This window comes from Lentimicrobium saccharophilum (genome assembly GCF_001192835.1).
GTDB classification, from domain to species: Bacteria; Bacteroidota; Bacteroidia; order Bacteroidales; family Lentimicrobiaceae; genus Lentimicrobium; species Lentimicrobium saccharophilum.
On sequence record NZ_DF968182.1, the window covers coordinates 1,349,653 to 1,407,323 of the forward strand.

The 57,671-nt window shown below is 46.4% G+C and carries 54 protein-coding genes (2 of these 54 only partly in view); 31 read left to right on the forward strand and 23 right to left on the reverse strand.

What is annotated here, in order from left to right:
* Window positions 1-1,244, forward strand: partial view of a hypothetical protein gene (locus TBC1_RS04955; RefSeq protein WP_062039339.1) — the end only. Its footprint begins 1,516 nt before the window's first position; 1,244 of the gene's 2,760 nt are visible here — the last part of the coding sequence; its start codon lies beyond the left edge, outside the window; it ends in the stop codon at window positions 1,242-1,244.
* 314 nt (window positions 1,245-1,558) lie between these two features.
* Here TBC1_RS04955 and TBC1_RS04960 read toward each other — a convergent pair whose 3' ends face one another.
* Window positions 1,559-2,545 (reverse strand): glycoside hydrolase family 73 protein, encoded by a 987-nt coding sequence (locus TBC1_RS04960; RefSeq protein WP_062039342.1) that lies wholly within the window; start codon window positions 2,543-2,545, stop codon window positions 1,559-1,561.
* A 242-nt stretch (window positions 2,546-2,787) separates the two neighbouring features.
* Here TBC1_RS04960 and TBC1_RS04970 point away from each other — a divergent pair, with 242 nt between their 5' ends.
* From TBC1_RS04970 to TBC1_RS05015, 10 genes are all read left to right on the forward strand, one after another.
* Complete coding sequence (locus TBC1_RS04970) at window positions 2,788-3,474, forward strand: response regulator transcription factor (RefSeq protein ID WP_062039347.1); 687 nt, start codon at window positions 2,788-2,790, stop codon at window positions 3,472-3,474.
* A 4-nt stretch (window positions 3,475-3,478) separates the two neighbouring features.
* Window positions 3,479-4,852, forward strand: a complete 1,374-nt coding sequence (locus TBC1_RS04975) for a sensor histidine kinase (protein ID WP_062039350.1) — start codon at window positions 3,479-3,481, stop codon at window positions 4,850-4,852.
* Window positions 4,853-4,855: 3 nt separating this feature from the next.
* On the forward strand, window positions 4,856-5,476 hold the full coding sequence (gene rsmG, locus TBC1_RS04980; protein WP_062039353.1) for a 16S rRNA (guanine(527)-N(7))-methyltransferase RsmG: 621 nt from the start codon (window positions 4,856-4,858) through the stop codon (window positions 5,474-5,476).
* A 124-nt stretch (window positions 5,477-5,600) separates the two neighbouring features.
* Entirely contained in the window at window positions 5,601-7,070 is a 1,470-nt protein-coding gene (locus TBC1_RS04985) for an aminoacyl-histidine dipeptidase (protein WP_062039356.1), read from the forward strand.
* A 136-nt stretch (window positions 7,071-7,206) separates the two neighbouring features.
* Window positions 7,207-7,365 carry a 50S ribosomal protein L34 gene (rpmH, locus tag TBC1_RS04990; RefSeq protein WP_062039359.1) on the forward strand — a complete coding sequence of 53 codons (159 nt, stop codon included), beginning with the start codon at window positions 7,207-7,209 and terminating at the stop codon, window positions 7,363-7,365.
* Window positions 7,366-7,554: 189 nt separating this feature from the next.
* On the forward strand, window positions 7,555-7,812 hold the full coding sequence (locus tag TBC1_RS04995; RefSeq protein WP_062039362.1) for a hypothetical protein: 258 nt from the start codon (window positions 7,555-7,557) through the stop codon (window positions 7,810-7,812).
* 24 nt (window positions 7,813-7,836) lie between these two features.
* Entirely contained in the window at window positions 7,837-10,284 is a 2,448-nt protein-coding gene (locus TBC1_RS05000; protein ID WP_062039365.1) for a YfhO family protein, read from the forward strand.
* An 11-nt stretch (window positions 10,285-10,295) separates the two neighbouring features.
* Window positions 10,296-11,597: a glycosyltransferase family 4 protein gene (locus TBC1_RS05005; RefSeq protein ID WP_062039367.1), complete on the forward strand. Its 1,302-nt coding sequence runs from the start codon at window positions 10,296-10,298 to the stop codon at window positions 11,595-11,597.
* Window positions 11,598-11,607: 10 nt separating this feature from the next.
* Window positions 11,608-12,708, forward strand: coding sequence for a non-hydrolyzing UDP-N-acetylglucosamine 2-epimerase (wecB, locus tag TBC1_RS05010; RefSeq protein WP_062039370.1), 1,101 nt, complete (start codon window positions 11,608-11,610; stop codon window positions 12,706-12,708).
* A gap of 75 nt (window positions 12,709-12,783) precedes the next feature.
* Window positions 12,784-13,428: a CatB-related O-acetyltransferase gene (locus tag TBC1_RS05015; protein ID WP_062039373.1), complete on the forward strand. Its 645-nt coding sequence runs from the start codon at window positions 12,784-12,786 to the stop codon at window positions 13,426-13,428.
* Here TBC1_RS05015 and TBC1_RS05020 read toward each other — a convergent pair.
* Window positions 13,397-14,386, reverse strand: coding sequence for an NAD(P)H-dependent glycerol-3-phosphate dehydrogenase (locus tag TBC1_RS05020; protein WP_172668831.1), 990 nt, complete (start codon window positions 14,384-14,386; stop codon window positions 13,397-13,399). The two genes, TBC1_RS05015 and TBC1_RS05020, sit on opposite strands and share 32 nt — an antisense overlap.
* 213 nt (window positions 14,387-14,599) lie before the next feature.
* Here TBC1_RS05020 and TBC1_RS05025 point away from each other — a divergent pair, with 213 nt between their 5' ends.
* From TBC1_RS05025 to TBC1_RS05050, 6 genes are all read left to right on the forward strand, one after another.
* The gene (locus TBC1_RS05025; RefSeq protein WP_062039379.1) at window positions 14,600-15,127 is read left to right on the forward strand and encodes a KdsC family phosphatase; all 528 of its coding nucleotides are present in this window, start codon (window positions 14,600-14,602) and stop codon (window positions 15,125-15,127) included.
* 109 nt (window positions 15,128-15,236) lie between these two features.
* Entirely contained in the window at window positions 15,237-15,887 is a 651-nt protein-coding gene (locus TBC1_RS05030) for an acetyltransferase (RefSeq protein WP_082189486.1), read from the forward strand.
* A complete protein-coding gene (gene neuB, locus TBC1_RS05035; RefSeq protein WP_062039382.1) occupies window positions 15,880-16,902 on the forward strand; it encodes an N-acetylneuraminate synthase in 1,023 nt (340 codons plus the stop codon). Before TBC1_RS05030 ends, neuB begins: the two co-directional genes overlap by 8 nt.
* On the forward strand, window positions 16,899-18,008 hold the full coding sequence (neuC, locus tag TBC1_RS05040; RefSeq protein WP_062039385.1) for a UDP-N-acetylglucosamine 2-epimerase: 1,110 nt from the start codon (window positions 16,899-16,901) through the stop codon (window positions 18,006-18,008). Before neuB ends, neuC begins: the two co-directional genes overlap by 4 nt.
* Window positions 17,989-19,044 carry a nucleotidyltransferase family protein gene (locus tag TBC1_RS05045; RefSeq protein ID WP_062039388.1) on the forward strand — a complete coding sequence of 352 codons (1,056 nt, stop codon included), beginning with the start codon at window positions 17,989-17,991 and terminating at the stop codon, window positions 19,042-19,044. The genes neuC and TBC1_RS05045 overlap by 20 nt, the downstream gene beginning before the upstream one ends.
* On the forward strand, window positions 19,041-19,736 hold the full coding sequence (locus TBC1_RS05050; protein WP_062039391.1) for an acylneuraminate cytidylyltransferase family protein: 696 nt from the start codon (window positions 19,041-19,043) through the stop codon (window positions 19,734-19,736). Before TBC1_RS05045 ends, TBC1_RS05050 begins: the two co-directional genes overlap by 4 nt.
* Here TBC1_RS05050 and TBC1_RS05055 read toward each other — a convergent pair.
* From TBC1_RS05055 to TBC1_RS05085, 7 genes are all read right to left on the reverse strand, one after another.
* Window positions 19,705-21,555 carry a capsular polysaccharide export protein, LipB/KpsS family gene (locus tag TBC1_RS05055; protein ID WP_062039393.1) on the reverse strand — a complete coding sequence of 617 codons (1,851 nt, stop codon included), beginning with the start codon at window positions 21,553-21,555 and terminating at the stop codon, window positions 19,705-19,707. The two genes, TBC1_RS05050 and TBC1_RS05055, sit on opposite strands and share 32 nt — an antisense overlap.
* Window positions 21,540-22,994 carry a lipopolysaccharide biosynthesis protein gene (locus TBC1_RS05060; RefSeq protein ID WP_062039396.1) on the reverse strand — a complete coding sequence of 485 codons (1,455 nt, stop codon included), beginning with the start codon at window positions 22,992-22,994 and terminating at the stop codon, window positions 21,540-21,542. The genes TBC1_RS05055 and TBC1_RS05060 overlap by 16 nt, the downstream gene beginning before the upstream one ends.
* Before the next feature lie 65 nt (window positions 22,995-23,059).
* Window positions 23,060-23,248 (reverse strand): T9SS type B sorting domain-containing protein, encoded by a 189-nt coding sequence (locus tag TBC1_RS18280; protein WP_137305645.1) that lies wholly within the window; start codon window positions 23,246-23,248, stop codon window positions 23,060-23,062.
* 292 nt (window positions 23,249-23,540) lie between these two features.
* Window positions 23,541-24,497 (reverse strand): T9SS type A sorting domain-containing protein, encoded by a 957-nt coding sequence (locus TBC1_RS05070; RefSeq protein WP_062039403.1) that lies wholly within the window; start codon window positions 24,495-24,497, stop codon window positions 23,541-23,543.
* Window positions 24,498-24,623: 126 nt separating this feature from the next.
* Window positions 24,624-25,586: a YihY/virulence factor BrkB family protein gene (locus tag TBC1_RS05075; protein WP_062039405.1), complete on the reverse strand. Its 963-nt coding sequence runs from the start codon at window positions 25,584-25,586 to the stop codon at window positions 24,624-24,626.
* A 9-nt stretch (window positions 25,587-25,595) separates the two neighbouring features.
* Window positions 25,596-26,432, reverse strand: coding sequence for a carboxylating nicotinate-nucleotide diphosphorylase (gene nadC, locus TBC1_RS05080; protein ID WP_062042792.1), 837 nt, complete (start codon window positions 26,430-26,432; stop codon window positions 25,596-25,598).
* A 25-nt stretch (window positions 26,433-26,457) separates the two neighbouring features.
* Entirely contained in the window at window positions 26,458-26,817 is a 360-nt protein-coding gene (locus tag TBC1_RS05085) for a DUF4783 domain-containing protein (RefSeq protein WP_172668833.1), read from the reverse strand.
* 249 nt (window positions 26,818-27,066) lie between these two features.
* Here TBC1_RS05085 and TBC1_RS17935 point away from each other — a divergent pair, with 249 nt between their 5' ends.
* From TBC1_RS17935 to TBC1_RS05100, 3 genes are all read left to right on the forward strand, one after another.
* Window positions 27,067-27,234 (forward strand): hypothetical protein, encoded by a 168-nt coding sequence (locus TBC1_RS17935; RefSeq protein WP_154669511.1) that lies wholly within the window; start codon window positions 27,067-27,069, stop codon window positions 27,232-27,234.
* 65 nt (window positions 27,235-27,299) lie between these two features.
* On the forward strand, window positions 27,300-27,773 hold the full coding sequence (gene rlmH / locus TBC1_RS05095) for a 23S rRNA (pseudouridine(1915)-N(3))-methyltransferase RlmH (RefSeq protein WP_062039415.1): 474 nt from the start codon (window positions 27,300-27,302) through the stop codon (window positions 27,771-27,773).
* Between the two features lie 21 nt (window positions 27,774-27,794).
* Entirely contained in the window at window positions 27,795-28,367 is a 573-nt protein-coding gene (locus TBC1_RS05100) for a non-canonical purine NTP diphosphatase (protein ID WP_062039419.1), read from the forward strand.
* A 19-nt stretch (window positions 28,368-28,386) separates the two neighbouring features.
* Here the strand turns inward: TBC1_RS05100 and rnk are convergent, their stop codons facing one another.
* The 4 genes from rnk to TBC1_RS18235 form a co-directional block, all read right to left on the reverse strand.
* The gene (rnk, locus tag TBC1_RS05105; RefSeq protein WP_062039422.1) at window positions 28,387-28,797 is read right to left on the reverse strand and encodes a nucleoside diphosphate kinase regulator; all 411 of its coding nucleotides are present in this window, start codon (window positions 28,795-28,797) and stop codon (window positions 28,387-28,389) included.
* A gap of 468 nt (window positions 28,798-29,265) precedes the next feature.
* Window positions 29,266-30,921 (reverse strand): outer membrane protein assembly factor BamB family protein, encoded by a 1,656-nt coding sequence (locus TBC1_RS05110; protein ID WP_062039425.1) that lies wholly within the window; start codon window positions 30,919-30,921, stop codon window positions 29,266-29,268.
* 23 nt (window positions 30,922-30,944) lie between these two features.
* A complete protein-coding gene (locus TBC1_RS05115) occupies window positions 30,945-31,307 on the reverse strand; it encodes a hypothetical protein (RefSeq protein ID WP_062039428.1) in 363 nt (120 codons plus the stop codon).
* A gap of 102 nt (window positions 31,308-31,409) precedes the next feature.
* The gene (locus tag TBC1_RS18235) at window positions 31,410-31,541 is read right to left on the reverse strand and encodes a hypothetical protein (protein ID WP_262490407.1); all 132 of its coding nucleotides are present in this window, start codon (window positions 31,539-31,541) and stop codon (window positions 31,410-31,412) included.
* Between the two features lie 123 nt (window positions 31,542-31,664).
* Here TBC1_RS18235 and TBC1_RS05120 point away from each other — a divergent pair, with 123 nt between their 5' ends.
* On the forward strand, window positions 31,665-33,110 hold the full coding sequence (locus TBC1_RS05120; RefSeq protein ID WP_062037166.1) for an IS1634 family transposase: 1,446 nt from the start codon (window positions 31,665-31,667) through the stop codon (window positions 33,108-33,110).
* Window positions 33,111-33,120: 10 nt separating this feature from the next.
* Here the strand turns inward: TBC1_RS05120 and TBC1_RS05125 are convergent, their stop codons facing one another.
* The 7 genes from TBC1_RS05125 to TBC1_RS05155 all read right to left on the reverse strand — a co-directional run bounded on the left by TBC1_RS05125 (window position 33,121) and on the right by TBC1_RS05155 (window position 42,239).
* Window positions 33,121-34,137, reverse strand: coding sequence for a WD40 repeat domain-containing protein (locus tag TBC1_RS05125; protein ID WP_062039431.1), 1,017 nt, complete (start codon window positions 34,135-34,137; stop codon window positions 33,121-33,123).
* Between the two features lie 341 nt (window positions 34,138-34,478).
* Complete coding sequence (locus TBC1_RS05130) at window positions 34,479-36,896, reverse strand: TonB-dependent receptor (RefSeq protein WP_062039433.1); 2,418 nt, start codon at window positions 36,894-36,896, stop codon at window positions 34,479-34,481.
* Window positions 36,897-36,986: 90 nt separating this feature from the next.
* Window positions 36,987-37,514, reverse strand: coding sequence for a hypothetical protein (locus tag TBC1_RS05135; protein WP_137305441.1), 528 nt, complete (start codon window positions 37,512-37,514; stop codon window positions 36,987-36,989).
* 139 nt (window positions 37,515-37,653) lie between these two features.
* Window positions 37,654-38,205, reverse strand: a complete 552-nt coding sequence (locus TBC1_RS05140; RefSeq protein ID WP_062039439.1) for a hypothetical protein — start codon at window positions 38,203-38,205, stop codon at window positions 37,654-37,656.
* A 59-nt stretch (window positions 38,206-38,264) separates the two neighbouring features.
* Entirely contained in the window at window positions 38,265-39,344 is a 1,080-nt protein-coding gene (locus TBC1_RS05145) for an RluA family pseudouridine synthase (RefSeq protein WP_062039442.1), read from the reverse strand.
* Window positions 39,345-39,356: 12 nt separating this feature from the next.
* Window positions 39,357-41,360, reverse strand: coding sequence for a T9SS type A sorting domain-containing protein (locus tag TBC1_RS05150; protein ID WP_062039445.1), 2,004 nt, complete (start codon window positions 41,358-41,360; stop codon window positions 39,357-39,359).
* 45 nt (window positions 41,361-41,405) lie between these two features.
* Window positions 41,406-42,239, reverse strand: coding sequence for a PASTA domain-containing protein (locus TBC1_RS05155; RefSeq protein WP_062039448.1), 834 nt, complete (start codon window positions 42,237-42,239; stop codon window positions 41,406-41,408).
* A 353-nt stretch (window positions 42,240-42,592) separates the two neighbouring features.
* Here TBC1_RS05155 and TBC1_RS05160 point away from each other — a divergent pair, with 353 nt between their 5' ends.
* The 7 genes from TBC1_RS05160 to TBC1_RS05190 all read left to right on the forward strand — a co-directional run bounded on the left by TBC1_RS05160 (window position 42,593) and on the right by TBC1_RS05190 (window position 50,417).
* Window positions 42,593-43,594 (forward strand): D-alanine--D-alanine ligase, encoded by a 1,002-nt coding sequence (locus TBC1_RS05160; RefSeq protein WP_062039451.1) that lies wholly within the window; start codon window positions 42,593-42,595, stop codon window positions 43,592-43,594.
* A 371-nt stretch (window positions 43,595-43,965) separates the two neighbouring features.
* Entirely contained in the window at window positions 43,966-44,298 is a 333-nt protein-coding gene (locus tag TBC1_RS05165) for a hypothetical protein (protein WP_137305443.1), read from the forward strand.
* A gap of 26 nt (window positions 44,299-44,324) precedes the next feature.
* Window positions 44,325-45,530, forward strand: a complete 1,206-nt coding sequence (locus TBC1_RS05170) for a sensor histidine kinase (protein ID WP_172668834.1) — start codon at window positions 44,325-44,327, stop codon at window positions 45,528-45,530.
* Window positions 45,531-45,535: 5 nt separating this feature from the next.
* A complete protein-coding gene (locus TBC1_RS05175) occupies window positions 45,536-46,306 on the forward strand; it encodes a LytR/AlgR family response regulator transcription factor (RefSeq protein WP_062039459.1) in 771 nt (256 codons plus the stop codon).
* A 12-nt stretch (window positions 46,307-46,318) separates the two neighbouring features.
* Window positions 46,319-47,338, forward strand: a complete 1,020-nt coding sequence (locus TBC1_RS05180) for a glycogen-binding domain-containing protein (protein ID WP_137305445.1) — start codon at window positions 46,319-46,321, stop codon at window positions 47,336-47,338.
* Between the two features lie 317 nt (window positions 47,339-47,655).
* Window positions 47,656-48,873 (forward strand): DUF116 domain-containing protein, encoded by a 1,218-nt coding sequence (locus tag TBC1_RS05185; protein ID WP_062039464.1) that lies wholly within the window; start codon window positions 47,656-47,658, stop codon window positions 48,871-48,873.
* Between the two features lie 23 nt (window positions 48,874-48,896).
* Window positions 48,897-50,417, forward strand: coding sequence for a phytoene desaturase family protein (locus TBC1_RS05190; RefSeq protein WP_172668835.1), 1,521 nt, complete (start codon window positions 48,897-48,899; stop codon window positions 50,415-50,417).
* On the opposite strand, the gene TBC1_RS05195 is transcribed toward TBC1_RS05190, so the two are convergent.
* The gene (locus TBC1_RS05195) at window positions 50,407-52,308 is read right to left on the reverse strand and encodes a T9SS type A sorting domain-containing protein (protein ID WP_062039470.1); all 1,902 of its coding nucleotides are present in this window, start codon (window positions 52,306-52,308) and stop codon (window positions 50,407-50,409) included. The genes TBC1_RS05190 and TBC1_RS05195 overlap by 11 nt on opposite strands.
* 261 nt (window positions 52,309-52,569) lie before the next feature.
* Between TBC1_RS05195 and TBC1_RS05200 the strand changes: the two genes are divergently transcribed.
* Complete coding sequence (locus TBC1_RS05200; RefSeq protein WP_062039473.1) at window positions 52,570-53,919, forward strand: PAS domain-containing protein; 1,350 nt, start codon at window positions 52,570-52,572, stop codon at window positions 53,917-53,919.
* Between the two features lie 232 nt (window positions 53,920-54,151).
* Window positions 54,152-54,802, forward strand: coding sequence for a peptide-methionine (S)-S-oxide reductase MsrA (gene msrA, locus TBC1_RS05205; RefSeq protein ID WP_062039476.1), 651 nt, complete (start codon window positions 54,152-54,154; stop codon window positions 54,800-54,802).
* A gap of 42 nt (window positions 54,803-54,844) precedes the next feature.
* On the opposite strand, the gene TBC1_RS05210 is transcribed toward msrA, so the two are convergent.
* A complete protein-coding gene (locus TBC1_RS05210; protein WP_062039479.1) occupies window positions 54,845-55,594 on the reverse strand; it encodes a hypothetical protein in 750 nt (249 codons plus the stop codon).
* Window positions 55,595-55,969: 375 nt separating this feature from the next.
* Here TBC1_RS05210 and TBC1_RS05215 point away from each other — a divergent pair, with 375 nt between their 5' ends.
* On the forward strand, window positions 55,970-56,377 hold the full coding sequence (locus TBC1_RS05215; protein WP_062039482.1) for a putative quinol monooxygenase: 408 nt from the start codon (window positions 55,970-55,972) through the stop codon (window positions 56,375-56,377).
* 57 nt (window positions 56,378-56,434) lie between these two features.
* Here the strand turns inward: TBC1_RS05215 and TBC1_RS05220 are convergent, their stop codons facing one another.
* On the reverse strand, window positions 56,435-57,671 hold the 3' portion of the coding sequence (locus tag TBC1_RS05220; protein ID WP_062039485.1) for an IMP dehydrogenase. Its footprint extends 266 nt past the window's final position; only the last 1,237 of its 1,503 coding nucleotides appear in the window; its start codon lies off the right edge, out of view — the gene reads right to left on this strand; the stop codon is at window positions 56,435-56,437.

Here is a 57,671-nt window from a genome sequence, read left to right on the forward strand (position 1 = left end):
TGAATTTCAACGCCGGGTCTCCCATACTTTATGCCCAGGGCAGCATTCATTTTAAAGAAAACATAACCCGTTCCAGCCACATTGCAGGAATTGCATCTGCCAAAAAAACTGAATCCGTTCCGGAGGAACCTGAGGAAATAAAATCCGGAAATCAGGAACAAGCGGAAATCCCTGCTGTAACTAAAAAGCCCGGCAAAGTAGCTGATTTCATTGCGGCACCGGTTATCATCGCCGGAGAAAAGCCGGGAGAGAAACTGATTGCCATGTTCACTGCAAAAAATACGCTTGAAGTATATGATGCTGAGGGCGATTACAAATGGTCATTCCAATGCAGGGGAAATGTCAGCGGGGATATTTATCAGGCGGATTACCGGAAAAACGGACAGACTCATTTTCTGGTTTTTACGGATAGCCACCTGCACATTTTAGACAGGAAAGGAAAAGAGGTCAAGGGATCTCCGGTAGCCTTGCCCGGCAAGGCATCAGGTGCCGTTGCCCTGTTCGATTATGACAGGAAGCGTGATTACAGGGTTCTTTACGGGGGTCATGACAACCTTATTCACAACATCACCCCGAAGGGAGAACCCTTGCCCGATTGGCAAAAACCACGGTTTGGCAACCTTGCAGGGATACCGGAATTTTTCAGGACCGGCGGCAGGGATTATCTGGTCTTTGGCAACGGAGAAGGGCGGCTGCTGATCACCGATCGCAGAGGAAAGAAAAGAATCAGCCTTCCGGAAAATTTCAGGAAATCGCACAGGGCAGAACTCTTTGAAAACAAAACCAACAGCAAAGGGCTCTTTCTCACATCATCCGAGGATGGCCGGCTTGCCTACATCACTGAAAAAGGGATTATCTCATACAGCAGTTTCGGTGATTTCGGAAAACATCCATGGTTTGAGTACACCGACTTCGATGGCGACGGTTCTCATGATTTCATATTTGCAGGCAACGGACGGATAAGCATTTTCTCCAGGATGAAAAATACCATTGCCATGAAAGAAGCCAGAGGCGGTCAGCTGGGAAAACCATTTGTATATGAATCTGTTGCACGTGAACGATGGCTTGCTGTTCGGGATGAAAAAACCGACCGGGTAATCGTGTTGCGTAGCCAGGGATCCGCAAAAGGATATGAAAAACTCAGCAGTGAAACTGATCCGGTTATTTTTAACCCGGGAGGCAGACGGAAGGAAGTACTTGTTACCACCAGAAAAGGAAAACTGATCCTGACCCCCATACAATAAAAAACGCCGCTTACGCGGCGCTTTTTAACCAATTTATTAACCAAATTTTTATTAACCACAACACCGCTGTTTCTCTGATCAGGGGTTTGTATTTGTCGGGACATGCCAGGATCCGGACAAAACCAATCTCAAAAAGCCAGTTGTTGATTATTTATCCTGAAAAGGCAAAAAAGTAATTCCCTTTTTTGAATTTTTTTCATTTTTTTTTCAACGCTGTCAGGGCCGGAATTAATATAGGAATACAACTACTTATATAACAGTGCTTTACATTCTCCATTCAAAGATAAACCAAAGGACCTGAAACGCTGATAACATCATTTGGAAAATTTCAGCACAGTCCCGGCTTCCGGTTCATGGCCAGCCTGCATTCCATTCAGCTTATAGAGCGACTGCAGTCTGATGCCATAGAACTGAGAAATATCGCGCATGTTTTCGCCTTCGGCCATAATATGTTTCTGGCCGGATACTTTGCGTTTTTTGGGAGTAATGTAAATAGCCTGCCCATCCTGAATGATTTCGTGTTTCCCAAGCTCGTTGTACCTGAGCAACTGAAAACTATGGATGCCGAAGTCCTTTGCAATGGTATGCACGTCATCGCCGGCACGGGCAAAGGTAAGTTTTACCCCGTTGTTGAGGTAAACAGCCCGGTTGCCTTCGGCAATTTCGTCAAATTTCACTTTTGAAGGATTAAGTTGAATGCCCGGAGAATGAGCGGGTAAAAAAGGCTGGTTTTCTTTTTTCTCCTTTTTATCTTTATCAGCCCTATAAGGACCTGCCGGGGAACTGTCGTACAAATAAAGTTCATTCTCTTCAATAATCCGGATAAGGATCTCGGCATAGCGCGGGTTGGTGGCATATCCGGCACTTTTGAGGCCATGCGCCCACCCTTTGTAATCCCTGATATCCAGACTGAACAGCCCGGCATAGCGGGGCCTTGAAGTCAGAAAAAGCGAATGGTCGTTAAATGATTCTTCAGCCGAAGCGTATTTGCGGAAACATTCATCTTTGGCATCATCATCCATGGTGTAGGTCATTCCGGTCCATTCCTTGTGGCATTTTATTCCGAAGTGGTTGTTTGCATTAACCGCCAGTTCTGAGTTGCCAATACCCGATTCCAGCAGGCCCTGGGCGAGTGTGATGCTGGCCGGGATCTTATATTCGTGCATCTTTTTAATAGCAATATCGCGGTATTTCTCAATATAACCCGTGTAAGCCTGATTCCGGGCAGCCGGTTGTGATATCAATGATAAAGGAAACTGCCATAAAAGAAAAATTATTACTGCAACAACGCTGATCCTCATGACCCGAAAATTTCAGGCAAATATAAGCAACCTGCAAAAGCGAAAGGCACAAAACGGGAAAAGTGCAGGAACAATAATCCGGCAGCCGGAATCCCATGATGTCCTTTACATATCAACATTCCGGTTAAAAGTATTTGATTTTTGGCAATGCGCCCGATTTGAAAGAATATCTTACCTCCCAATCGTCAAAATGTTTAATTTAGTGCAATGAAAATACACACTTCCCTACAAGTGAAATTGCGATGCAGGAACCTACCATACTGATCGTTGAAGATCATGTGAAAATGGCTGATTCGATCAGCAGCGGCCTTGAAGAAAACGGATTTAAAACCGAGGTAGCTTATGACGGCTTTATCGGCAAACGACTGACTGATGCAAAAGAATACGACCTTATCATTCTTGATGTGAATCTTCCCCAGATTAACGGTTACGAGCTTTGTGCAATGATCAGGGCTAAAAACCCGTCGGTCCCTGTGATCATGCTCACTGCGCTGGGCAGTACCGAAGATAAGCTGCTTGGATTTGACAAAGGGGCAGATGATTATATTGTTAAACCATTCGAATTCAGGGAATTGCTTGCAAGAATCAAGGCTCTTTTAAAGCGATCGCTTGCAGAGTCGAGAAGCGAACAGTTGCTCAGGGTTGCTGATCTGGTCATTGACCTGGACAGCAAATCTGTCCGCCGCGGCGACACACCAATCGACCTTACTGCCAAAGAATTTGCGCTGCTCGAATACCTTGTGCGCAACAAGGGCAGGGTTGTTTCGAAAGCCGATATCGCCGAGAAAATATGGAACATCAATTTTGATACAGGCACCAATGTTATTGAGGTCTATGTAAATTTCCTGCGAAAAAAAATAGACAAGAACTTTCCCGTAAAGCTGATCCATACCCATATTGGCATGGGCTACATTTTAAAGGAGATGTAAACATATGCAGATAAGGACCAGATTAAGTCTGCAGTTTGCCCTGCTTGTAGGCAGCATATTAATCGCATTTTCCGTATTGATCTACGCCCTGTCGGCCAATTACCGCAAGCAGGAATTCACCGAAAGGCTTCGCGAAAAAGCCATCAATACGGCAAAACTGCTGATTGATGTTGAAGAGATCAACAATGACCTGATGCGGATTATCGACAGTACCAATTACAGTACATTAGAGGATGTGGAGGTAATTGTATTTGATTACTTCAAACGGTCTAAGATCTACGTTTCAGGTAAAACAGAGGGGCTCGAGGTTACCGAGGAGCTGCTGGCAAAAGCCAGGACCAGCGAAGAGTTCCGGTTCAGCCAGGGTGAGCGCGAGGCCATCGGGCTGCTTTATACCAACGGATTAAGGCGATTTGTTGTATTTGCGTCCGCCACCGACCGTTATGGAATCACAAAACTGAACAACCTCCTGCTGGTGCTGCTGATAGGCCTGCTTGCTTCCATAGGTTTGACAATTATTACGGGACTTTTTTTCTCGCGGCAGGCGCTCAGACCGATCTCCGATGTAATCAGTCAGGTTTCCTCCATCACGGCTTCAAACCTGGAGCAAAGGGTTGATGAAGGCAACGGATCGGATGAAATCGCCCGGCTGGCCATTACCTTCAACGAAATGCTGGTCCGTATCGAAAAAGCTTTCCAGATACAGAAAAGTTTTGTTTCAAACGCATCGCATGAACTGAGAACGCCGCTTGCATCGATAACAAGTCAGATAGAAGTGGCCCTGATGAAATCCAGAAATCCGGATGAATACAGGGAAGTATTGCTTTCGCTGCTCGACGATGCCCGCAGCCTCAGCAGCCTGTCAAACAATCTGCTCGAAATTGCCCGCGCCGAGCAGGACATTCATGCCTTAAAGAGAATGCCTGTGAGGCTGGATGAACTTCTTCTGGAAACCCAGAGTGAAGTTGAACTGCTGCACCCCGAATACCACATTGAGATTCTTATCAATGACAATACAGATGAAGAAAAAGAACCGACCGTCAATGGAAACGAAAACCTGCTGAAACTGATTTTTACCAATCTGATTGACAATGCCTGCAAATTCTCATCCGGGAAACCGGTTAAGGCAATACTGGAATACAATCCTGATTGTGCGGTGATTACTGTTCAGGACCAGGGAATCGGCATCAGTTCCGATGAACAGCAAAGGATATTTGAACCGTTTTACAGGGCGAGGAACGCGATAAATCATCCCGGGCACGGAATCGGATTGTCACTGATACAAAAAATCGCCACACTGCACGGAGGTTCGATTACGATAGATTCCACAGAAAACAAGGGCACTACCGTAAAAGTCTTCCTTCCTTACACTCATTGAAAAATGGAACTCATCCTGAAATATTTCCCGGATCTGACCCCCTGGCAAACCAGTTGCTTCGAAGCCATGCAACCGCTTTATAAAGAGTGGAATTCAGCCATCAATGTGATTTCGCGCAAGGATATAGAGCATCTTTATGAACATCATATTCTGCATTCACTGGGGATTGCCCGCGTGATGCGTTTTGCGCCAGGCACCTCGGTGCTCGATGTAGGCACAGGAGGAGGGTTTCCGGGAATTCCGCTGGCGGTGATGTTCCCCGAAGTACATTTTCACCTGATTGATTCAATCGGTAAGAAAATTAAGGTTGTGGATGCCGTGGCCACAACGCTTGGCCTGCAAAATGTCACCAGCGAACAGTGCCGTGCAGAACAGATCACCGGAAAATATGACTTTGTCGTAAGCCGTGCCGTTACTTCACTTCCTGAATTTACGTCTTGGATAAGAAAAAACATTTACAAAAGAAACATCAATCCCCTGCACAATGGGATATTCTATCTTAAAGGCGGAAATCTCACAGAAGAGTTGAAGCAATCAGCCGCAAAATATCAGGTATATCACCTGAACCGTTATTTCACCGAAGAGTTTTTCGAAACCAAATCGGTAATTCACCTCTGGTTCTGAGCAACAAAGTCTGCAATAAATTCCGCATCCAGGCCGTTCTTCCTGCCTCTTATCAACTAAAAACACTATTTTAGCAGACCGCTTTCATTGAAATCAAATCAATAATCTTTTAATAAACACCATTATGAATAACCCGATTCAGCATCTTGAGCCTAAAGCTGTATGGAAAAATTTCTTCAGCCTCACCCAGATTCCGCGTCCTTCCAAGAAAGAAGAGCGCATCATCGAATTCATGAAAAATTTCGGACTGTCGGCCGGGTTGGAAACCTGGGTGGATGAAGTCGGAAATGTGATGATCCGCAAGCCGGCAACACCAGGAATGGAAAACCGGAAAGGCATAGTGCTGCAGGCCCACCTTGATATGGTTCCGCAGAAGAACAGCGACAAAACGCATGACTTTGAGAAAGACCCCATTGAACCACAGATTGACGGAGAATGGGTAAAAGCCAACGGCACCACGCTCGGAGCCGACAACGGGATGGGAGTAGCCGCCATTATGGCTGTACTCGAATCAAAAGATCTCGTTCACGGCCCCATTGAAGCCCTCTTTACTATTGACGAGGAAAGCGGCATGACCGGAGCCTTCAACCTTCAGCCCGATGTGCTTAAAGGCGAAATTCTGCTGAACCTCGATTCGGAAGACGAAGGCGAACTTTACATTGGCTGTGCCGGCGGGATCAACGGCAATTTTGAATTTCCATTCAAAAAGGTCTCCGCCGAACAAGGGACCATTGCGTACAAAATCAACGTAAGTGGTTTAAAAGGAGGACATTCGGGACTTGACATACCACTCGGCCGCGGTAATTCCTGTAAAATTATCACCCGCCTGCTGTGGCATGGGGTTCAAAAACACGGGTTAAGGCTCTCATCACTTGAAGCCGGCAACATGCGCAATGCCATCCCGCGCGAAGGGCACGCCACAGTTACCATTCCGGCAAACGAAAAAGAAAAGTTCGAAAAATGCATGCTCAGCTTTGCCGAAACCATCAAGGCAGAACTTTCGGTTACCGAACCCGGTCTTCAGATTACAGCCACATCAGCTGCCTTGCCTGATTACCTAATGGATGCTGATACGCAGAACCGCATGCTGCGGGCTGTTTACGGATGCCCCAACGGTGTGATCAGGATGAGCGATACGATGGAAGGACTGGTGGAAACTTCAACCAACCTGTCAATCGTAAAAACTGACGGAGAAACCGTAAAAGTGATCTGTCTGCTCCGCAGTTCTGTAAATTCAGCCAAGACAGACCTCACGCATATGATGGGCAGCATTTTTGAGCTGGCAGGTGCCAAGGTTGAGTTCGACGGCGAATATCCCGGATGGAAGCCAAATCCGGATTCTGCGATCCTGAAAGCCATGCAGGATGTTTACAACACCCGCTTCGGGAAAGTACCTGAAATCAAAGCCATACACGCAGGACTCGAGTGCGGGTTACTTGGTGCGGTTTATCCCGGCTGGGATATGATTTCATTCGGTCCTACCATCCGTTACCCGCATTCACCCGACGAAAAAGTAAACATCGCTTCAGTTGAAAAATTCTGGATTTACCTTACCGAAACCCTGAAAAACGCACCGGCAAAACCGGTAGCCTGAGCATATTAAGTCAGCGGATTTCATAATCCGCTGACTTTCTTTTTGTTATCAACAAGGACGATTCTATAAAAAAAAATCCGAAATATTTGTCTGCTTCAGAATAGTTACTATCTTTGCAGTCCCAAAAAACAAGAATATGAGTAAGAGAACATTTCAACCGTCGCAGAGGAAGAGAAGGAACAAACATGGTTTCAGGGAAAGAATGGCATCTGCCAATGGCCGCAGAGTACTTGCTGCCCGCAGGGCCAAAGGAAGAAAGAAACTGACGGTTTCGGACGAAGCCAAGCACAAATAATAACTGATGCGGCCCTGAGCCGTACCATCATATTCCGGGAAGGAGGTAATTAACATTGCCTCCTTTTCTTATATCAGCATATAGCCGGGACCTTTCACCAAACCACCATAGTACCGGTATCGAAACAGCACGGATTCATCAAAAAAGTTTAACTTCGCAAACCATAAGCTGCACCTTTTGCTTTTCAATATGGGCCTTCTCCGTTTCTTTTTAATCATAATTTCCATTTACCTTGCATTCAGGGTATTGACAACATATATCTTCCCCTGGCTGGTTAAACGTTCGGTAAAAAAATACCAGAAAAGGTTTTATGAGCAAAATCCGCACCTGAGACCTGATCAACCGCGAAAAGAAGGGGAAGTAACCATTGAGAAGGTAGGCAGGGAAGAATCGGGAAACGTACCTGAGAATATAGGAGAATATACTGAATACGAAGACATTAAGTAAACACTAACCTTTTCAGTTTAAACTATGAAAATTCCAAACCTGAAACAGTATCTCCCGCACCTTTCTGTGGTGCTGATTTTCCTGGTAGTTATCATGGCCTATTTCAGCCCCCTGCTTGAAGGGAAACGGCTCAGGCAGCCCGATATCACCAACTGGAAAGGAATGTCGAAGGAAATCGTTGATTACCGGGCAAAAACCGGTGAAGAAGCCCTATGGACCAATTCAATGTTCGGTGGCATGCCGGCTTACCAGATATCGGTTGAATATAAGGGCAACCTGATCCGGCATATTGACAACATCTTTAAATTCGGACTCCCCCACCCTGCTAACCTTGTTTTTATTTACCTTATCGGTTTTTTTATCCTCCTGATGGTGCTGAAGGTTGATCCATGGCTGGCGCTTGCCGGTTCAGTCGCCTTTGCTTTTTCTTCTTACTTTTTAATAATTCTTGAAGCCGGGCACAACAGCAAGGCCCATGCAATCGGCTATATGGCGCCTGTGTTGGCCGGTATCCTGTTGACATACAGGGGAAAACACATCGCAGGGATGCTGCTCACAGCACTTTTCCTGGCCCTTGAACTAAGGGCAAACCATCTGCAGATCACTTACTATCTCATGATGATGGTGATCATTCTCGGAATCAGTGAACTCATCATATCCATTAAGCAGAAAACAGTTCCTGCATTTCTGAAAGCAACCGGCCTGCTTTTTATCGCTGCATTTCTGGCACTTAGCATCAATATTACCAATATCTGGGCAACCTGGGAATACGGGAAAGATACCATCCGCGGAAAAAGCGAATTAAGTTCCGATCCCGGCAACCGTACCACAGGGCTGGACAAGGATTATGCCACCCAATGGAGTTACGGAAAAGCAGAAACGTTCACCCTGATGATTCCCAATACCAAGGGCGGAGCAACCGGGAGCCTTGGCAACAACCGGAAGGCAATGGAAAAAGTTGATCCGGTGTTTGCCCAGGCTGTGGCAGGACAAAATCACTACTGGGGTGACCAGCCTTTTACTTCAGGACCCGTTTATACAGGTGCAATCATGGTATTCCTCTTTATCCTCGGGCTCTTTATCCTTAAAGGACATCTTCGCTGGTGGCTGCTGGCGGTCACCATACTTTCAGTGATGCTTTCGTGGGGCAAGAATTTTATGCCACTCACCGATTTTTTCCTGCATTATATCCCCGGGTATAACAAGTTCAGGGCAGTTTCCATGATCCTGGTAATTGCAGATCTTGCAATCCCTCTTCTGGGCATTCTCGCCCTGAAGGAAATCATTGAGAAACCCGCGATTGTCCGTGAAAAGCAGAAACAATTCTTTATTGCGCTGGGGATGACCGGAGGACTTGCATTGGTTTTTTACCTCATGCCACAGACATTTTTCAACTTCCTGAGCGGAATGGAACAGGCCGCCATCACAGAACAGCGGGCGACGCTCGACAGCAGCCAGGTTGCTCAGTTCGACAGCCTTATCAACAACCTGGAAACTGCCAGAGTATCTGTTTTCAAATCAGATGCCATCAGGAGTTTTATTTTCATTCTGCTTGCTGCTGCCCTGATCTGGCTTTACGGCAAGAAAAAAATCAAAGCCGGTGTTCTTACCGCTTCGGCTATATTGCTTATCGCCATAGACATGATTCCGATAGCAAACCGTTACCTGAACAATGATCACTTTGTCAGCAAAACACAGGTAAACAATCCCTTTGCTCCAACTGAAGCCGATAAGATCATCCTGAAGGACACAGACCCCAACTTCAGGGTATTCAATACCACGGTAAGTACCTTTCAGGATGCCAGTACTTCCTACTTCCATAAAAGTATCGGAGGCTATCATGGCGCCAAACTCCGCAGATATCAGGAACTGATCGATCATCATATCAGCAAGGGCAACGAAAGTGTATTGAATATGCTCAATACCAGATACTTTATCGTGAATGATGCCAATCGCCAGCCGGTAGTGCAGATTAACATGGATGCCGCCGGGCACGCCTGGTTTGTGAATACTTATAAATTGGTTGAAAATGCAGATCAGGAGATTGATGCCCTTGCAAACTTTTCACCCGAATCCACTGCCATCGTCGATAAGCGGTTTGCACAACAGCTCAGCGGGTTTTCATCCATGCCCGACACCAATGCATTCATTAATCTTACTGAATACCAACCCAATAAACTAAAGTATAAATATCAGGCTGCCAGCGACCAACTGGCTGTGTTCTCTGAAATTTATTATGATAAGGGCTGGAAGGCATTCATTGACGGCAAGCCCGCCCCTTATTTCCGGGCTAACTATGTGCTCCGGGCTATGATTGTACCTGCCGGCTCACATGAAATTGAATTCAGGTTTGAACCCACGGTATATTTTACCGGTGAGAAAATATCATTTGCCGGATCATTGCTGCTCATACTGATGATACTTGGCTATGCCGGCAATGAGATCAGAAAGAATTTAAGAAAAAAAGCTTAAAAATATACAGCTTGCGTAAAGTACTGGTCATTACCTATTACTGGCCGCCCAGCGGAGGTGCTGGAGTTCAGCGTTGGTTGAAATTCGTTAAGTATCTCCGGCTATATGGATGGGAGCCGGTGGTTTACACGCCTGAGAATCCGGAGCCGCCTGCCTTTGACGATTCCCTGAGCCGGGAAGTGCCTGAAGACATCACCGTCATCAAACAGCCGATCTGGGAGCCCTACGACTTTTACAGAAAACTTATCGGTGCCCGGAAAGATGAGCGCATCAATGCTGGTTTCCTCAGTGAAAACCGCAAGCCGGGCAAAGCCCAGAAATTCTCTGTCTGGCTGAGAGGAAATTTTTTCATTCCTGATGCACGGAAATTCTGGATCAGGCCATCCATAAAGTTTCTGTCAGGATACCTGAAGGATCATCCGGTTGATGCCTTAGTATCCACCGGACCACCGCACTCCATGCATATGATCGCACTGGGCGTCAAAAAAAAGACAGGTCTACCCTGGCTGGCCGACTTCCGTGATCCCTGGACCAACATAGACTTTTACGATCAGCTGATGCTGAGTCGTTTTGCCGACCACAGACACAGGCGCATGGAACAGCAGGTAATCAAGCATGCCGACCGGCTGGTGACAGTTAGCCGGAACTGGGAGGCTGATTTTAAGCGCCTCGGAGCCAGCCGTACAGAGGTTATCACCAATGGTTACGACCCGGCAGATTTCCCGGAAATTCCGGCTATAAAACCCGAATCGTTTACCATCACGCACATTGGCTCCCTCAACAGGGACCGCAATCCGGATTTTTTATGGAAAGTGCTCGGGGAAATGGCAGAAGCAGATGAAAATTTAAGCAGCAAACTGCGCATACGGTTTGTAGGTAAAACCGACATCAGCGTATTTGAATCGCTCGAAAAATACAACCTGCGCAGGTATGCCGAAAAAACTGATTACCTGCCACACGGGGAAGCGCTGAAGGTTTCCGCTTCCTCAGCGGTACTGCTGCTGCTGATTAACAATACCCCCAACGCCCTGGGCATCATTCCCGGCAAAGTGTTTGAATACCTGGCATCGCGCAGACCGGTGCTTTGCATAGGCCCGCCCGAAGGCGACAGCGCCGGAATTATCCGCGAATCCCAGGCAGGGCCTGTAGTTGATTTTGACGATGAAAACGGATTAAGAAATGCGCTTGCCAGACTCTTTGAATCTTACCAGGGTGAGAGTGAGCATGTGCCGCAGGATACCATCAATAAATATTCACGTAAAAGCCTGACCGGCGGGATTGCGCGAATTCTGGACGAAATAACAAAGCAATAAACCACCTGACATGAAGCCTGTTAAAATACTTATCATAGCCGGCGCCCGGCCGAATTTCATGAAGATCGCACCCATCATGCATGCCATGCGCAGGTCACCGAAACTGGAACCAATACTGGTGCATACCGGGCAACACTATGATGTGAAAATGTCGGATACTTTTTTCGATGAACTGAACATTCCCCGCCCCGACATCTCCCTGGAAGTCGGTTCAGACACGCATGCCAGGCAGGTGGCAAAAATTATGGAACGCTTTGAACCGGTATGTGACGAACAAAAGCCGCAGGCCATCCTGGTGGTGGGCGATGTAAATTCCACCATGGCATGCAGCATCGTTGCCGCAAAAAAGGAAATCAAAATCATCCATGTAGAGGCGGGCATCCGCAGCCGCGACCGCTCCATGCCTGAAGAGATCAACCGCATGGTAACGGATGCCATCACCGATATTCTGATGCCGCCTTCGCGGGATGCGGTCGACAACCTGCTGGCGGAGGGACATGCTCCTGAAAAAATTCACCTGGTGGGCAATATCATGATTGATACGCTGCTTGCATCCAAAGACCTGATCAACAAATCAGAGATTCTTAAAACGCTGAGCCTTCAGGCGGGGAATTTTGTCTCCCTTACCCTGCACCGGCCTTCCAATGTTGATAACATGGATAATTTCAGGAAGATCCTGGCAGCACTTGAAGTCATTCAGCAGGAGTTGCCCATCGTCTTCCCGATCCACCCCAGAACCAGGAAGATGATCTCGGAATTTGGCCTTGAGGACTATGTAGCTTCGATGAAAAACCTGATACTGACCGATCCGTTGGGCTACTTCGACTTTGGCAAACTGATTTCCGCCTCCCGCTTCGTGCTGACCGACAGCGGCGGCATACAGGAAGAAACCACCGTATACGGCATCCCCTGCATCACCCTGCGTGAAAACACCGAACGACCGGTTACCGTTTGGGAGGGAACCAATGAACTTGCAGGCTGCGATACGGAAACAATCATTGCGCTTGCCCGCCAGATTCTTGACGGAAACTGGAAAAAGGGGAGAATCCCCGAATTGTGGGATGGAGCAGCGACCGGAAGAATTATCCGGATTCTGGAAGAAGTTTTGTAATTTCATCCTGCAATTAATGCAGTGTTTCATGCAGTTTCCCGTATACGGGAAATCCTGAAAAACCAACACCTGACTATGAAGCATTTCCTCTGGGTTACCCTTCAGCGCCTGCTCAATCCCTCCTGCACCATTCATGCGGCAGGTTTATGCCGTCATGTGAAGCTCGGGCAGGGCGTTACTATTGGCCATGGATCTCATATCTGCGCAGGTCGTATCGGCAAATACACCTACATCAACAAATATTGCCTGATCGACAGGAATACCGCCTCCATCGGAAATTTCTGCTCCATTGCATACGGAGTAAAGATTGGGCTGGGCAACCATCCGGTGAGTTGGGTGAGCACCCACCCTTTTGCCTATGACAGCAAATACGGATTTGTTAAAACCAATAAGGCTTTCACCGGACAGGTATCAGAACCATGTGTGATCGGGCATGATGTCTGGATCGGGGCCAACGCGGTGATTCTGGCCGGAGTAAATGTGGGTAACGGCGCCATTATCGGGGCCAATTCGCTGGTGAACAAAGATGTTGAACCATACAGCATCGTTGCAGGAAGTCCGGCCAGACATATCCGGTACCGCTTCGACGAAAAAATCATAGCAGAATTGCAGCAAACTGCATGGTGGGAATGGGAGGATGCAAAAATCAGGTCCCGGATTCAGGAATTCGACAATCCGGAAGCCATTATCAGGAATATGAGTGATCAAGCAAACGGCTGACAAACAATGAGATTTTGTAAGAGCCGTTAAATACCTTGTTCAGTTCGTTCATCAGGAAATAATCCTTCTCCGGCATCCCCAACCTTTGCAGTTCACTAACAAAGATATTGACTGAAATTTTCCCTTCCAGCACAACCTTATCAGAGATACCACTCGTAAAATAGCCCTTTCCGATAAGCAGTCCCAGGGTACGGTTGCGGCTGAGGTCGTTCAGGGCGGTAAGTCCGAAATCACCTATACCGCAATACCTGAACAATGTCTCCTCCCGGCCTCCGTAATAAAGCAGCACCCTGCGCATTTCATCAAAGGCTTTGGTAAAAATAAGAAACCTCAGATTGGGAGAGTCGAAATGCGCATCAACAATACCAATAAGAATGGCATAAATATTCTTCAGGATGCTCAGGGTTTCCACGCCTTTGATATCGGTGGAAAAATCAGTGTATATAGTTGTCCCGCTGAAAATCTGATTCAATTGAAAGTAAATCGTTTCGCTTTCTGCACCCACCGTCATGGCGGTCGGGATATGGTTAATCATTTCCCTGGCGAAGGTTGGCCCTTTCAGGGTGCATACCGGATTGCCTGTAATTTCAAGCAGGTTTTCGACAATGGTCTTGTTGTCATTACCGAATCCCTTGGCCAGGTTTACCAGAAGCGCGTCGGGTTTGAGCCATTCTTTGATGCCTGTGATATAAGGAACAACGGCAACGGATGGAATTGCAACAAATACAACATCAGCCTTTCTCAGAACAGTGTTGTCCGTGGTGGCTTTCAGGCCGGGGGCCAGTCGGATCATCGGAAAATAAGCCGGATTGATATGCTTTGAATTGATATCATAAACAACGGGTTCTTCTATTGAGAGCAGGGAGACATCGAGACCGGGCTTGGCCGCCAGGATATGGCCAAGCGCCGTTCCCAGGGTTCCGGCTCCGGCGATGCAGATGTGGACTGATTCCGGCATTTCAGAATAAATTGGTACCCGGCAAAGGTACGAGAAATTCCTGTTGGCACAGGGCAGGTTGAGGCAACAGATTGACAGCAATGATTTTCCATTGAACCAACAATGGTGCGATTTAAATTCTGGCATACAGTGGCACAGCTTAATTCATTGCATTAAACATGACATTTCAGCTTTGAATAATATAAATCCGGCGGAACTGATTATATTTGTGTTATGGTGGATGATATCAGAATCGTACTTTCAGACGTTGACGGTGTGTGGACCGACAGAAAGATTTATATAGGGGAAGACGGGTGCCATTTAAGGGCATACTCAACCGAAGACAGTATTGGCGTAGTTTTGCTTAAGATTATGCAACTTCCATTGGTTATTCTGACGGGAGAAGACAATAATAGCCTGAAACACAGAATGGAACGCCTGAAAGTCGCACACATCTATACCGGCGTGAGAAACAAACTATACATAGCGGAACAGGCATTAAAAAAGTTTGACCTCACCCTTTCTCAGGCTGCTTTTGTGGGTGACGATCTGAATGACCTGCCACTGATCCGGGCCGCCGGATTCAGTGCAGTGCCTGCAAATGCCATGCAGTTGCTGAAGGAAAATGCTGCTTTAACACTTTCAAAAACAAGCGGCAACGGAGTCTTCAGGGAATTTTGCGAAGAAATAGCCAGAAAAAAGGGGATTTTTAACCAGGTTATTGATGAATACACCCGGAACATCACAAAGTTTAAATACTAATGTCTTGTTCAACGGGCTGAAGTCTGTCGCATTCATCTGAAACTATTGTTAAATTTGCAGTTTCACAATAACCAGCATCCTGTAACCAATTCATTCAGTATACCCGAAAATGAAAAAAGAAGAAATTGTACTATTTGGGGGGGGCGGCCATTGCAGATCGGTCATTGATGTGATTGAGAGTGAAGACCGGTTTCACATAGCCGGGATAGTAGATCAGGAGGTGATGCTGCATGAAAAAATATCAGGTTATGAAGTGATTGCCAATGATGACGATATTCCCTTACTGGCAAAGCAATACAAAAATTTTTTCATAACTATCGGTCATATAAGAAACTCCCGGCCACGCTGGAAACTCTACGATAAACTGGTGGCCAGTAATTGCCATCTCCCTGTAATCATTTCACCCAAAGCCCATGTTTCAGGCAGGGCCAGGCTGGGGCCCGGCACTGTTGTAATGCCTTTTGTGATGGTAAATTCAGGCGCTGAAATCGGCCCGAACTGCATATTAAATACTTCCTGCATTATTGAGCATGACACGATTGTGGGTTTCAATAACCACATCTCAACCGGGAGTATTATTAACGGCAACTGCCTGATCGGGGACAATAACTTCATAGGTACCAATTCGACCATTCTCAATAACATCACGATCGGAGATGACAACCTGATCGGAGCGGCTGCTGTTCTTGTTAAAAGCATTGGCAATAATCACAAATATTTCGGCAATCCCGCATCTGTTATCGGACGAACTTATGTTTAGGACCATCATCATCGCTGAAGCCGGTGTTAACCACAATGGCAACCTCCAACTTGCCGAGCAGCTGATTGAAGCTGCAGCCAGGGCTGGCGCTGATTTCGTGAAATTCCAGACCTTCAGGGCTGCAAATCTTGTAACAGCAAGCGCTGAGAAAGCCGCTTACCAAAAGGCAAACGAGGGCATTGCTGCAGGCGAGTCGCAGCTTCAGATGCTGACCAAACTTGAACTTGACAAGGAAGCCCATCTTCACTTAATCAGACATTGTAAAAAACATAACATCAAATTCCTTTCGACGGCATTTGACCTTGAAAGCATAGACCTCCTGAATGAGTTGGGCATTGAGTTGTTCAAAATACCTTCGGGTGAAATCACCAACCTCCCCTTATTGCGCAAAATTGCAGGATCAGGAAAACCTGTGGTCCTGTCCACGGGGATGGCAACCATCGAAGAGATTGGTGATGCCATAGACGTTCTGAAACGAAACGGAACCCCCTCCGATCATATCACTGTATTGCACTGCACTACTGAATATCCCGCGCCGCTGGAAGAAGTAAACCTGAAGGCCATGCATTCAATAAGGGAAACTTTTAAAGTAAAAACCGGGTACTCCGATCACACAAAGGGCATAGTAATCCCCATTGCGGCAGCCGCCCTTGGAGCAACAATCATAGAAAAGCACTTTACCATCAGCCGCGATCTGCCCGGCCCTGATCACAAGGCTTCACTTGAGCCTGATGAACTCGCAGCAATGGTTGCTGCCATCAGAAACGTTGAAAAAGCCCTGGGATCCGGCATCAAGGCACCAACTGTTTCGGAACTCAGAAATATAGCGGCGGCCCGTAAAAGTATACATCTGTCCAAAAACCTTCCCGCCGGGCATGCACTTACAAATGAGGACCTGGTTATGAAACGGCCGGGCGACGGAATCAGTCCGATGCTGCTGGACACCATTATCGGGAAGAAATTAAAAACAGACCTGAAGGCTGATACACAATTAAAACCTGAGCACCTGCTGTGAAAATCGCTGTTCTTACCAGTTCGCGGGCCGATTATGGAATCTATCTCCCTTTACTGAGAGCCATGGAAGCTGATCCCTTTTTTGACCTGCACCTCATTGTCTTTGGCTCTCACTTATCAGACGCATTCGGCTATACCGTTGAACTGATCGAAAAGGATGGTTTTACCATCGATCACCGCATTGAAGTTATGCCGGCCGATGACAGTCCCGGTGAGATTTCCGCTGCAATCGGAAAAACCACACAGGCATTCAGTCAGATATGGGCACAAAGTGAATATGATCTGGTTTTTGCTCTCGGAGACCGGTTCGAAATGTTTGCCGCCGTTGTATCGGGTGTACCTTTCAATATCCGCTTCGGGCATATTCACGGGGGAGAAACGACCCTCGGAGCCATTGATGACGCATTCCGGCATTCGATTACCCTGATGGCGTCTATCCATTTTGCCTGTGCTGAAGCCTATAAAGAGCGAATCATCCAGATCAGGGGAGATAAGAACCTTGTTTTCAACACCGGGGCACTCAGCATCGACCTGCTGAAATCCTGTGAATTGATGAAACAGGAAGAATTCATGGAACGCTTCGGTGTGGATCTTAATCAGCCAACAATCTTGTCAACCCTGCATCCTGAGACTGTTTCATACGAAAGAAATATCGTGCTGGCCGAAACTTTTGCGGAAGCTTTGCTGCACCTCCCCGGTTTTCAGCTGGTCATCACCATGCCGAATGCCGACACCTTCGGAAAGGTAATCCGGGAAAAACTGCAACAACTAAAACAACTCAGAAAGGGGGTACACCTTTTCGAGAACCTGGGATCCATTGGATATCTAAGTTGCATGAAGTACTCCAAAATGCTGATTGGGAATACATCCAGCGGATTTTATGATGCCTCCTACTTCCCGAAGTGGGTCATCAACCTGGGTAACAGGCAAAAAGGAAGGATCAGAACCCCAAACATCATCGACCTTGAATTTAACCCCGTTTCCATTGCAGAAACCGCACGAAAGATCGCCGGCCTCCCTGTCCCGGAGTTCGAGCCGGTTTACGGCAAAGGAGATGCTGCGGCAAAAATGATCAAAATACTTAAAAATGAGTTTACCACACATTGAGAAACACACGATTAACGAGCACCTTCCGCTCAGGCAGGCGTTGGGCAAACTGAATGAAGTCCCTGACAACCTGACGATCTTCATTCTGAATGATCAGCATCAGCTGGTCGGCACCCTGACTGACGGGGACGTGCGCCGGGGCCTTTTGAAAGAATTTTCCCTTGACGATGAAGTCAGGAATTTCATGAATACAGGTTTCCGTTCACTGAAACAGCATGAGTTTACGCTCAATCAGATAAAAGATCTCAGGGAGAAAAGGATAAAGATGGTGCCGCTGGTCGATGAAAATAACCACATCATCAGACTGGCCGATCTGACGAAACTCAGATCCATATTGCCCTGCGATGTATTGCTGATGGCAGGCGGACGGGGTGAACGCCTGAGACCGCTTACCGATGCCACACCCAAGCCTTTGCTGATGGTTGGTGAAAAACCCATCCTGGAGCACAACATCGACCACCTTATCAGTTTTGGAATGACGAGGATCAATATTTCAATTAATTACCTTGGCAAGCAGATCATGGAATATTTTGGCGATGGATCATCGAAAGGAATTGAGATCAATTACCTGGAAGAAAAAAGGCCTCTTGGTACGCTGGGCGCCTTATCCATGATCAATCATCTCGATTTTGGAAGTATTCTGGTAATGAATGCAGATGTGCTTACCAACATTGATCTGGAAGATTTTTTCAGCGAGTTTGAGGTTCAGCAGGCGGAAATGGCTGTTGCTTCAATTCCCTATAAGGTCAACATGCCGTTTGCAGTGCTTGAAACCGAACAAAACAGGGTCCTGTCTTTCCGCGAAAAACCCCAGTACACTTATTACACCAACGCAGGTATTTACCTTATCAGAAATAAGCTGGCCAGACGTATTCCGCTTGAAAGCACCTTTCACGCCACTGATCTGATGGATAACCTACTCGGCAACAACGAAAAAATCATACAGTATCCCATACATGGTTTCTGGATGGACCTGGGAAGAAAAGAGGATCTGGAAAAAGCCAGGGAAGAAATCAAACACATACGATTTTCATGAAAACCTTAATTATCATCCCGGCAAGGGGAGGATCAAAAGGGATTCCCGGGAAGAACATCCGTCCGTTCGCAGGCAAACCACTGATACTTCATACACTGGAGCTGGCCCGTCAATTCGGGGCGGATAAAGATATCTGCATAACAACCGACAGCCCTGAGATCGCAGCATTGGTTGATTCAGCCGGTTATAAAGTACCGTTCTTACGTCCGGAAACACTCGCCACTGATCAGTCAGGCATGTATGAGGTGCTGCTCCACGCGCTGAAACACTATCAGGAATCCGGATCCGATTATGAAAGCATACTCCTCCTTCAGCCAACCTCACCTTTCCGGCTTCCGGAACACATCGAAACTGCTTTTGCGCTGTTCACCCCATCAGCCGACATGGTGGTTTCAGTAAAAGAATCAAAAGCCAACCCTTATTTTGTCCTCTTTGAGGAGAACAGCGAAGGCTATCTGGAGAAATCAAAGCAGGGTAATTTTATCCGTAGGCAGGACTGTCCGCCCGTTTGGGAATACAATGGCGCTATTTATGTAATTAACATTCAGTCACTTCAGCAATCCCCCATGCATGTATTTAAAAAAGTGATCAAATTTGTAATGGATGAATTGCATTCCGTTGATCTGGATACGCCACTTGACTGGGATTATGCGGAGTTTCTCAATGAAAAATATCATCTCCTGCCGCTCTGATGGCTGAAAGAGTGCGCTGAGTGGCAGCCCCGTCGATGGCGAAAGCATACCGGTTAATAAACTCGCGGTACTTTTCCGGATCAGGCTTCATTCTTCCCCGAAGTATTTCATCTGAAATGATCTTTAAGCGCCCGGCATCCTTCACCTGCCAGGCTACCCCTTCGGCATGGTAACCCAGAAGATCATCACCGTGATGATCCAGTATGATCAATGGTTTACCGAAATACACTGCTTCTCCGCCAACCGTGGAATAACAGGTAATCAGCAGGTCACAGGCAGCAACGAGTTCGTACAGATCAACATCATAAAGAATGCTTACCTGATTAAGACCGGCTTTCCGGGCAATTTCGCTGTAATAGCCCACCGATTCCCGCTCCGCCGGATGCAGTTTAACCACAAGCTCAACTTCTTCCAGGTCGCGGAATGCAGAAAAAACGTCATAGGCAGCCTGCCATCGCAGGGATTTGTCAGGCATTGGCTGAGATGCGAATACCGCCAGATGGGATCGGGTAGTGAATTTAACCCTGAATTCACCAGACCTTTCCAGAAGCTTGGTTATCAGATCCGTACGCATCTGACCAGTGATAACAACAGCGTCCTGACTGAAATTGCCCCGTGTAACCAGCACATTCTTCCAATGACTGCCCCATACCAGTGTTAAATCAGCCATGATCCTGTTTTTCCTGTCCGTATTCGTGTACAGATAAGCTGGCTGGGCATCCCCGATATTGCCGTGCTGTATCCCGATAATTCTGCTTCCGTATGCCCTGGCAGCATCCAGGATACAGCGTGTTGCCGGACTGTTTTCGTCGATGGATGAAACTGTTACAAAATGATGAGTTTTGAAATACCGGTGGTAAGCAAGGTGTTTGGTGATAAAGAAAGCGTTGGTGCGGCTAAGCTCCAGAAAGGATTCATATATCAGCCTCTCCTCAACTGACATCTCCGAAAGTTCAATAGTTTTCAATGCCCTTCCCAGCAAATCCATCAACTGCTTTCGTCTGACATGGAGCCGGGGTGAAAGCAACCCCCTGAACAGGACATATTCGCCATACAGCGTTCTGTTTCCCCTGCCCTGCCCGCTAAAATATTCCTTTTGCAGACGAAAATGTGCGCTTCCGCTGGTCTTGGGAGGCTCAACTTCCGAAAGGATCAGAAATTCATCATCAGAAAGATCAAATAACGGAGAAAGGATGTAGTTATCCAGCTTTGGCTGCATGGTAAGCAGGTGTCTGCAATATTGCCTGAAGGCACGGTCAATTAACAGGTGCTTTCGGCCTTTTGAACCAACAGGCCGTAAGAATCCGATCAGAACCCTCAGGACAAAAAAGACTGCATAATTTATCAGTGCTTTGTAATTCTTCTTCTGTTTCACACCTTCATTACGCGCCCTGATGACTATACCGGGTGACAGGCAACCATGAAGCTTTAAGGGCGGAAAGTTGCAATAAGCAAATACGGTCCCCTCTGCCTGGCTGAAATGTTTCAATACCTTCCGGATCCGGAAAACCGGCTGGAGCCGAAAATATATCCTGAAACGTTGATAATGCCACAGCGGCAAACCACCCAAATTAAGCAATTCACTTACGCTTGCCTCGCCGGCATACCTGTCGCCAAATTCCAGGATACCGGATAAAAGCTCGCGGTCAGCGTCGCGGATAAGTTGTCCCGGTATCGGTAAAACTTTAAAACCCGGAAATTTTTCAGGTTCAATGAGCCCGGGCAGGAAAAAAATACGACATGAATCAGGGATATGAAGCTTCCTGATTTCTTCAATTTCATCCAACCCCGGTTTTCGGAATATCAGGATCGTTTCCATCTTTTCCGGATAAAAATATTCAATTCGTTACGGTAAAGGTAGATCAAACCCGACGATGCCAGCATGGTAATCAGCACAGCCGTGATAAACGGATCAAACCCGGCATTGACCCTTACAATTTCTGCAACCACAGTAAAAAGTATGATTATCAGGGGGAACAACACAGTTTTCCGCAAACTCCATTTGATATCCACAATCCGCTTTTGATAATAAAAAATCCCTGAGACCATCACCAGATCGGAAATCAGGCCGGCAGCGATGGCCCCGAAGTAAGAGAATTGCGGGATAAGCAGATAATTCAGCAACAGGTTGATAACCATTGCGCCTGAATTCAGATAAAGAAAGATTTTTGTCTTTTTCAGATAATAAGCCGGGTAAGAAAAGACAATAAACTGGGTCCGGAGTAAGCTTCGCATAAAAACGAGTGAAACCAGTCCGTATGCCTGCCTTACATCTGTTTCATAGAAAAGATGCAGGTACAGCATGGTGGGCAGGATGGCAAATACCACGATGATCATACTCTGCATCAGCAATATATTGGAAAGCTGACGGATTTCATCCTGCTTTTCGGAAATTCCTTCCTTCATCACCCTGAACACTTCAGGCTGGTTGGCGCCCTGCAGTCCCTGTAAAACAATGGCAATACCTGCCGCAAAATTCACAGCCGTATTATAAATCCCCAGGTCAACGGGAAAGCGTTCAAGCATAAACCGGTCGGCATATGTAAGCGCCCATACAATTACACTGTACTGCGTAAGCGGGAAAGCAAACCTGTTTATCTCCTTCATCAGGGCCCTGTCGGCGCGGAATCCCGATTTGCTGTAAATATATATCAGCACAGCCAATGCAACCAGACCGGTACCAATGGCGCTGCCGGTGATATAACCGATAAAAGACATTTCAAAAAAGAAAAGCCCGGCCAACTGAAAGCCGGTGCGGAAAACGCCCAGGCCCATGCTTACCAGGACGAAGGAAAGGATCTTCTTTTCATTCCTGAATAAAGCAGCAGCAGTTATATTGACAGCCCTTCCTACCCCGGTAACGATACATGCAAAACCATATTTTGAGAAATCCTGCAACTGAGGCTGATGAAACAGTTGTCCGATGTAGTCCCTGAAGATCCAGGCAAGAGCGAATAATATAAGTCCCCGGAACAGGATTGACGAGAAGACACCGGAAACCAGACGATGATAACCCGGAGAATCCGGCTCTACATCATAGTAAAACCTGGAAATGGCGTTTCCCATCGAGAAAAGGGAAACGGCAAATATCAGCGAGGTAAAAAGCTCTGTGATAGCCAATTGAGAGAAGTCCACAGCGCCAAGCATGTCACTCCCTTCATATACAGGCTGTATAATAACCTGAAGTACAGGCGCAAACGCGGCAACTGCCGTGTAGATAAATGAAAGTTTCAGGTGCTCCTTTACGTCAACACTCATTACCCGTTTGTACTGGAAAGGCAAAGATAAGAGGAATAAAAGAAATCAAAGAAATTTGTATCCTGTTATAGTTTTCTGTGCAAAGTAACCGATCCGTAAACAATTTCAGGAGTAAACTGCCCAGGATCATTGCAGCAGTCAAACTGAACACATACATAATAAACGCCCTGAGGACACTTTTTTCCTTTAAATGTACCATCCCAGCTTTCATGCAAGTCATTGGTTGAAAAAAGCACGGCGCCTAAACGATTTATAAAGCAGTACCAACAGAGAAATAAAAAGGAATCCTGAGGTGTTCATCTATTGATGGCAAGTAAAATTGAATAATTCCATCCGGCAACGACAGTGGCTTAAACACATCATTCTGAAAAAGCAAATAACCAAAAAGGCGCTCATTGCAATTAACAGCAATATTGAGTGAAACCCCGTGCATTTCTTTATACCAAAGTCTGGTAATGAAAAAACACTTAAATTCCACCGGAAAACTTCACAAAAAATCTTTAAACATTTTTTGCTTCAATGCCTTTTCACAAAAAATAACCTGACTCATTGTCTGATGAACTTTCTTGATGAAATTAAATCACCGAATGGGTTTCTTATCCTGAGTAAATATGATCCTGGAGCAAGCCGGGTCAGGTCGATAACAAAATTACCCGGCCCGGCGGTCGAAGAAAGACAAATCCTGCCACCGGTATCCTGTATTGTATAATGAACTACGCCATTAAAGGCATCATTTAATGAAACATTCAACACATCTCCGGCCGGATTTGGAAAAACAACCGTTTCAGTATTATTTTTAACGGTGATTTCCGAATCGACAGGTACATATTCCGGACAATTAACTGCAGAAAAAACCAGGTTGCCCTCATTACTCATCACTCCTTTCCAGCATTGTCCATCCGGTGATTTCATGATTATACCCCTGTTAATATCTTCAAGATAAATATCCCCATCTGCAATCTGAAGTCTGGCAGCAGGATCTCCGGTTCCTAATCCCAAAAATCCGTTTTCAGCAAGCCTCATTCGCTCGGAACTTACCGTTTCATAACGGTCTGTAGTATTGAAAACGATGTACGACGGATAACTTCCATAATCAAGTCCCCTGCCTGCGTAAAACAAAATACTCGAATTAAATCTGAACTCGTTGTTGTAAAACATGGATGAAACGATTCCTGTCAACCGGTCACCTGTGACAACATCCTGAGGAAAATCAACCGTTCCGCGCGACCGCCTGCCATTAATCAGGCTTCCTACATAATGAATATCGCTTGCAGAAAACCCGTCATAGGTCGCATAATGATTATTCCTTATACTCATGATCCCATACTGAGGATATGACACAACCTCGTCAGTAACCAGCGTAAACTTTGAACCAGGGAAAGCAGTTCCGATCCCGAGATTCCCGTTATACTGATAAATATTGGTTGAAATCGAGTCCGTCTGAGCGAAGGACAGCGCATTCAGCGCGAGTAAAACACAGGTAATACAATTACTTAATCTCATCGCTTTAATAATTTAATGTTATTACTTACCGGATTATTTAAAATGTTCTTTAACAGGCACTTTGCGTTATTATCGATTTTTTTTAAAATCAAGCTCAAACAAGACTAACATTCATCCTATGACCGGTTACAATGATTTTTTGTTCTTTCCGGCCACCGAAATACTTGCATTCAACTCAAAGCCAAGCAATATGATGATTGCATTAAAATATATCCAAAGCATAAAAATGATCAAAGTTCCGATCGAGCCGTAAAGGGTATTGTATTTTGCGAAATTATTCACATAATAGTTAAAACCGACAGAAGCAGCAATAAAAAGCAGGGTGGTAATGGTGGAGCCTGCGGAAATAAACCGGAACCTTAGTTTCCGGCTGGGGGCAAAATAAAAAAGAAACGAAAAGGCAAAAAAGAGCAGGGCAAGTGTGATAATCCATTTCCCTGCCGATAGCATGAAAATCCCAACCTTATCGGTAAGCAGGCCATGCGATTCAAGCCATTTCAGCACCATCGGACCGAATGTAATCAGAGCAATGGCGATGATGACAAGGACCGACAACAGGAATACCAGACCGATGGCAACCAGCCGCTGGCGCATGGCCGAACGTGTTTCTATGGAATGGTAAGTCTGATTGAAAGCCTCCATCAGGCTGGTTACGCTGTTGGTGGAGAAGTACATGGCCATCAGGAAACCTATGGAGAGCACTCCTCCCTGCGGCCGTTTCACAATATCAAAAATGGTGTCTTCAACGGTTGCCCATACCTTTTCAGGGATAAATTCGCTGAGCAGGCTCAAAAGGCTGTCCTGGAAATTGTCAATGGGAATGTATGGAATCAGTGAGAAAAAAAACAGTAAGGCCGGAAAAATTGCAAGAAAGAAATTAAACGAAAGTGCAGCCGCCCGGTTGGTAATGGCTCCCTTCTGTATGCCCTTTACAAAAAACTCTGCAACATAATAAAGTGGAACTCCGTCAAATCCGGGTAATACCAGGCGCTTGGACCAGATCAGCAGCTTCCTGACCTGCCGGCTGCGCAACACCCTGTTGTAGACACTCAGAGAATAACCGGTGATGCGTTCGGCTAGTTTTTTCATACCGGCTCTTTAACAGGCCTTCAGGCTCAGGTCAAGGCTCTTTATCTGATGCGTAAGCGCTCCCACAGAAACAAAATCTACCCCGGTTTCGGCATGTTGCCTGATGGTTTCCAGGGTAATCCCTCCGGAAGCCTCTGTTTCATATTTTCCTGCGATCATTTCAACCGCTTTCCTGAGGTTTTCGGGGCTGAAATTATCCAGCATAATCCGGTTGACCCCGCCCGTATCAAGAACCTGTCTCAATTCATCAAAGTTTCTCACCTCGACCTCGATCTGCAGGTCTCTACCGTTTTTCTCCAGGTATTTTTTTGCTGCATGAATGGCTTTGGCAATACCGCCGGCAAAATCCACATGATTGTCTTTGATCATAATCATATCATACAAGCCGAACCGGTGATTGTGCCCGCCTCCGTGCTTCACGGCCATTTTCTCGATTGCACGCATCAGGGGGGTGGTTTTGCGGGTATCAAGTACACGTGTGTTAAGCCCCTCCAGTTGCCTGACATATTGTGATGTTGTGGTGGCAATCCCGCTCATACGCTGCATAAAATTCAGCACCAGCCGCTCAGCCTTAAGAATGGATGCAGAGGGCCCTTCAACAGTAAAAGCGATATCACCGGGCTGAATGGCATCACCATCCTTCATGAGAGGATGCATGACGATACGCGGATCCACCAGTAAAAAAACCCGGGCGGCAATATCCATACCCGATAGTATGCCCTCCTGTTTTACCAGCAACTTAGCCTTGCCGGTAGCATCTTCAGGAATTGTCGATAATGAAGTATGGTCGCCATCACCTACATCTTCGATCAGGGCATTGGCAATAATCTCATCAATGGTCAGCATCGGATTCAACAGGGATCTTTCTTGGTTATTCTTCGTTTTCAAACTTCAGCTGATGAATGGCGGGTTTTCCGTTCACCGTTTTAATCAGGTAATAGGCTCTGAATACGGCGTTTCCGGATTTATACATGCCGATAGCATACTGAGAGCCGTCTTTTGACTGACCCTGATGGCTTTGCGTGTAAGAGGCAGGCGGATACTTTGTGAAAAAATTCCGCATGATAATTTCTGATTGCGCTTTACTGAATGTCCCTTCGGTGCCCGGCACACTCAGATCGATGGTTGCATTGAAATGATTGCTCAGCTCCCTGGCATTGGCCGTACGAATGGATGCAGCCACTTTGGCAATCACATCCTGAGCCGGTACTAAAGCCGGAAGAAGCAACATTAAAATGCTGCATATTAATGTTATACGAATTTTTCCAATTAATTCCATCCCTTTAAATTTTAAGACAGCAGCAGTTAAAATAACCCGGTTGCCATTCAATTTATAAAATTTATCAAAAACCGAACCAAATGTAAACATAAATCCGGCGAAAACAAATTGTTTACGCGCCCCTGTAATTCGGAATCTTTCAGGACACTTGTGAATACAGGGATTAATGTTTTCAAAATCCAGACCAAAACCAGTCCGGTTATGATGGAAAAAGGTGTTGATAAATTACAAATTGATTACAAAAGACTGATTTACTGTTTATTAAAATTCCGGGCTCTTTCAGGACTGAGACGCCGGAATTATTTTTTGAGATTGCAGCACAATCAATACCAGCAAATCATGGCAGGTACCGTTGCTGAAAAAGGATGAATGCCATTGAAATTTCAGATTCAGTAAAATAATTGAAAAAGGCTATTTTTGCAATAAATTCAACGATGCGCATCACCCTGCTTCAGACCGGAAAAACCGATGCTTCCTGGTTAACTACAGGAACCGGGGAATACACCGGAAGGCTGTCTCATTACATACGGTTTGATGTGATTGATATTATACCGCCAAAGAATTTCAGGCAACTGAATCCGCAACAACTGAAAGATGCTGAAGGTAAGCTGATGTTGAGGCATTTTGCCGGTGCCGACCAGATTGTTCTGCTGGATGAAAAGGGCAAATCCTATTCATCTGAAGATTTTGCAGCATGGATTCAGAAAATTATGAATGCAGGCACCCGCCACCTGATGTTTGTGATCGGGGGGGCCTATGGTTTCTCAGACGAAGTTTATGCGGCTGCAGACGCCCTGGTCTCCTTATCATCCATGACATTTTCTCACCAGATGGTACGTCTGTTTTTCACGGAACAGCTGTACCGGGCTTTCACCATACTGAAAAACGAGCCATACCACAACTCCTGAAATAATCCTTATCCCCGAAGCATGAAATCACTGGTCTTTGCTACCAACAACCGCCATAAACTTGAAGAGGTCAGTTCCATCCTCAGCGGCAAATATCATCTTGTAACCCTGAACGGCATCAACTGCCATGAAGATATCCCCGAAACCAGCGATACCATTGAAGGCAATGCCCTGATGAAAGCCAGATACGTGGTAGAACAATACGGTTACGATTGCTTTGCGGACGATACCGGGCTTGAGGTGGAAGCGCTCGACGGCCGGCCGGGAGTGTTCTCGGCCCGTTACGCAGGCGAAGGGTGCAGTTATGACGATAATGTCACCAAATTGCTGCACGAGTTAAACGGACAAACCAACCGGAAAGCCCGCTTTAAAACGGTTATTGCGCTGATCATGGGAGGAAAAGTGCATTTGTTTGAAGGAGTGATCAACGGAAATATCATTCATGAAAGAAGGGGCACTTCCGGATTCGGCTATGATCCTGTTTTTATCCCTCACGGATACGATCAAACCTTTGCGGAAATGCCCCCTGAACTGAAGAATACGATCAGCCACCGGGCTTTGGCAGTAAATAAGCTGGCAGAATTTCTTAAATAATAAACACCGCCGGCAACCCTTATAATTCCATATCACCTGAAGCTTCAGGCTGATAAATAATTTCCGATATCCTCAACTCGGCCTCTCCTGTTGGAACTTTCCATTTAACGGTATCCCCCTTGCGATATCCGAGCAGGGCCGTTGCAACAGGCGCGAATACAGAAATTTTCTGCTGCCTGGAGTCTGCTTCATGCGGGTAAACGATCTGTATCTGCATGGATTTGTCACTGTTCAGGTAATCGAGTTTTACGATAGAATGCATGGTAACTACATCCGGAGGCATTTTTTCGGGTGGCAGTATTTTGGCCCTGTCGAGTTCGGCCTGCAGGGGATTCAGATTGATGGGAGCATTGATGCCGCCGCTTCTTGCTTTGGCAATATGGCCGCGCAGACGCGCCATGTCAAGTGAACTGATGATGATTTCCTTCATGATTATCAAATGTTTTGAAAAAGAAAAAGCCGGGAGAGACCCGGCCTGTATAAATAGGGTAAGGTCTTTCCTAGTCGGTGGGTGTAAAATAAGAATGCAAGATGATCTGCATACCGGAAAATGTTTGCGTCAAAGATAGTAATAATCAGTGAACCAGGCAATACAAGACAATACTTTTGACGTTTCAGTTATAAACCACTTTGTCTCCCGCGAGCCTCAATCCTATCGTTAAATAATTGACCATTAGCTATTTAAGATAAATCCAAAATATATAACAGATACGGCAAGTTGCTAATGCAAGCAGTCCATTCGCCGGAGGCAGAAGTTAAATATTTCCGATACCACTGGAAATCCTGAAATTTCAGGATAATAAACCAGGCAGCAAGCTGAAAATCCGGGTCATGTTATAAAACACAAGGGTGGACCCGTTACTGCAGTCCACCCTTGTATTATTGTATGCCTGATCAATTACTTACCGGTTCGCACTTTGCTGACCGTTTTATTCTCATATACATAAACATATTCACCTTCGGTTGTGAGCGAAGTGGTTGCTCCCTTGCGTGCCTTAAACTCAAGGTACTTACATGTATTCAGATCAAATGCGGCAATATCGGCACCTTCGGTCTTCATAATCACAATGTTGTCGAACCGGTCTTCGAGCAGGGATGTTTTATATTTTCCGTTTGCCACCAGGTCGCCATTGCTCATTTTGAAGGTTGACACTCCTTTTTCGCCGATTACGGCCACCATATCTTTATACGGGAAAATCATCTGGGCGTTGCCGACACCGCCTTTAGCCACAGGAACCTCGTACAACTCCTTGCCGGTATTGATATCCATTGAATACAAAGCTTTTCCGCTTGAAACGATCACATTGCCGCCTGCTTCTATCATGTTGGTGATGCCTTTGCGGAACCGCTCGGAATCCCACACCAGCGAACCGTCGCTGGTGTTGAATGCCTGAACCCCGTTGGGTTTAACATTGGGATACCAGATCTTCCATTCTTCATAAACCGAAACAGAGCCATCGGCGTTCTGTGTCCTCCGGTAAATATAAGCCTGAGCTTCAACATTTCCGCCAATCTGAAGTACTATTTTATCTCCCATGATATACATATTCGGAATTGCCCGCGCTTCTTTAATTTCAGGAGAGGTCCACAACAGTTTACCTGAGTTGGCGTCATACTTCTTAATATATTGACTCCTCCGGTTCGACATATCCAGCACATAAAGGTCATCGCCAACCCTCACCGGATCAGCCACCGCACCATAAACGCCAAATTTTTTGGCATTTGCCGGCCGTTTGCCCAATCCGTCAGGGGTGTAATCGAATGCCGCAGACCATAAGCTGGCACCGGTTTTCAAGTCATACACCTGATAACCGTTCATCATAAGCATTACTTTATCCCCGTCAATAAAAAGATCATATAAAAACTCACGGGATATTACCTTTCGCTCAGCCCTTCCAATATAAGTATTCTCCCAAATGATATCACCATTCCGGATATTGATTTTCGCTATCTGATTTTTAAATCCCGTGAACAGGGCGCCCAGTGAGCTCGGCACAAAGTTGACCATTACCATATATCCGTCAGTCGTAATGGCATACTTGCCCACCACACCTTTGAACTTTGTGGTCGACCACCGCTCCTCTCCTGTCCTTGCCCGGATAAATACAAGTTCCTTCTTGAGAGAAATTGCAAAGCTTTGTTCCTCCGGAATGTACACTACATTCTCTTCATCAACATCCTGGTATTTATCTGTTGACCACAGAAAATTACCACTTTCCATCTCTACAACAGCCAGCACATCTTTTCCCATTTTACGGTCAAAAAGAAAGATGACATCAGACTCCCAGAAAGGGATAAGGTCATCAATTTTGCTCAGTTTCGGGGCAAGTTCTTTGAATTTTTTATTCCATTTAGGTTTCCCGGTTTTGTTGTCAAAAACTGTAATCTCCTTGTCGGAGGCAGCATAGCTGAAACCACGCTCCTCGGTTCCGGTACCTGTATGAACAATCTTGTGATCCATGCGCGATTCCCATACCAGCGGCATGTCGTCCTGGGCTTTTGCCGAAATTAATCCTGCATATAAAGCAATCGGTAACAGAAAGTGTTTTTTCATAAAACTGAAGTGTTTGGTGTTGATTAAAACTTGAATGTATACTGGAATTTATAGCTTTTTCCTTTGGGTACCCTGAATCCGAACCGGTAACGTTTTACAATGTCTTTCAGGCGGTTTTGCATGGCAATGTGGTTTGCACCTTCGTTCACCACAAATACAGTTGCCACTTCACCCTTTTCGCGCAGGGTTATATCAAATACATATGTTCCGCTGAGGTTACTTTCACTGATTTCCCTGAAAAAAGCCGATCCGGGTGCTGATGAGACAGAATCTAGTTCTGCAATGGCTTTTCCGATGATTTCATCCTTTATCTGGTAAAAGGGCTTTTTCTGCCCCGAGGCATAGAGTACCGGCAACAAAAGGCACAAAACAAGCAGTCTTTTCATGAATATTCAGATTATTGTTAAAAAAACAAGACTTAAATTGGCAGGTTCATCAATCTGACAGTGTTGTATTTCATCATTTAGTTCCTGTATCTATAATTCCAGTTAATCCTGAGGAATGTTCCACAGCAGCAACTGATTGCCGAAAGTCGCCAGAATGGCCTTGTCTCCCGGCAGGAACTCAAAGAAGACCCTTCCATCGGATGGAAAGTCCAGCTTACTTATTCCTTCCAACACCCTAGAGCCCATTTCAAACCGTAACTTTTCAACAATACGTAATATTTATTAACAAAAGGCCTGATTTGCTTGACATTTCAGGTTTTTTAGTGTTACTTTGATATTACGTAAATACGTTACATTATGGTTTTACATCCAGAGTGGGCAACCCGCCACAAACGTAAAGGAACTGAGCTTAGACTGCTCAACGGTCATTACTACCTCTATGAGGTTAGCAGTAAATGGAACCCGGAGAAAAAGAGACCCCAAAAGATTACTGGAAAACTCCTGGGAAAGATTACTGAGGAAGACGGTTTTGTTATGTCCGATAAAGACCGGCTTCGAACAAAAGAACCCATGATTTCTCACCTCTCGGTTAAGGAATATGGAGTTACTCATTTTATTACAGAGATATTGGAGCAATATCCAAAACTTCTGCAAAAACACTTCCCCTTACATTGGCAAACGATCATGGCTCTTGCCTATGGCCGGATACTTCACCAGGCGCCATTAAAAAACATGGCATTTCATTTTCAACACAGCTTTTTATCCGAGCTATATACAGATACAACTCTGTCAGCCAAAGAACTTGGATGGGTTTTGCGTGAACTTGGCAATAGCCGAAGCGATATTGTGGCGTTTTTCAGAGAATTTAGCAAAGCCAACGACTGTATTCTGTTTGATGGCACCGACATTAATTCGTGCTCGGAAAAGATTGGCATAAATAAGAATGGAAAGAGCAAAAAAGGGACTTACGACAAACTTATCAACCTGATGTTTGTCTTCTCAGTTGGACAGCAGTTGCCAATATATTACCGGATCACACCAGGAAACATAAAAGATGTGAAGTCCTTCAAACTCTGCCTGAAGGAGAGTGGGGTAAAAGATGCCGTGATAATTGCTGATAAAGGGTTTTATTCCGAGAACAACGTTAATCAGTTGTATGGCGAAGGGCTAAAATTTATAATCCCCCTCAAACGTGATAGTTTGCGGATTGATTATTCAAAGATCAAGCAGACAGATAAACAGATTTTTGACAACTATTTCAAATTCGAAGACAGGTTTATCTGGCATTACACCATTCAATCAGGGCAATTCAATACAGTTGTTTATTTGGATCCGGAGTTGAAAACGAGAGAAGAACGTGATTTTCTTGACCGCATAGAAACATGCCCTAAAAAATTTACCATTGAGAAATTCCATCAAAAACAACACACTTTTGGTACCATCTCCTTACTGAACAACCTGGAGAAAACCCCTAAAGAAATTTATGAAGACTATAAGAGCCGCGACCAAATCGAACTGATGATAGATACGTTGAAAAATGTTGTCGAAGCAGATAGAAGTTATATGCAGGACGAGCAAGCCCTTGAAGGCTGGATGTTTATCAACTACATCAGTTTGCACTGGTACTACAAGTTATTCCACCTGCTCATCAAGAACAATCTCAACAAAGTGTATTCCCCGGCTGACTTTCTGAAAATACTAACCGAAGTGCGCAAAGTAAAAATCAACGAATCGTGGCATAATGCCGAGATCACACGGAAAACCGCTGACCTGATCGGAAAAATTGGTGTGCATATTACGTAACTAAGAAAAGTTACGGTTCAAACCTGTGCAACACCTGTCCGGTTACGGCATCATCGATGCGGAGTTCAGGAAATTTGCCCCAGCTTACCACGCCCATGTATTTCCCTTCATGACTTTTGCGAAAAGCCGGTTCATAATTCGAATTGGACGGGAAAACTGTACGGGTACTTTTAAAATTCACAGCATCGATCACACTGATAAAATTTTGCCGGCCGCTGGCAGCTGTGGCTGCTTTGGTATACGGAATACTCAGGCAATAAAGTTCCCTCCCGTCGGCCGACCACTCCAGCCGGTATACATTATCATAATATTCATTTACAGTAGCGACAAACGTGAAATCGGAAGCATTGTACACAGAAATAAGTTGCTTGAATTTAAGATTAAATTTCAGCGCTTTAGGGTTCTTCCTGAACTGGGGGTCGTTTTTAAGATATGCTTCCGCCGGCCGGTGCGACACAGCTATATATCTCCCATCAGGACTGATTTCCAAGCTATTGGTTGCATCCTTAATGGTTCTCCTTTCCACAATTCTTCCCGTGCTGAGCTCATAAAATTCCAGAACATCATTGGCGAGGGCAACCGCAAGTCGTTCATCAGGTGTGATCTTTACATCATGATATTTCTCAAGCCGCAATACCCGTTCACCGCTTGCAGCGTCAATCACCTCAAAATTCACCTCACGGTCACGATTCGGTGAGAAATCCAGATAATATAACTGCTGAAGCAAAAGATACCTGCCATTTGAAGACCAGTTCACCCTGGCTCCGGCATACCAGTTACCTACATCAAACTGCCTGATTATCGAGCGATTGCGAAAGTCATAAATATACAACGGAAACCCTTGTGTACATGCAATGGCCAGCAACCGCTGATCAGGCGACATGGCCAGGCCCGAATGAATGAACCGGTTATCCGAAACTTTGAACTTTTCGTAATCCGCGTTGATATGCTGGGCTGACGCTTCAGCCAAAGCTATGGCCAATAGCAAAAACAGTCCGGTACGTATGTAGGGTAAAGTATATCGCATAAATTGACTTAATTCAACGGCCAATTATAACAAAGTTAAATGCTTTGAGTTTCTTCCGGCATTACGATCGTTCTGGGTTTAATTAGCCCAATAATAAGTTATGAAGGTAATGCAGCCGGAAGGTCGTAAAACACACAAATACATACATTTGATTTACAGAGTTTTAATAAAATTATTGCGGGTCCGTAATGATTAAATTCGGATTGAAGTTTTCGGTTTGAAGAAAAACAGTACAAAAAAAATCCGTAGTGTTCGGTAATAAAATACCTAACAATACGGATATGAAGGTTACAAAGGGCAGGATCAGTGGACTCTCCCTGCAGGCTGTAATCTGAAATTGCTTAAAATGAAGCCCGCAAAGCTATGATAAAATTGCGTCCCGGGGCACTGATCCCTGAAGCAAACGGACGATAAAGCTGATCGGTGATATTCTCCACTCCAGCATTCAGGGTAAAATTCCTGTTAATATACCAGGCTGCCTTGAAATTCAGGGTAGCCCAGGCGGGAACATAAGGATTGCCATTCCCGTCTTTTGCATAGGGTGTAGCATCGGTCCTTTCTGACAGCGGAAGATCTTCGTAATCCAGGCCGGCATTATATTCGGCATAAAGATCGAAGCGAAGTTTCGGCAGCTCCCAGGTAAGGTGCGTACTGCCAAAAAATGGCACCGCGTGTCGCAGCGGATAGTATTTCAGGCTGTCCTCGCTCTGTTCCTCGCCATTCTGCCAGTTAAAAGCCGTACTCAGTCCGAAGCCCCGGCCCAGGTTAGCCTTAAATCCGCCCTGAAGGCCGAATACCCTGGCACTCGTGATATTCTGTATGGCCTGCACCCGGCTCAGTTCACCATCATAAACAATACTGTCGCGACCGTTGTAGCTGAAATCGCGGCGGGCAAGCGCATCGGTCAGCAGTGTATAATAAAGGCTCAGGTCAGCTTTCAGAAAGTCGCCCATTGTAAAAGCGAAGCCACCTTCGGCGTTCCATGCATACTCAGGTTTCAGGTTGACATTCGGGACAACCACCGACCCCGGCTCTGAATCGAATACTTTTCCCAGGTCATCGATATTCGGCGACCGGAAACCTGAAGAAAAATTGGTATACAGCTTCCAGTTGTTCTGCGGGCTCCAGGTTATACCCAAACCTCCGTTCAGCGCACCGTTGCCAAGTGATGCTTCGGTAAACGGGAAAGGAAACATACTGGTGTCAAACGCAGCCTCCATCGCCACATAGCTGTAGCGAAAACCGGCATTCACGGTGGTTTTCTGATTCAGCTGAAGGCGTGCCGTAGTATAGAGTGCGTATGACTGCCAGGTGGAGCCGTCAGGATACCTTGTATTCACAGAGCTTACCTCTCCGGTTTCGATATGCTTCCGGTTTGCTTCAGAACCTACCTTGTTATAGACGGCTTCTCCTCCGTAAAACAAGGCAAGTTTTTCGCTCAGCCTTTTGTCCAGATCCAGATTCAGTGAAAACGCGTTCACTTCTTCATACTGATTGCGCAGCCGCTTATTGTTCATTTTACGGTCATGCCGGCTCTCCTTATAAAGCTGATGCGCTGCAACAATCCGGAATTGATCAAAAATGCCATCATCGCTTCTGAGCCTGGCAGACAGCCGGTTCATCATCCATTGCTGCGGCCCGTAATACCACTGGGCATTTACCAGACTGCCATCGTCATCGGCGAGATAAAGCCGGTCATAACGGGGAGCATCGGACGTCCCTGAGTAATAGAGTGTATAGTCCAGCTCCGAGCCGGCATACGGCTTGAATGCAATCTTCTGAAGCAGGCTGTACTGACTGTAACCTGAATAAACCTGTTTCTGCGGATCATCATTCTCAACAGTAATATCCTGGCCATTCTCCGTTTTCTGGTAAACCGGCCGCAAAAAATAGGAATTTCCGTTTGATCCTGCTTTCAGGTCATCAAAATCTGACCATGTCGCACTGGTTACAAAAGCCCATTTTTTCAGCCCGGCCGAAAAGTCAAAATGTCCTGTTTTCTCCAGGTTTGCCGATGAAAATCGTGCGAAAGCATTGCCCTTTATCGTGGATTTGCCGTTTTGCGAAAAAACAGGTGAAAGGGTATGAAAATCCATTACCCCGCCAATGGCATCACTACCATACATTACTGCCCCGGGACCAAAAAGAATTTCATTACTCTCCACGGCAGCCGCATCAATGGAAATGACATTCTGAAGATTACCTGTTCTGAAAATCGCGTTATTCATCCTGACGCCGTCAACCACCAGCATAACCCGGTTGGTTGCAAACCCCCGTAAAATCGGTGATCCCCCTGCCAGCTGGCTTTTCTGAATGTATGCATAACCACCGACACTGAGCAGATCGGCAGCCGTTTGCGGATTGGCAAATGCGATCTGCTGCATGCCGATTTTTTCGACACGCTGCGGAATCTCTCTTTCGTTCTGCTCCCAGCGGTTGGCCGAAATGACAACTTCATCCAGGGTAATGCGTGAAACAGCCAGATCGATAAAGAAATTCAATTTTTCAGCGTCGGCGTATGAGAGCATACGGGTCTGATAGCCAATATGCCTGAAGACTATTTCTGGAGCCCCCCTGAAGCCTGAAAAATCCACCTGCCCCCTGCTGTTGGTCGTTGCCATAACCGCCGGATTTTCCGATATAATGGCAACATTGGCCAGCGGCTGCCCGGTAGTGCGATCCGCAACTGTCAGCTTTTGAGCCGTCAGGCCTGCCGACATAAATAAACAGGCCACGGCAATAAAGTATTTTATTGACATTTATAATAGGATTGAGAATTAACAATAAATGCAATACATCAGAGGCAAAAAAATGCTTCTGATAAATATGCTGTTTTAAAAATTCATTAATTATACAACTTGCGGAGGAGGCGCATCAATAAAAATACCCGGTTGCTTATAAAAAAGTATAAAAATGGCGTCCAGTATCAGAAAACCGGAATCGGGCCGTATATTTTCAGCATCAGGAGGGGTAAACAAACCTCCCATCAGTAAAGAATAGAAATGGATGGCTTTGGTGTGTGCCGGATGCCTTGCCGCCTGGCTCTTTGTCATACGGTCGAGGTTGGCAAACAAAAGGGTTTCCTGACGGTCTGTAACACAGTGCAGCAATGTTGCACCATCGGGGGCCCGCTCCGATCTTACCACATCATACATCACCCCTCTGTAACGAAATTCGCGCGAATGAATCCAGTAAAAATCTTCAGCGTTTTCAGCCGTATGCCGGATAATCGACAGCTCTCCATCAGGAACACCCGCCTTGATCATCATCTTGATCTCTTTACGGATTTTATCCTGCTGCAGCCTGAAAAGAAAATAATAAGCCGTGCCATTGAGGCTCAGCGACAGAAGCAGCAATATGGGAATAATTCTTTTCAACTGACCGAAGTTCGTAACCGGCAAATTTAAAGATAAACATCGGATCACCTCACCGTTTATCCGAAAAACGCTTTCTGATGACTTCTGCTCTTATGTATAAATGATTCTTCAGGATTCAGGTTTTGTAATATGATTTACCCTAAAAACCAACATTCAGGAGAATATTTCTTCTCCTTGCAACCAGGTCGGTAAGCTCTATTACCATATCCCCGTTTACTTTTCTGGCCATGGGGAGGATATACTGCTCAGTCTGATCCAGGTATGACAGTATTTTAGCTGGTTCATGAGAATCGCGGTGCAAATCGGTAAGATTGCTAATCCGGTCGGCACATTTCAGGATCAATGCGTTGCGGGATCCATTCTCCAGCACCCTTGCAAGATATCCGGCTTTGGTCTCATACGGCTGGCGGGTTACCTCAAGCACGAGTTCCACCACCTGAGGACCATCATGATCAATATTTCGGATCTCGTCCAGTTCGGTTTCAGGCAGCTCCTCAAACAAATCGTGCAGCAATGAAGCTTTAAGCAGGACAGGGTCATGTACAAGATGATAGTCGAGCAGAATCCCCAGCGTTGCAAAGGAATGCCTGAACTGGTTGCCGCCCACCTTCCGGCTGACACCGACAAGGGCGGTAGCCTTCAGAATGTAAGGCGCCAGCACCAGATTCTTCAGTAACTCCAGATCGTTCATTCTTGAAGTTTACGATATCTATTTCCGGTAAACGGTAAGCGGGTAAAAATGTTTCAATCTTACTCAATCTGTTGCTCTCCCCGGCCGGCAAGATAGCGTTCCCAGCGGTCAAGCACTGCGCGCATATCAGCAGGCAACGCCGAGTCAAAAAACATCTCTTTCCCGGTAACCGGATGGTTAAATCCAAGCGATTTTGCATGAAGCGCCTGTCGTGGACAGATATGAAAGCAGTTTTCCACGAACTTTCTGTATGATCCGGAGGTCGTGCCCTTCAGTATCTGGTTACCACCATAACGTTCATCTCCGAAAAGCGGATGGCCAAGGTATTTCAAATGGGCGCGGATCTGGTGCGTTCTGCCGGTTTCGAGACGGCATTCGATCAGGCTCACATAATCGAAACTTCGGAGCACCCTGTAATGGGTGACTGCGTGTTTGCCATGACTGCCGTCCGGAAAAACGGCCATAATCAGCCGGTTGTTCAGATTACGGCCTACATGACCTGTAATTGTCCCTTCGGGTTCCCTGGGCGTGCCCCATACAATTGCCTGGTAGGTCCGGCGAATGGTGTGATCGAAAAAATTCCGGGCAAGGCGGGTCTGGGCCTCTTCAGTTTTAGCAACCAGAATAATCCCTGAAGTATCCTTATCGATGCGGTGAACCAGTAAAGGCATTGCATCGGTCTGTGCGCCGGGCCGGCTGCGCATATGCCAGACCAGGGCATTCAGCATGGTTCCTTCGAAGTTGGCGTAACCGGGATGAACAACCATTCCGGCATCCTTATTGATCACCAGCAGATGTTCATCTTCATATACAATATTCAGGGGGATCTCTTCGGGAAGCACTTCAGTATCCCTGGGCGGATGAGCCATCACCACGGAGATGACATCCAATGGCTTAACCCTGTAATTCTGCCTGACGGGCTCACCGTTCACCAGGATATTTCCGGCTTTGGCTGCCTGCTGAATCTTGTTCCTGGAAGCATTTTCGATGCGGATCATCAGGAATTTGTCAATCCGCAACAAACCCTGACCTTTATCAGCTATGATGCGGTGATGTTCATAGAGTTCGTTCTCTACATTCTCGTCATCCGCAAATTCAGGAGAGTCATGTTCTTCAAAAAAATCTTCGGCTTCCGGCATCGGGTACAAGCTTTACCGGTTGATGATCAGTTTACCCCGGCCGATTACCTGATGGTCATCGCTGATCAGCTGCAGCAGATAGAAGCCCGGAGGAAGCATCGATAAATCCGGCTCACGGGAGAAGGCTTGCTGACTGATCATTCTGCCGTCAGTTCCTGTTACTGTGAGCGTCAGACCATTGGACCTGACTTCATCGGGCAATTCAATGACTATTCTGCCATCCGCAGAAGGATTTGGGTAAATAATCAATTTTTCCGCTTGCTTTGTTTCCGGGATTCCGACAACTTTCAATTTTCCCAGCACCGGCCTGATCATCAGGGCTCCTGCATAGAGGCTTTGTCCCCAGCCTCCGAAGGTGCGGTAAAAGGTATTCGCCGAAGCATCGTTATTCCAATCGTAACCGAGGTTCAGGTTATCTGAGGTTGTCTGTTCCCATCCCACATAGAAGATCAGGTTAGGAAAGCGGCCCGGCTCTATTTTGATGATACTGTCAAGTTTATAGGTATAAAACTGGTTCAGGCTGTCTTCGTATGCCGGTTCATATCCGAAACGCGAATATATCAGCTCCCCGGGCTCACCGAAATAGTCGTTCCAGACATTGAGATAGAAACTTTTCACATTACCGCCGGTAAGGGTCTGGTTGAAATACATCTGCACAGCGAGCAGCGAATCGGCCCTGTTGAGCCTGAATTTATAAGCCAGCTGGGCGCCTGCGGGCGTCAATCCATAGCCCGCTTCTGCAGTGCCGTCATCATAAGAGAGGAAATTTGCAAAAACCTGAACATTCCTGATGGTGTCATTCTGCCTCCGGCCCAGGTTGGCCTCGGTATTCACAATATGCGTGGTTGTATAAGTAACCTTCTCCTGAGTGCCGATCGGGAATACAAAATTTACCGGCGGACGTGCAAACGGCTGATGGGTAACATAACCCGAGGTAATGAACGGTGGGACAAAGAAATTTCCGGCTGTGTAATAATGAAAAGGCTCCTGATAATCACGGGAAACCTCATAGCGGTAAGATGCATTATAATCAATGCCGTCGAGGTTGGTGATCCTGATGTTCAGGCTGTCGCTCATTTCATTTACGAAATTGGCGCGGTATTGGTTGTAGGGCATGCCAGTATAATTCCGGAGCATATTCGGTGCTTTGGCTGCAAAGGCTACATCGCGATGCAGCGTATCGTAAATACCCCGGCCTATATTCAGATAGACATAATCGATGTTCCACTGATCACCGTTGCTTTGCCAATCAGGCAAGATACCACTGGCCAGACTAGCATAGTTTCGAAACCGAAAACGGAAATCACCGGTATAAAACCTGGCGCTGTCAAGAACAGGAACCATTACCTGACGAAACCACAGGCTGTCGCTGGCATAAAAAGTGTTAAGCGATTGTCCGGATGTACTCCAGACCTTGCGCCATCCTTCCAGCATAACCGTATCCATCACAGTTGTATCAATCCCGTTGATGGTAGTATCCACCGGAAAAATGATGGTCTGGGTCTCTCCGGGGGCAAGAAATTCCAGCACCAGTGAATCATTTCTGGCAGGAGCATTGCCCCTGCCCTGCGGCTGATAATAGAAGCTGAAGTATACAGAATCAGCCCGGGTGATTTTGCGTTTAACCGGTGAAAAAACCGAATCGAGGCGTATGGGCTGTGATGTTAAAAAATCGGCCATAAACGGATAAGGGCTCGCATTGCTGTATAGCCTGCCAAGATGATCAATGGCGTCGAGGGTGGCAACTCCGACAGTTGGCGGGAACATGGCATAATCGTCACTGATAAAGGCATCTGAATCTGACCACAGTTCCGGATCCGGCAAAACAGACCTTCCGCTGAAATCATCAAAAAAGGGGAGCAATAAGGGAGTAACAACTGTACGCCCGGCATCACGGTCAACAGATTCCATTTTTACCCTGGAATTGATCTGCAATCCGGTAATCACTTCCTGTGAATAAGAAGATAAGGGAATCAGCAAAATAATCAAAAGCCGTATAATCGTTCGGTTTACCATACCAGAAATATTATATTTTGCATGCCAGCGCCGTTTATATAAATGTTAAAAGATTGAATCATTGACCACCTCCAGCGTGTCGGCACCCATAGTCTGAAGGTAAGCATCAAAATCGAACTTATCCGGGTCCCTGAATACAAGACTTACTGTTTGCCCGGCGTTCAGCAAAAGCCCCCTTACATAGGAAGGCGTCTGGGTATAAACCCTGGCGGTTTCCGGATCTGCATTGTCTTCAAAAACCTCCTCCCCCGGACCCAGGTATTTGTTCTTCAGCAGTTGTAAAGCTTCCTGTCTGGTCTTCCCGATCAGGAACGGCACCTGAAAACGGGTACCTCCAACGCTCTGCCCCACCCTTAACTCAATCACCGACCCCTTGAGTATCTCAAATCCGGGATCAATGGTACTTCCCCGGTAATATTGCCCGAGCACTGCATTGGCGGCGATATCGGGAACATAACTGATATTACCCAGCTTCAGGCCGTAAGTTTCGAGTGTGGCTGTCGCCTGACGAAGTGAGAGGTCGACAAGGTCGGGCATACTCACCTTTTCGGGCATCACGGCAACAGTAGTCAGGTAAATCTTGCGGTGGCGCTTGACGTTTGAGCCTGGCAACGGATCCTGAATAATCACCGATCCTTTTGGCATTTTAGAATCGAATACCGAATCGACAATGATTACTTCAAAGTCAGAGATGGTTTCCAGCTGGCTGATCTGGTCAGGCGTTAAGCCGACAAGCGAAGGCACTGCTATGGACTCCCCGTGATGGGTATACCATTTCAGCGCCCACAATACCAGGCTTACAATCAAAATTGTCAGTACCACCGATAAGATGAAATGCCTGACAAAAACACGGGTCTGAATAAATTCAAAAAAGTTCATGCATGCAAACTTATTCCGGAAGACAGATCGCCATCAGCCATATAAAAACCCGGACAGGATAATAAACTACCGCACAAACAAATTATTGCACGTCACTGCAAAGATATAAATAATTGAGAGGCCTGAAAAACGACGGATTTTTAAAGATTGCCACACTGTCAAAATATTTCTCTTTCCGCAACAGGTCCTGCCTTTCTCATGAACCACTCAACTGAGTGCCAGAACGCCGGTGCAGTTCTTCTTCATTTCTCTTTGGGATAAAGCATCGCAGGTAAGGATAATTTTATTTACCGGTCGCATGCACAAACTCCATTGTTTTTAAATTTGCAATGCTTCAATCCAAAAGGTCCAAGATGAAGAAAAACATCGCGCTGCTTACCGGCGGCTATTCACAGGAATATGAGATTTCCGTTAAAAGCGGCAAAGTAATTGAACAGCACATCGATAAGGGCCTGTTCAGGATATTCCCATTGATTATCGGAAAAGAACAATGGATATTCAGGGATTCAGCCGGATCTGAATTCCCGGTAAATCTGAACGATTTTACAATTCAACTGCCGGAAGAAAAAGTAAAGTTTGATGCTGCCTTCATCGGTATACACGGTACACCGGGAGAAGATGGCAAGCTGCAGGGTTACCTCGACATGATCGGCATACCCTACAACACTTGTGGCCGTGCCACTTCCGCATTGACTTTCAATAAATTTTTCTGTAATGAATTTGTGGGAAGGGCCGGCGTGAATGTTGCCAACACCGTTTACCTGCACAAACGCGATACGTCTGACCCGGACGCTATCCTCAGCATCACCGGTCTCCCTTGCTTTGTAAAGCCCAACAGCAACGGATCGAGCGTTGGCATTTCAAAGGTTCATTCCCGCGAAGAGCTGCTTCCGGCCATTCAGCTTGCCTTTGAATCGGATGAAGAAGTGCTGGTTCAGGAATTTATTCCCGGAGTGGAAATCACCTGCGGAATCTATGAAAAGAACGGCAAACCTGTTGTACTTCCGCTCACTGAAATCATCAGCCATAAAGAATTCTTCGACTTTGAAGCCAAGTACAGCGGATATTCAGATGAAATCACTCCGGCGCGTCTGAGTGATGAACTGGCTGAAGAATGCCGTCACATTTCACTGATGCTTTACCGCCGGCTCAACTGCCGGGGTGTCGTACGCTTCGATTACATCCTTACCCCTGATGAAATTCCAGGCAAAAGGCAGTTCTATTTCCTTGAGGTGAATACCATACCCGGCCTTTCCGAAGCCAGCATCGTTCCTCAACAGGCTGCCCACATGGGAATCAGTCTTAACCGGCTGTTTACCGATCTGCTTACGGAAACCCTGGAAAGATACCGGTAATTGCACTGTGGCAACAGGCACAATATCCTGATCAACGGTTTGATTTTCAAAGACTACAATAATTCCGGTTAAAATCAGGAAGGTTATGTCAGTTTTTATATTGCCAGCCATCATTGTAAGGTTCCGCAACGATTTTCGTATATACATGTATTACAATACTTTACCCTAGACAGAGATATCGGCTACGAATGATCCGGCATCTGAAAATGTAAAATTCCGGTATTGCCTTCCTGCAATTCACCCTTCAGATTCAACACTTCGCCCTGCCCGCCTGTCGGTTGACACGAAATGCATTTCAGCTCGCGGGGGCCTGAATTACCTTTGCTTCATCAACAGGAAAACACGATTCAGAAACATTAAAACCCAAAGCCATGAAAACTTTCATCTTCGCAACCGCAATCGCAATGATGCTGTCAATCAGCTTACAGGCATCAACCGGAGGAAAAACCGGAACCATGAAAGCAAAGGTCCATATTTTCCAGACCAACACCGAAAGTGTCGATGTCTACGTAGCCAAAATCCCGGGACAACTGGTAAAGGTCACGATATGCAGCGCATCAGGAACTCCGCTGATGAAGACACGCATTAAAAAACAGGGCAGCCGCTATCTGCGCTATCACCTGAACGGGCTTCCCGCAGGATCCTATGATGTTCTGGTTGAGCAGAACGGGGAAGTGATTTCCGAAATGAAGATCCAAAAATAATCCACGCCCGCTAAAGCATGGAATGGATGACCTCTGCACCAGCACTTACGGATCAAACGCATTATGCCGGAGAATTTTCCGGCATTTTTCCAATGCAGTTGTCTGGTGAAAGACTTTCAGGCGATAAGGCGATGGAAGGCAGTTATGGCATTGATTTCATTTTACTACCTTTGAAGCAATCAAATCCCAGGCGGATGACCGGAGAAATTTTAAAAAAACCACTTCTCAGAGTATCTCTATTCGTTCTCCTGAGCATACCTCTCCGCCTGATGCTCGATCTGTCATTCGGAATGATTTATCGTTTTTACGAAGTGATCAGGCCATGGCAGGAATACCTCGGCGCCGCACTGCTGACGGTTGCCATTCCGGAATTGGTGTTTTTACTGAAACACAGAATTAACAGGCATATCCCGTGGGAAAAAAGCCCTACGCGACGGCTGGCACTTGAATGCCTGATCATCGGCTTTACCGGACTTGTTGCCATTGTTTCCCTGCGCATCATTGTAAACTTGCTTTTGCTGAAACCAGCCTTTATCAAATTCTCCGACGAGGCCTTCACGGCAATCTATTATCTCTTCTTCCTGGTTCTGCTGCCGGCATTTCTCGAATTCGCCGTATTCCTGCTTAACCGCTGGAGAATCGGATTGGCCGAGGTTGAACGGTTCAGAAAAGAGAATGCCGAGTTCCGGTTTGAAGCCCTCAGGGCCCAGATTAATCCGCATTTTCTGTTCAACAGCCTGAACACCCTTTCATCACTGATCTATGAGGACCGCGAAAAAGCAGCTCACTTTATCAGGCACCTGTCAGATGTGTACCGTTATGTGCTCGAAAACAGAAACCGTGAAACCATCACGCTGGGAGAAGAACTCACCTTTATCAAAGCCTTTGTTTACCTTTATCAGCTCAGGTTCGACAACAAACTGATCATTTCCCTGAAGATAGAGGATGCGCTGATGCATCGGCTGATTGCCCCCATGACCCTGCAATTACTGATTGAAAATGCCGTTAAACACAATATTGTTTCGGCCAAAAGACCTTTAAACATTGATATTTTCGCAGAAAACAACCTTTATCTGAACGTCCGCAATAACCTCCAGAAGAAACAGGCTGATGAAGCCTCAACAGCCATGGGCCTGAAGAATATCGTGAGCAGGTACGGATTTCTTACCCCTCATCCCGTTGAAATCAATGAATCAGATACTGAGTTTATTGTAAAAGTCCCGTTAATCTGAACGTTATGAAAGTGCTGATTGTTGAAGACGAACCATTTGCCCAGCAGGAACTGAAAAGGTTGCTGTCGGGAACCGGCCGCGACATCAGTATAACCGGCTGCACCGATTCAATTGAAGACACCCTGGAGTGGCTCAGGAACAACAACCTGCCCGACCTCATTTTCCTCGACATACAGTTGTCGGATGGATTGAGTTTCGAGATATTCAAACAGGAGAAAATCCTTTGTCCGGTAATATTTACCACAGCCTATGATGAATACTCCATCCAGGCTTTTAAGGTAAACAGCATCGACTATCTGCTTAAACCAATCAAACCGGAAGAACTTAAGGCAGCCCTCGACAAGCTGGATGCAGTCAGAAAGTCCTATAATCCGGAGAATCCTTTGCCATTCGACCTCGCCCGGCTTGAGCAATTGCTCAGCCCGGCTTCAAAGGAATATAAATCAAGGTTTATCGCACGCCTCGGCGATCAGATCAAACACATCGGTATTGAAGATGTTGCATGGTTTTATGCCGAGGACAATGTGGTATTTCTGATCACAAAAAGCAACAACCGGTTTATCATAGATTACACCCTTGATCAGGCAATCAGACTGCTTGATCCCGGCCGGTTTTTCCGGCTGAACCGCAGTTTTATCGCCCAAATCGACAGTATAGGCAAGGTGAGCCGGTATTTCAACGGAAGGCTGGTGATTGAAATGAAGCCCGCCGCCCCTGAACCTGTTTATATCAGCAGGGCAAGGGCACAGGAATTTATCAGCTGGCTCGACCGCTAATAAAGAAGAACAATGAGAATAACCAGAAAATACTCAACCATAATCAGGATGGCAATGATCGGATTTCACGTCATCCTGTTTACTTCCTGTTATCGTCAGGAAATTGTGCTGGACCGTTTGCCGGCCAATACCCCTTCCGGGGCGGAAATTTATGTTGCCGGTAATTTCAACAACTGGGATCCCGGCGACCAGCGGTTCAGGATGGAAAGGAGAGCCAACGGTATTTATTCCATTACACTTCCCCGGGGAGTCGGTAAGCTGGAGTACAAATTCACCCGTGGTGACTGGACCACCGCTGAAAAGAACGAATGCGGCTACGACACCCCAAACCGCAGCCTGCGGTATGGTGAGCATAAAACGGTTCTGAATACGGTTTACTGCTGGGGAGACACAGAGCCAATGAATTGCATTCAGAAAACATTGGTGATTAGCGAATTACCTGAAAACACACCCGATGCCCCCGTAATTTATCTGGCTTCCACCTTCAATGGCTGGAATCCGGGAGATTTTGAGTTTATCATGCAAAAAAACGACCAGGGGCAATATTACATCACCCTTGACAAACAGGCCGAATGCATGGACTATAAATTCACGCTCGGCAACTGGGAATCCGTTGAAACAAACCCCTCGGGCAACGACATCTCCAACCGCCGTCTTTGTTTTGATAATCAGGATACTACGTATGTTGCCATCAAAGCCTGGCGCAGCACCCGGGTAAAAACCATCAGAAAAGTCACCCTGGTAATCAGCAGTCTGCCCAAAGAAACACTTCCCGGAGACCCCGTTTATGCTGCAGGCAGTTTCAACAACTGGAACCCCGGCAATAAATGGCACGCCTTTAAAACCGATGATTCAGGCAGGCGTTATCTTACCCTCGCATCTGAAGATGAAAGCATTACCTTTAAAATCACCCGGGGAAACTGGAGAAGTGTTGAAACCACCCTTTCCGGGAAAGATATCGCTGACCGCAGTTTCATTATGGGTCATGGTGATACGCTTTATCTGAAGGTCGACCGTTGGAAAGACAGATAATCCGGCGGCCGTCAATCAACGGCATTCAGTGATTTCCATATTTTGCGTGAAACCCTTACAGGTTATTCAACTCACTTCTTTTCCATTAAAACCTTGAAAAACGGCCCATCTGTTGATACCTCTGAGCGCTGTTGAGGCTGTCTCCGGAAGGTCTGTGTCATTTACCATCTCCAAACCCTGTAATTATTTTTACGGTTGATCCTGACAAAAACGCTGTTCACCGGAAGGAATAGCCTGTTCATCGACAAAAGATTTCAGATCATGATTGAAGCTGATATTTTTGTTATGAAGTTCAATATACCTGTAATGTAATTAAGATGTTGACCGACAATCCTTACGCTCTTTACAGCGATCATGAAAATCCGGACCAGTACTATACCGATCTGGAGGCATTCGCCGAAAAAACCATCATTAAGCTTTCGGAGTACCTTGGCAGGGTGACCGAAGAATTCATGAGTCATAATGCGCTGACCAGTCTGAACGTGCCCGCTTCGCGCGAAGAATATCTGTTTGAAGCCCTGCTGATCGGCTCCTTCTGGAATATCTATGGTGGCTATGCCAGTGCAACCCACGATTCGACCCTTGACATAATGAAACAGCTTGCCGGACTGCGCCGGGTAAAGGGGATTACAGTCATAACCGCCGATAAAACAAGAGGCTTGCTGGGCATAAAACTGATGAAGAGTCCTGAACACCGCGATGATTTTCTGATTCCCGGAGTTAACGGATTCGAAAAGCTGATTCAATGGATGGAAGCCACTGGTGAATTCCAGCGTGAAGCACTCCGTTTCAGGGATTGGCTGGCCTTTTTTAAACATGAGGACGAAACCTACACATTTATATCCATTTGCCTGATGAAAAATGCGGCAAAGCGTTTCAGCGCTGAAAGCGAATCGGCAATGGGCATTTACACCAGAGGCGTAAGCAGTTTCAACAAGCAATTTCATGAAAAATACCAGCTTCGCGAAGATGCCATCTCTGTGCTCAGGGACAGATCGGAATACCATCTGGGAATGCTGGGCGCATATATAATCAATAAGGCAACAAGAAATGAATTTCTCAAAACAAAAGAAAAGGTGTTGCTGGTTCCGGGCTGCCTGAAAAGTTGCCCGCAATCCGGGTGCAAATCAATAAAGGATGAGAAAGGAGAAATTTGCACTGGCTGCAATGCGTGTTGCAGGATAAATCAACTGAGGCAGCTTGGCGAAAAACACAAATTTGACCTGCTTATTCTCAGTCACTCTTCCGACTTATCGGCCTGGGCCGCCCGCCCCGGCGAAGAACAGCAAGTTGGTGTAGTGGGCGTCGCCTGCCTTACCACTCTATTAGCCGGCGGTTTTGAACTCAAAAAGCACGGCATTGCAGCGCAATGCATCGCGCTCGATCACTCCGGCTGCAGTCACTGGAAGGATAATCCTCAAAGCACCAGTGTGAACATCAATGAAATACTTCGCCGAATCATTGAAAATAAACCACCTTCCGGCATCGTGAACGAAAACAAAGGGACAAGGGCCGGGAATCCCGTTGCTGCATGATCAGAAACCACAAAAACCAAAATATGGCAAAAAAAGTAATCATCATAGGTGCGGGGATCAGCGGAATGTCTGCCGGTTGTTACCTGCAGATGAACGGTTTCGAAACCGAGATCTTTGAACTCCACAACCAGCCCGGCGGCCTTTGTACCAGTTGGGACAGGAAAGGATATCATATTGACGGCTGCATCCACTGGCTGGTCGGATCACGTCCGGGTTCCGGATTCTACGACGCATGGAATGAACTGATCGATATGGAGAAACTTGAAATTTATGACCATGAGGTCTTTTTCCGCTTCGAAGATGGCAAAGGGAACTATATAAATTTCTACAACAATATTGACAAGCTTGAAACCGAACTGCTGGAAAAAGCTCCGGAGGACAAGGCGGTGATCAGTGATTATATCGGTGCAGCGCGAAAGTTCAGCAAACTGAAGATGCCATTGGGAAAACCACGTGAACTTTATACGCTTGCCGATGGATTAAGCGCACTGGTTCATTTTGGTCCCTATTTGCCCCTGCTGAATAAATGGTCAAAAGTTTCCATAGCATCTTTTGCCGGAAGATGTAAAAACCCCTTGCTTAAAAAGACATTAGGGAATCTCTTTGTACCGGAAATGAGCGTTGTGTTCGTAATGATAACTACAGCCTGGATGCATAACAAGATTGCAGGATACCCGGTAGGCGGGTCTTTGCATTTTTCGCGCCTTATAGAGAAAAAGTACCATGAGCTGGGTGGTAAGATTCACTACAACAGCCGGATCAGAAAAATTCTTACAAGGAAAAGTGACGGAAAAAAACTGGCTCACGGAGTGATGAATGAAAGCGCTGAAACCTTCAATGCAGATTATGTAATCTCTGCTGCCGACGGGTACAATACGCTTTTCGAAATGCTGGAAGGTCAATTTACTGACCCAAATACCAGGAAGTTCTATGAGAAGGAACTTACATTTCCTTCTTATTTTCAGCTTTCCCTGGGCATTAACCGGGTATTGGAAACCGAAGCGTCAAGCCTGATCTTCCCGCTGAGCGCCCCCGTTGAACTGGAGCCGGGAAACATCATCAGAGATATTTCCTTAAGGGTACACAGTTTCGATCCCACCCTTGCCCCTGCCGGGAAAACTCTGCTTACAGCAATGATCACTTCAAACGGTGAAGCTTACTGGAGTGATTTGCGGATGAACGACTTCAGAAAATACAAAGCGGAGAAAGAACGCATAACCCGTGAATTGACCGAGGCCATGGAAGTGAGGCTTGGCCCACTGGCGCTGCATCTTGAGATGAGCGACCTGTCAACGCCGGCCACCGTAGTCAGGTACACCAATAACTGGAAAGGAAGCTTCGAAGGTTGGATTATGACACCCAGGCTGGGATTATTCAGGCAGTTGCCAATGACCTTACCGGGACTGGAAAAATTCTATATGGCCGGTCAATGGACAGCACCGGGAGGCGGACTCCCTACCGCGCTGATGTGCGGAAGAGGCGTTGCGCAACTGATATGCCGCAAAAGCGGACAGAAATTCACGAACAGACCGGTCAGCGTTTAATTTTGAGTAGTTTTCGTGAATAAACATCTGCCAGGCTCCTGACTTCAACCAGGTACGTACCTGCCGGCCAGCGTGAACAATCGACACTGATAAATTTCCGGTTGATTGATGTGTTTACTTTTTGAAACAGCAGCTGGCCCTGAGCATTATATACACGGATTTCAGCCGGATCAGTTGAATACCTGCCCAGCAGAATATGGAATTCATCCAGGGCCGGATTCGGAAAAACTTCAGGCACCACCCGGATGTATTTTTCCCTGATGAGGCTGTCGGCGCCAAACGCGTTGGTCACCGAAAGCTTGACGTTAAAAAGGCCTAAAGTATTATACCTGATTTCGCCCGGGTCGGCAGATGTGGATAAAGCAGGTTCACCACCCTCAAATTCCCACACCCAGCTTATGGGATTGCCCATCGACAAATCCGAAAACTTTAAGAGAGATCCTACTGCAATCACCGTAGTATCGGCAAGAAACCTGGCAATTACCTGTTTTTCATTATAGGATCCATTGATGGAATTCAACCCGCTGTTAACGGGATCGAGCCATGGCTTCAATCTTACACTGTCAGCACTGCCGTTTGAAAGCCAGGAAAATGACATTTTCCCGTAATAATCCGGCCCGCTGAGGTTATAGCATCCTGATTCTCCTCCGGTAAGCTGACCAATCACGCAGCCTTTGTTGTCGAAAAGCGGAGAACCCGAGGACCCGCCTTCGGTGGTACCATGCCCGTTGGCAGTAGCATTCCAGATTACCTTATAATGAGTTCCGGGATTAGTGCCCCACTGGCTGTTAGTAAGCGGATTGAGGTAGGTTGATATCTTTTTTACATCCCCTGACGGATGGTGAATACTGACTCCTGAGGGGCTGAGGCTTCCGGTAATATCCCATCCTGCATAGAAAGGCTCATAGGCCGGCGGAATACTTTCGTTCAACAACACCAGATAAAAATCACTGCCGTTGTTATCCAGCGGAGAACTGCTGGCGATTTTACGCGCCCCCAGCAGGGACTTGTTTGCTTCTACAGATGCATTTTCGCAATCAACAGTCTCATACCTGAAATAAAATAACCATTTTGAAACATCTTCAGCTGACGCATAGCTTCCGCCCGGACTTTTGGCACAATGGTCGGCAGTCAGCACATAGGGAAAATAATCAGCTGCAGTGTTATTCATTATGGTGCCGGTACACCAGTATGCAACAAATCCGTTTTTAATCTGTATCCTGACAACACTTCTGATCTGATCGCGCCATTCATCGCCTTCGCTGCAAGCGGTATTTACCTGACAACTGCCGGAGCGGTCCTCCATTCCCGGACGGTCTCCGGGGAAAATCATCGGACGGTAAACAAATAGAATTTCTTCAATGGTGAAATCAGAATTACCCACCATCCCGGCAGGTTCAAGAAACTCAATAATGATGCAATCGCCCTTTACCACTTCGGTGGCAAAAAAACCGTCGTGCCGGTTATTACCGGATGTAAATGCCCCGATCACGTGGCTTCCGTCTTCGGAATAAACGAAAAGAGTGGCTCCCGGTGCAAGATGGAAATTCCTGAAATACAAACCCAGTCCGGCAGCTGATGCTGACTGAAGTTTCAATCGCCATAGCCTGTCGCCGTTGTCCAGCCTGATCCAGTTACCGGCATTCCGCATTGTAAGGTCAACAGGAATACTCACTCCCATGCGCTCAGGCGTAAATGGCTCCCTGTTTTCATCTTCCCGCAACAGCTCCATGACATCCGGACCATTCACCCTCAATACCGGTAATTCGGTATGATTCTTCAATTCCTTCAGCCCGGCAGGAATCCCGCCAGCACTCTGCTGAGCGGAGGTAAAGAATGAAATGTGGATGAACCCCAGGAAAAATATCAGGAAGCAAATGCTTTTTTTCATACAGATGGCAAATGGTAGCACCAATTTTTACGATACGAAAATAAACATTATTGTCTTTGCCATGAATACCATATAAAGAAGTCATCGGAATTCAAATTCAGAAACGCAGTAACTTCAGTTATATCCGGGCATATAACGTAAAAATAATCGGCCAGACATGAAAAAAAACAAATTCTGATATTACAAAAGCAGGAATCCAAGATTAAATTAATGTAAAACTACCACACTGCCTGCTGAAATACTACTCAAGAACATCGCTGTATGAGGATTATCCAGAATAAAATTACCCTGCTTATTGTCATCACCACCCTTGTCAGTGCCATACTGGTTACAGGAATTATCGTACAAACCCGGGTAGCACACCGCATTGTTTCCGAAACCCAGGCCGTGAGCGAGTCAAACGCTTTGCGGCTCACATTCGAAGTTAATGCCCGCCAGCACGATAAACTGCTTAAAAACCTGGCCGGAACGGATGGATTGTCACCAAGAGTTTTGCTGGCAAACAACGATCCGGAGCAATTCAGGCAGCTTTTTGAAACCTATCCCATTTCTTTTATTGTAGTAACGGATTCAGCACTTATCCCCATTGCCACTTTCCCGAAGGCCAGTGCAGGGATACTCAGGGCACTCCCAACAGACCCCGAAGCATTCCGAAAATTCCGCAGCGACGGCCTGATCACCAGATATCACGAATGGATCAACGACACCCTTACCCGTATCGCTGTGATTGATATACCATGGTATCCGGGCATAAGCGGTGATCCGGCAAGCGGATTACTCTTCGCCGGGTTCCCGGTATCAGCGGATGAATTGTCATATCAGATTCAGGGCAATGCCAAACTGATGAGGGAACCTTTGGCCCTTCCGCTTACACAAACCATCAGCGAAGGTAAAGTGATTACACAACTTCCCTTGTTTGGATGGAGAAATATCCCGGTTGCTTCGCTCTGGCTTGAAAAACCATCAGAAATCCTGAATTCATTGAATGATTACCGGAAATATTTCATCTGGTTCCTCGTCATCTGTGCTACAGTATTTGTCCTTTTCATCACGGTTTATCTCAAACGCTATTACATGTGGCCACTCAGGATGTTTACCCTGGCCATAAAATTCAATGACCCCGGGTACCTGAAAATGGTAAGATACAGAGACAAGGACCTGGCAAGCCTGCAGCAGATGGTAATGAATGTATTCAGCCACGAGCGGCTTCTGAATGATATGATCCGGCGGAGAAATTCCGAGAACCTGAATGCTTTTCATGCAGCCATTTTATCACAGATCAGTGACGCTGTTTATGCCACCGACCACAAAGGCATCATCACTTACTGGAACAAGGCTGCCGAGACTATATATGCCGTAAATGAGCAGGATGCCATCGGAAAGATCGCCGATGAGCTGATCAGAAGCCGCTGGGATGACCCACACGATGAAGCGCGTCAGCAAGAGCTTTTTTACACTGACGGTTTTATGAAAGGCAGCATCAGTCAGGAACTGCCTAACGGAACCTGTATAAGGGTAGATGCCGGCATTACCAGACTCCTCGATTGCAACGGGAATCTGCTGGGCCAACTTTATGTAGCCCGGCAAACAGAAGCCAGGCCTGTAATTTAGCCATGCCGAAACGCTCCGGAAAACAATCCCCGAAACACTTACCTGAAAAATAATGCGCTGAGCACGCTGTTATTTGCTAGATTACAGCCACCAGTCACTGCATTCATCCCGGCAAACTAAATCCTTTGAAACCAGCTGGTATTTGAATGAAAGCCCGGGGGATAACAACTCTTTCCCAGCTATCTCAACAGGCCGGCATTGAACATGCACGTTGAAAATTTGTTTATCCGGCATGAACATCACAAGACTCTCAATCCTTCTGTTTTCGTTTAACAGTTTATTATTAACATCCTGCCATGCAGCGACTTATGATATACCGGAAAAAGAGATGATGACCCAGCCCGAGAAAACTGAAACCGCAACCTTTGGCTCAGGTTGCTTCTGGTGCAGCGAAGCCATTTTTCAACTGCTCAAAGGTGTAATCAAGGTAGAGCCGGGATACTCCGGAGGCGCCCGCGCCAATCCGACCTACGAGCAGGTATCTTCAGGAGCTACCGGGCATGCCGAAGTGATTCAGGTTAGCTATAACCCTGATATTATTTCATTTGAAGAGTTACTTGAAGTTTTCTGGTCAACCCACGACCCTACCACACTCAACCGCCAGGGGGCCGATGTCGGCACCCAGTACCGTTCGGTGATCTTCTATCACAATGAGCAGCAGCGTCAGCTGGCTGAAACCTATAAGGCCAGACTCGACAGCAGCGGCGCGTGGACAAATCCGATAGTAACGGAAATCAGTCCCTTTAAGGCTTTCTACCCGGCAGAGTCCTACCATCATGACTATTATAACAGGAACAGCCAGGCTCCCTACTGCACGTACGTGATCGTCCCGAAACTGGATAAATTCAGAAAGGTATTTAAGGATAAGGTCAGGAAACCCTGAGCAGAGAAATCCCGGGCTAAAACTCTCAACGGCAGGAAGAAATCATCCCAGTTTCAGCAGCTTCTGGGCCACAAGCACATACCATGAAAGGGTAAGCAAACCGCCGAGGATTCCCAGCACCAATGCGCCGCTGTAGAAAAAGGGAATAAATGAGGCCCATGCGCTGTAGATCAGCATGCAGATAAATCCCACAAAACCGGCCCATCCCGTGATGGCGCTGAAGCGGCGGTTCATCATAATTACCGATGACATAAGGATTCCTGCAATATTGATAAAGAAGAACCCCATAAATGATCCGCTTGTAAAATCTTCGCTGCCCGCCAGAATGGCCTCCCCTGCCGCCGAGAGCAGTGAGCGCTGATAGTCAGTGGTTGCCAGGGTATATTTTGTGGCCAGCGTTTGCATGGGGAAAGCCGGATTCCGGGCAATATAGATTGCGGCACCCGTCAAAAACAGCATAAGCGCAAACAGGGCGATTGGCTTGCTCAACCTTCTGTGTGCGGCATAAAGCGCATAAAAAACCGGGATTCCCAACACAAGGGTGAATATGTTCAGAAGCCCCAACCCCCGCAACGCCAGCAAAGAATCGCGCTGAAACAAACCAATCCAATCCTTGACGGAACCTTCTCCCGGATCAGGAGTTACCCCTCCCGGTAAAAAAGTAATCAGAATGTCCATTATTCCGAACGGCAGTATGGCCAAAGCCGCAATTGCACCTGTGCGGTATATCCCTCTCCAGTTGGAGGGGTTGATTGACAGTTCATTGTCATTATTCATGAGTGTATCTGCCATAATATTCGCTTTCTTAAATTAAATTGAAAATAAGCAACAAGCACTACCAGAAAAAGTGCAGGGAACAAAAGTAATCAGCTAATTGGCAAAATCCAATTAATGAGCATGATTAAAAAAACATTTAATGCTGTATCAGGTATTTTTGATCCTCAAAATTGATTACAACGGGGAATTAAGCATAAAAAACACATATTAAAATCATTTTCCAAAACTACTTGTTATAATAAATCTGCCGGCCGAAATCTCCCGGCCTGCCGATGTGAACTATTGCATTTACCCGAAAAGCTGCGTTATTTACCTTCTGTTCAATCAGTTCAATTTTATTGAACTACAAATTAACCCTGATTTTCCAGTTGTCAATCAAATAAGCGAACTATGAAAACCTCAGCACCCGTATTTATTGCCGTTCTTTCTTTTTTCCTGAATTTCACTTTTCAGGGTCATTCACAGGATGTCACCAGCAAATCAAGTGACCAGCATCTGGTTGTGCTTGTAAAATACAAGACTCAACCATTGAAAAGCAAAGAAGCAGTTGCCGGTTTGACAAAGCTGATAGAGGCGGTAAAAACTGAGCCCAACTTTGTGAGCATCACCATACTGACGGATAAAAATGACCCTTCAGTAATCATGCTTTACGAAGAGTGGAGCAATGAGGCATACTACTACGGTGATCACATGAAGACGACCCATCTGCAGGATTTTATAATTGCATCACGAGCTTACCTGATTGGTCCGCCTGAAATTACCGGGTGGAAGATTGAGAAGAAATTTGCTGCAGAATAACTCCCATAATCCGGAAATTATCTTCCCGGTCCAGTCCTGCAGAATTCAAGCATTTAACTAGCTATCGCGCTGCGTTTCCTTCAGAATCACATCGTGTGCGCCACCTTCTATAATACTGGTGGAAGAAACCATCGTGATTTTAGCTACCTGCTTCAATTCCTGAATCGATAAGGCTCCGCAGCTGCACATGGTGGATTTGATTTTTCCCAGGGTTATATCCAGGTTATCTTTGAGCTTTCCGGCGTAAGGCACATAGCTGTCCACGCCTTCTTCAAATTTCAATGAAGCATTGCCACCCATATCGTACCGCTGCCAGTTTCTGGCACGGTTAGAGCCTTCGCCCCAGTATTCTTTCACATAGTTACCGCCAACCATCAGTTTCTTGGTCGGGCTCTCATCGAAACGGGCAAAATAGCGGCCCATCATCAGAAAATCGGCGCCCATGGCCAAAGCCAGCACCATATGGTAATCCTGCACTATCCCTCCGTCGGAACAGATGGGAATGTATTCACCGGTTCGCGCATAATAGGCATCGCGGGCTTTGGCAACTTCTATCAGGGCGGTGGCTTGCCCCCTGCCTATCCCCTTCTGTTCGCGCGTAATGCAGATGGATCCTCCGCCAATCCCGACCTTGATAAAGTCGGCACCCGCTTCAGCCAGATAATTAAATCCGTCGGCATCCACTACATTGCCGGCCCCGATCTTCACGTCAGGACCGTAGTTTTCCTTTACAAAACCAATGGTTTCCTTCTGATACTCCGAAAATCCATCGGAGGAATCAATACACAACACATCCACACCCGCTTCAACAAGCCTGGGGATACGTGCTGCGTAATCACGGGTGTTGATGCCTGCACCTACCAGCAGCCGTTTGTGGGTATCGAGTAGTTCGTTCGGATTGTTCTTGTGATTGTCGTAGTCTTTTCTGAACACAAAATATTTCATGCACTGGTTTTCATCAATCACCGGAAGGGTATTGATTTTATTGTCCCAGATAATGTCATTGGCTTCTTCAAGACTGATACCGTGCTTTCCGGTGATCAGCTTCTCAAAAGGCGTCATAAAGTCCCTCACCTTCTTATCCTGGCTGTCCTTTCCGGGACGGTAATCCCTGCTGGTGACCATGCCCAGCAACCTGCCGTCCGCTTTGCCGTTATGGGTTACGGCAATGGTCGAGAACCCCGTTCTTTCCTTCAGTTCAAGTACATCTGCAAGGGTATGTTCAGGAGTCAGGTTGGCATCACTTACTACGAAACCCGCCTTAAATTTCTTCACCTTTCTGACCATTTCAGCC

Excerpts from the sequence above, each read along its gene's own strand:
- TBC1_RS04960 (WP_062039342.1), bottom strand. The coding sequence starts at position 2,545 with ATGAGGATCAGCGTTGTTGCAGTAATAATTTTTCTTTTATGGCAGTTT.
- TBC1_RS04970 (WP_062039347.1), top strand. The coding sequence starts at position 2,788 with ATGCAGGAACCTACCATACTGATCGTTGAAGATCATGTGAAAATGGCT.
- TBC1_RS04975 (WP_062039350.1), top strand. The coding sequence starts at position 3,479 with ATGCAGATAAGGACCAGATTAAGTCTGCAGTTTGCCCTGCTTGTAGGC.
- rsmG (WP_062039353.1), top strand. The coding sequence starts at position 4,856 with ATGGAACTCATCCTGAAATATTTCCCGGATCTGACCCCCTGGCAAACC.
- TBC1_RS04985 (WP_062039356.1), top strand. The coding sequence starts at position 5,601 with ATGAATAACCCGATTCAGCATCTTGAGCCTAAAGCTGTATGGAAAAAT.
- rpmH (WP_062039359.1), top strand. The coding sequence starts at position 7,207 with ATGAGTAAGAGAACATTTCAACCGTCGCAGAGGAAGAGAAGGAACAAA.
- TBC1_RS04995 (WP_062039362.1), top strand. The coding sequence starts at position 7,555 with ATGGGCCTTCTCCGTTTCTTTTTAATCATAATTTCCATTTACCTTGCA.
- TBC1_RS05000 (WP_062039365.1), top strand. The coding sequence starts at position 7,837 with ATGAAAATTCCAAACCTGAAACAGTATCTCCCGCACCTTTCTGTGGTG.
- wecB (WP_062039370.1), top strand. The coding sequence starts at position 11,608 with ATGAAGCCTGTTAAAATACTTATCATAGCCGGCGCCCGGCCGAATTTC.
- TBC1_RS05015 (WP_062039373.1), top strand. The coding sequence starts at position 12,784 with ATGAAGCATTTCCTCTGGGTTACCCTTCAGCGCCTGCTCAATCCCTCC.
- TBC1_RS05020 (WP_172668831.1), bottom strand. The coding sequence starts at position 14,386 with ATGCCGGAATCAGTCCACATCTGCATCGCCGGAGCCGGAACCCTGGGA.
- TBC1_RS05025 (WP_062039379.1), top strand. The coding sequence starts at position 14,600 with ATGGTGGATGATATCAGAATCGTACTTTCAGACGTTGACGGTGTGTGG.
- TBC1_RS05030 (WP_082189486.1), top strand. The coding sequence starts at position 15,237 with ATGAAAAAAGAAGAAATTGTACTATTTGGGGGGGGCGGCCATTGCAGA.
- neuB (WP_062039382.1), top strand. The coding sequence starts at position 15,880 with ATGTTTAGGACCATCATCATCGCTGAAGCCGGTGTTAACCACAATGGC.
- TBC1_RS05045 (WP_062039388.1), top strand. The coding sequence starts at position 17,989 with ATGAGTTTACCACACATTGAGAAACACACGATTAACGAGCACCTTCCG.
- TBC1_RS05050 (WP_062039391.1), top strand. The coding sequence starts at position 19,041 with ATGAAAACCTTAATTATCATCCCGGCAAGGGGAGGATCAAAAGGGATT.
- TBC1_RS05055 (WP_062039393.1), bottom strand. The coding sequence starts at position 21,555 with ATGGAAACGATCCTGATATTCCGAAAACCGGGGTTGGATGAAATTGAA.
- TBC1_RS05060 (WP_062039396.1), bottom strand. The coding sequence starts at position 22,994 with ATGAGTGTTGACGTAAAGGAGCACCTGAAACTTTCATTTATCTACACG.
- TBC1_RS05070 (WP_062039403.1), bottom strand. The coding sequence starts at position 24,497 with ATGAGATTAAGTAATTGTATTACCTGTGTTTTACTCGCGCTGAATGCG.
- TBC1_RS05075 (WP_062039405.1), bottom strand. The coding sequence starts at position 25,586 with ATGAAAAAACTAGCCGAACGCATCACCGGTTATTCTCTGAGTGTCTAC.
- nadC (WP_062042792.1), bottom strand. The coding sequence starts at position 26,432 with ATGCTGACCATTGATGAGATTATTGCCAATGCCCTGATCGAAGATGTA.
- TBC1_RS05085 (WP_172668833.1), bottom strand. The coding sequence starts at position 26,817 with ATGTTGCTTCTTCCGGCTTTAGTACCGGCTCAGGATGTGATTGCCAAA.
- TBC1_RS17935 (WP_154669511.1), top strand. The coding sequence starts at position 27,067 with ATGATGGAAAAAGGTGTTGATAAATTACAAATTGATTACAAAAGACTG.
- rlmH (WP_062039415.1), top strand. The coding sequence starts at position 27,300 with ATGCGCATCACCCTGCTTCAGACCGGAAAAACCGATGCTTCCTGGTTA.
- TBC1_RS05100 (WP_062039419.1), top strand. The coding sequence starts at position 27,795 with ATGAAATCACTGGTCTTTGCTACCAACAACCGCCATAAACTTGAAGAG.
- rnk (WP_062039422.1), bottom strand. The coding sequence starts at position 28,797 with ATGAAGGAAATCATCATCAGTTCACTTGACATGGCGCGTCTGCGCGGC.
- TBC1_RS05110 (WP_062039425.1), bottom strand. The coding sequence starts at position 30,921 with ATGAAAAAACACTTTCTGTTACCGATTGCTTTATATGCAGGATTAATT.
- TBC1_RS05115 (WP_062039428.1), bottom strand. The coding sequence starts at position 31,307 with ATGAAAAGACTGCTTGTTTTGTGCCTTTTGTTGCCGGTACTCTATGCC.
- TBC1_RS05120 (WP_062037166.1), top strand. The coding sequence starts at position 31,665 with ATGGTTTTACATCCAGAGTGGGCAACCCGCCACAAACGTAAAGGAACT.
- TBC1_RS05125 (WP_062039431.1), bottom strand. The coding sequence starts at position 34,137 with ATGCGATATACTTTACCCTACATACGTACCGGACTGTTTTTGCTATTG.
- TBC1_RS05130 (WP_062039433.1), bottom strand. The coding sequence starts at position 36,896 with ATGTCAATAAAATACTTTATTGCCGTGGCCTGTTTATTTATGTCGGCA.
- TBC1_RS05140 (WP_062039439.1), bottom strand. The coding sequence starts at position 38,205 with ATGAACGATCTGGAGTTACTGAAGAATCTGGTGCTGGCGCCTTACATT.
- TBC1_RS05145 (WP_062039442.1), bottom strand. The coding sequence starts at position 39,344 with ATGCCGGAAGCCGAAGATTTTTTTGAAGAACATGACTCTCCTGAATTT.
- TBC1_RS05150 (WP_062039445.1), bottom strand. The coding sequence starts at position 41,360 with ATGGTAAACCGAACGATTATACGGCTTTTGATTATTTTGCTGATTCCC.
- TBC1_RS05155 (WP_062039448.1), bottom strand. The coding sequence starts at position 42,239 with ATGAACTTTTTTGAATTTATTCAGACCCGTGTTTTTGTCAGGCATTTC.
- TBC1_RS05160 (WP_062039451.1), top strand. The coding sequence starts at position 42,593 with ATGAAGAAAAACATCGCGCTGCTTACCGGCGGCTATTCACAGGAATAT.
- TBC1_RS05165 (WP_137305443.1), top strand. The coding sequence starts at position 43,966 with ATGAAAACTTTCATCTTCGCAACCGCAATCGCAATGATGCTGTCAATC.
- TBC1_RS05170 (WP_172668834.1), top strand. The coding sequence starts at position 44,325 with ATGACCTCTGCACCAGCACTTACGGATCAAACGCATTATGCCGGAGAA.
- TBC1_RS05175 (WP_062039459.1), top strand. The coding sequence starts at position 45,536 with ATGAAAGTGCTGATTGTTGAAGACGAACCATTTGCCCAGCAGGAACTG.
- TBC1_RS05180 (WP_137305445.1), top strand. The coding sequence starts at position 46,319 with ATGAGAATAACCAGAAAATACTCAACCATAATCAGGATGGCAATGATC.
- TBC1_RS05185 (WP_062039464.1), top strand. The coding sequence starts at position 47,656 with ATGTTGACCGACAATCCTTACGCTCTTTACAGCGATCATGAAAATCCG.
- TBC1_RS05190 (WP_172668835.1), top strand. The coding sequence starts at position 48,897 with ATGGCAAAAAAAGTAATCATCATAGGTGCGGGGATCAGCGGAATGTCT.
- TBC1_RS05195 (WP_062039470.1), bottom strand. The coding sequence starts at position 52,308 with ATGAAAAAAAGCATTTGCTTCCTGATATTTTTCCTGGGGTTCATCCAC.
- TBC1_RS05200 (WP_062039473.1), top strand. The coding sequence starts at position 52,570 with ATGAGGATTATCCAGAATAAAATTACCCTGCTTATTGTCATCACCACC.
- msrA (WP_062039476.1), top strand. The coding sequence starts at position 54,152 with ATGAACATCACAAGACTCTCAATCCTTCTGTTTTCGTTTAACAGTTTA.
- TBC1_RS05210 (WP_062039479.1), bottom strand. The coding sequence starts at position 55,594 with ATGGCAGATACACTCATGAATAATGACAATGAACTGTCAATCAACCCC.
- TBC1_RS05215 (WP_062039482.1), top strand. The coding sequence starts at position 55,970 with ATGAAAACCTCAGCACCCGTATTTATTGCCGTTCTTTCTTTTTTCCTG.